This window comes from Gilliamella sp. Gris1-4 (assembly GCF_001690335.1).
Lineage (GTDB): Bacteria > Pseudomonadota > Gammaproteobacteria > Enterobacterales > Orbaceae > Gilliamella > Gilliamella apicola_P.
On the sequence record NZ_LZHA01000004.1, the window covers coordinates 1 to 57,671 of the forward strand.

The following is a 57,671-nucleotide window of genomic DNA, read 5'->3' on the forward strand; positions in this document are numbered from 1 at the left end:
TTGCCAGAAGAGTTTGGTGAATGGAGCACTGTCTATAGGCGATTTAATTTGTGGTCTAAAAAAGGAATATTAGTTGATATTTTCAAACATTTATCACAACTAGCGGATTTTGAATGGGTGTTCCTAGATGGCTCGATTATCAGGGCTCATCAACATAGTACAGGCGCTGCAACGGAGTATTCCGAGCAAATAGGTCAGAGCTGTGGTGGTAATTCAACTAAAATTCATCTTGCGGTTGATAGTGGTGGTTTGCCTATTTGTTTTGAGCTTTCTGAAGGACAACGACATGATATCACTTATGCAGAAAACCTAGTTGAAAAGCTCGATGAAGTCAATACAGTGATAGCCGATAAAGGTTATGACAGCGAGCCTTTTCGGTGCTTTGTTCGTCAAAAAGGCGGACGAACGGTGATTGCTAAACGTAATTATGGTAAGGATATAGATAAAAGCAGTATGGATAGGTGCCTTTATCGCTATCGTCATTTAGTCGAGAATGCCTTTGCTAGAATCAAGCAATATCGTTCAATATCAACTAGATACGATAAGTTAGAAAGGAATTATGCCAGTATGGTATCACTGGCATTTATGTTAATGTGGCTGCCAATGTATTGTTGAGTAATTTATGTACAGCAAAGATCAACAGCCCCTAATAACTAACATCAACACAGCAATAATACCCACAGTCAAATAACTACTTGCCCACGATAGCGCATGAGTTAAAGAATATGTAGTAATAAGCGGAAAGATAACACCAGCAATGTTGAACGTTGCATCTTGTACTACTAACATAGTGCTTTGGACTTTATCTTGCCAAATAGAAACAACAATTGTTCCTGCGATACATAGCCCAACACCACCACACAAACCAATTAATGACATACATATATTTAATATAATCAATGAATTGGTTAAGTATAAGAGCAATGTACTCACAACAATAAGGATATAGCTCAATAAAGTAATACGTTTGATACCAATAATATCAATTAAGAAAAAAGCTAAAATTGTACCGACTAACGCACCACCATTAAGTAAAGAATAGATAAATGCAACTGAATTGACATCAGCATTAAAATATTGAGCAATCGGCTCTATTAACATACCAAATTGGCTGGCAAAACCGGCCATAATAAAATTAGCTAAAAAACTAATTAATGTAAGTGATATCTTATTTTTCATAATATTATCCTGAAAAATGATTTAGCATGATAATTTAAGGCTTAATAGCAACTTGCAAAGCAAGTTTAATCATATTATTGAATGTCAGTTGCCTTTCTTCTGCTGTGGTTTCCTCACCGGTTAGACAATGGTCTGAAACAGTTAAAATTGCTAAAGACTCAATATTGAATTGTTGAGCAATACCATATAAACCAGCAACTTCCATATCGATACCTAAAACGCCCGATTTTTCTAAAGTACTAATTAACGATTCATCAGGATCATAATAAAGATCACCACTAAAAACATTGCCAACTTTAACGGGAATATCCAATGTTTTAGCTGACTCATAAGCACTGTACAATAAAGAAAAAGTAGCAGAAGTAGCAATATTATAACCATTTGCTCTTTTTTGATTGGTCATTGAATCGGTACCAGCAGCAACCGCTAAAATAACATCACGCATTTTTACACTGTGTTGTGTTGCACCTAAACTACCGATACGGATAATGCGCTTTACATTAAAGTCATTGATTAATTCATGAGCATAAAGTGTAATTGACGGAATCCCCATTCCATGTCCCATTACTGAAACTGGAATACCGTTATATGTTCCGGTATACCCTAACATGTTACGTACATTACAAATTTGTCTGGCATCAATTAAATAAGTTTCAGCAATAAATTTCGCTCGTAAAGGGTCACCTGGCATAATAACAGTTTGAGCAAAATCATTTGTCTTTGCATTAATATGTGCTGTCATAATTTTTCCTAAACAGTTGAAGAATTAACCATAATTATAGTAATGTTTTTTTCCTTTTAACTAGGACATAAGTCCGAAGCCCATGTTCTATGCCACATTTTTATAAATTTATTTGTCCTTAAGTAACTAAAGTTAAATAAAAATGAAGAATATGAAAAATTTAAATAGTTTATGCAATTATTAGTAAATTAATTAATAAGTTGCCGTGTAATTGGATAGATTTAAATGGGTATGCATTTGGAATATTTTTTCTTGCAGTATTGTGGGTTTATTTGATATAAAATTGCTCCGATAGACCATTGATTTTATTGAATTTTTTATTTTTAACTAAATCAATTGATTATAGCGGACTGAGATTTTGTTTGGTGTTGTGATTTCGGCCGTTTTGACGGCATAAAAAAACCGACCATTTAGGTCGGTTGATCATTAATGTTATTGCTATTGTTTAGCTACAATTTCATCACTTTCTAAATCTAGATGAATAGTTTTACCCGGGACTAATTTACCTGACAGTATTTGTTGTGCCAATGGGTTTTCGATCTCTTGTTGGATCGCTCGTTTTAACGGTCTTGCGCCATAAATTGGGTCAAAGCCAACTTTAGCTAACTGTTCAAGTGCCGCATCCGAAATATCCAATTGGTAACCACGTTCTTCTAAACGTTTTTCAACGTGTGCTAACTGAATTTTTGCAATCGCTTTAATGTTTTCTTGACCTAATGGGTGGAATACCACTGTTTCGTCAATACGATTGATAAATTCTGGTCTAAAGTGTTTGGTTACAACCGTCATCACTAGAGATTTCATTTCGTCATAACTTAGTTCAACTTGACCTTGAATTAGGTCAGAACCTAAGTTTGATGTCATAATTATGACAGTGTTACGAAAATCAACTGTGCGACCTTGACCATCTGTTAAGCGCCCATCATCCAAGACTTGCAGTAAGATATTAAAGACATCTGGGTGTGCTTTTTCGACTTCATCAAGTAAAATTACTGAGTATGGTCGTCGTCTAACTGCTTCGGTTAAATACCCCCCTTCTTCATATCCAACATAACCTGGAGGCGCACCAATTAAGCGAGCAACGGAGTGTTTTTCCATAAACTCTGACATATCTATACGCACCATAGCATCTTCGCTATCAAACATAAAGTTAGCCAATGATTTGCAAAGCTCGGTTTTACCGACACCAGTTGGTCCTAAGAATAGGAATGATCCAATCGGTTTATTTGGATCTGAAAGCCCTGCTCGGCTACGTCGAATCGCATTTGCAACCGCTAATACTGCTTCATTTTGACCTATTACACGTTTATGTAAGGCATCTTCCATGTGCAATAGTTTATCTTTTTCGCTCTCAAGCATTCTAGAAACTGGAATACCTGTCGCTTTAGATAATACTTCTGCAATTTCGTTATCGGTCACTTTGTTACGCAATAACTTCATGGTTTTGCCTTCTAACTGCGTTGCTGAAGCAAGTTTCTTTTCGAGCTCTGGAATTTTGCCATATTGTAATTCTGACATTTTGTTCAAGTCGCCAGCTCGACGAGCTTGCTCTATTTCAGTACGTGCCTTTTCTAGTTCTGCTTTGATGTTTTGAGTCCCCGAAACAGCTGCCTTTTCTGACTTCCACTCTTCTTCAAGTGAAGCATATTCCTTTTCTTTTTCAGAAAGTTCATCATTTAACATTTGTAGTCGCTTTTTACTCGCATCATCAGATTCTTTTTTAAGCGCTTGTTGTTCAAGTTTAAGTTGAATTATGCGCCTTTCAAGTCGATCTAAAGATTCTGGTTTTGAATCCATTTGCATACGAATACTTGATGCGGCTTCGTCAATTAAATCAATCGCTTTGTCGGGCAACATGCGATCAGAAATATAACGATGCGATAATGTAGCCGCAGCTACGATTGCAGGATCGGTTATCTGCACATGGTGATGCAGTTCATAACGTTCTTTTAAACCACGCAAAATAGCGATAGTATCTTCAACTGTTGGTTCGGCAACATAGACTTTTTGGAAACGACGCTCTAACGCCGGATCTTTTTCAATATATTGACGGTATTCATCAAGCGTTGTTGCTCCCACGCAGTGTAATTCACCACGAGCTAATGCGGGTTTTAACATATTACCAGCATCCATTGCTCCATCGCTTTTTCCTGCGCCAACCATGGTATGGATTTCGTCAATAAATAATATAATGCGACCTTCTTCTTTTGCTAAGTCTTTAAGCACGGCTTTTAGGCGTTCTTCAAATTCCCCTCGATATTTGGCACCAGCAATTAATGCCCCCATGTCTAATGATAAAACGCGTTTATTTCGTAATCCTTCAGGGACTTCACGGTTAACAATGCGTTGTGCTAATCCTTCTACAATAGCAGTTTTCCCTACACCTGGTTCCCCAATTAATACTGGATTATTTTTAGTACGACGTTGTAATACCTGAATAGTTCGACGAATTTCTTCATCACGACCAATAACAGGATCAAGTTTACCTTGTTCTGCTCGTTGAGTTAAATCAATGGTGTATTTTTTAAGTGCACCGCGTTGATCTTCTGCATTAGGATCGTTCACGTTATCGCTACCTCTTACTTGATTAACTGCTTGGCTAAATTTATCTTTATTAACACCTGATCTTTTAAGAAGATCACCTAAACTGCCCTTATCTTCTAAAGCGGCTAATATAAAGAGTTCTGATGAAATATAGCTATCACCGTTCTTTTGGGATAATTTATCGCAAAGATTTAATACTCGAACAAAATCTTGCGATGGAATAACATCTCCACCCACACCTTGAACTTGGGGTAATCGGTCAATAGCTTGAGCTAATTCTTGTTGTAAATTAACAATATTTGCACCTGCTGCAATCAATAAAGGCATTACACTACTCCCTTCTTGATTAAGCATGGCTGATAGGACATGCACAGGCTCTATATATTGATTGTCTTTACCTAATGCCATTGACTGCGCATCAGCTAAAGCTTGTTGAAACTTATTTGTTAGTTTATCTAACCTCATAGTGTTTATCTCCTGAGCAATAAATTTGGATTAAACGCTTAACACATTTAATCCATTTGCATGTGATCTAAATGAGTGTTGCAACCTAAATTTCAAGAGCAAAGTTAAAATATTTTTTACAAAATTTATACAACAAAATTATCAAGTATGTAAGAATTAATTGACATAAAAATAAAGCTGTTTGCAATTCAAGCAATTACATCTAAATTTCGTTTTAAGATATGCTGGTAAGATGACAAATTCACTTTTATCCCTTATATTGTTACCTTTATTTTGTTAGGTTCGCTAACCGTGGTTCGTAACCCATCCCACGAAAAAAAACTAGGAATATAAAATGTTCAAAATAGCCAAAGAGTTTCAATTTGATGCTTGTCACATGCTAGATGGGCACAATAAAAAGTGTCATAATCTGCACGGCCACACTTATCGCCTATTAGTTGAAATTAGCGGAGAGCTTATTGATAACGGCTCAAGCCAAGATATGGTGATGGATTATGCCGATTTAAAGCTAATAGTTAAACAACATATTGTCGATCCGTTAGATCACGCCTATCTTTACAATCAACATAACCCTAATGAGTGCCGTATCGCGTCGTTACTACAAGAAATAGATCGTAAAATTTTTGCCTTTCCATGTAGAACCACCGCAGAAGGAATGAGTAAATTTATTTTTGATTGCTTATCGCAATATTTGCCTGTTTCGATGATCAAACTATGGGAAACGCCAACTTCATATTGTGAATATCATCGGAGTTAATGATGATTGAATTTCGTATTGTTGAAATCTTCGAATCCTTACAAGGCGAAGGTTATAATACTGGCATGCCTGCCGTTTTTATTCGTTTTGCAGGATGCAATTTAAATTGCGCCTGGTGTGACACTAATTTTCGCAAATTTACTCGATTCACGTTAGATGCTTTAATGACTAAAGTGAGCAAATATAAAAGCAAAAATATTATTATTACAGGTGGCGAACCTACAATGGTTAAAGCGTTACCTGAATTGCTTTTGCTACTTAAAAAAGCGGGTTATTTTATCGCCATTGAAAGCAACGGTCTTGGTAAAGTCGACCCGCTTATTGATTATATTGCGCTAAGCCCTAAATTTTGTTATCAGTCACGCTATCAAAAAATAGTACAACCAATAGCAAATGAAGTACGCATAGTAGCCGAAAATCACTGCGATTTTATTCCTTTTTGCCAATATATCGAAACTCATATTCAAGCCAAACGCTATTATCTATCTCCTTGTGAAAAAGATGGTGCATTTAATATGTTTGAAACGATAGAGTTGTTAGGAAAAATCAACCAAAATCGACTGAATAATAAATGGCTTTTGAGTGTGCAAAGCCATAAATTTGCAGATATTGAATAATATACAGTTATTGGCTAATTTAATATTTTTTGTAATTTATTCAAACCAGATCATTGATGCCATTCTGCCTGTTTTATTTTCACGTCGATAAGAGAAGAATTCATCTTGTTCAGTACAAGTACAATAATCACCACCAAAAATTTGCGTTACTCCTACTGCTTGTAAGCGTTGTTTAGCAATTAGATATAAGTCAGCTAGGTATTTTTGTTCAGTGGGGTTGATCAATTTAAATGCTTCTTGTGCTTTTGGATCGACTTTTTCAAATTGTTGTTTGACTTCAATACCTACCTCAAATTTTTTGACACTAATGGCTGGTCCCATCCAAGCAATGATGTTTGATGGCGAGCTTGAGAATTTTTTGATTGTTTTTTCTAATATACCATTACATAATCCTCTCCAACCGGCATGGGCAGCTGCAACTTCGTCGCCCTTTGTTGTACAAAAAAGTACAGGCATACAATCTGCGGTTAACACCACGCTAACTTGCTTAGGTCGATTGGTATATGATGCATCAGCTTCAAAAGTTTGATAAGAATCGACGTTACCTGTTGGAGGTTGTAAAGCAATTTGCGATATATCAAGCACTGTTGTGCTGTGAGTTTGTGTCAACCAATACGGTTCGCTTGGTATTTGTTCGGCTTGAATAATTCTTCGGCGGTTTTCAGCAATATGTTCTGAATTATCACCAGTTCGATTTCCCATATTTAAACTTGCAAATGGCGCTAAACTAACGCCACCAGTCCTTGTTGTAGTAAAAGCATGAATATTTTTAGGAGCTGCCCAATATGGGTAAATCGATTTAATCATATTCATCACCAATCTAGTTCATCTTTATGCTGTTCGGTATCTTCTTGTAAAGCTTGTATTAACTTTTGCATATCTTCAGGAATAGGAGCATGCCATTCCATTTGTTCACCTGTTATAGGATGATATAATCGCAACATGGTAGCGTGTAATGCTTGGCGATTAAAATCACGTAAGGTTTGAATAAAGGATTCACTAGCCCCTTTAGGCGGTCTTGGTCTTCCACCGTAAAGAGGGTCACCAATTAGTGGGTGAGCAATATGTGCCATGTGCACGCGGATTTGGTGAGTTCGCCCTGTTTCTAAGCGCAATCGTAAACGTGTATGTAGGCGATACTTTTCCATCACTCTATAATGCGTAACCGATGGTTTACCCGTTGGGAATACAGCCATATGAGTGCGTTTGGTTGGGTGACGCGTGATAGGCTGATCAACGGTTCCTCCTGCGGTAATAATCCCCATGACTACAGCTTCATATTCGCGTGTAATTTCGCGTAGTTGAAGTGATTCGACCAAATGTGTTTGCGCCATAATAGTTTTAGCTACAACCATTAGCCCTGTTGTATCTTTATCTAGACGATGCACAATACCTGCGCGTGGCACACGTGCTATCTCAGGGAAATAATGCAATAAGGCATTTAATACCGTGCCATCAGGATTACCAGCACCAGGATGCACAACTAAATCACGAGGTTTGTTAATCACTAAAATGTCATCATCCTCGTAAACAATATCAAGCTTTATATCTTCTGGTTGGTGATAAGTTTCTTGTTCAATTTCGGCATTGATAGTTATGATCTCACCACCGAGCACTTTTTCTTTCGGTTTATTAACGATAACATTGTTGACGGTAACTTTATTATTAATAATCCAATCTTTTATCCTTGAGCGTGAATAATCAGGAAAAAGCTCGGATAATGCTTGATCTAAACGCATTCCTAGTTGACTTTGTTTAATTTCGGTTGATAATTTTAACTCGTGCATGTGTAATTTATCTATTTTAAGCTGTTATGTTTTAGAGTATTATATACTAATCATTGCCTTTAATGTTTAATTATATTTGGATCAAAAACTGAATGAAATTGCGTTTACACTCTTTGTTAGCTATCGCTTTAAGTGGCATACTAATTGGCTGTACTTCTTCCAAGCCCGATGTTGAAAATGTACCCGAGATTGAGCTACATAATAAAGCGAAATCTGAGCTTGAAAATGGTAATATTAAATCCAGTATTACTGTATTAGAGTCCTTGGACAAAAATTATCCTTTTGGTCCTTATTCTCAACAAGTTCAACTTGATTTGATTTACGCTTACTATAAATCAGCTGACTTACCGTTAGCAATTGCGTCAATTGACCGTTTTCTGAAATTGAATCCAACGCATCCAAATATTGATTGGGTTATTTATATGCGTGGCATTTCAAATATGGCACAAGATGACAATATGATCCAAGGTTGGTTTAATGTTGATCGTTCAGATCGCGACCCCGATTATGCTTCAGCTGCATTTAAGGATTTTTCTTATTTATTGTCTAGTTTTCCAAACAGTCAATATGCAGCCGATGCGCAAAAACGCCTTGTATTTTTGAAAAATAGATTGGCTCGCTATCAGTTAAAAGTCGCACAATTCTATACAAAACGCGGTGCCTATGTAGCTGTGATTAATCGCGTAACAGAAATGTTAATTATGTTCCCAGATACCGATTCAACGAAAGAAGCATTGCTTTTAATGCGTAATGCTTATAATGAATTAGGCTTAGTTGATGAAACCCAAAAAGTTGATCAACTAATTCAAGCAAATCTTGAAAACATGCCTAAAGAAGAACAACGCTCGTTCTTATCGCGCATTACCAGCGTCTTTAATGGTGGTTAGGCTGTTTTATAATTAAGATACCTACCTTTCTTTAATTGCTATTTAATCACACTTAAATAGCAATTAATTTAACTTGTTGTTTACCTTTCACCTTAACCTATTAAAGTTTTGTCATTTATTAAATATCAGCAATAAAATATGCTTAATAACTTAGAATTTATCATAACAAGAAATCAATATCTTACTTCATATATCGTTTGTAAAACGAATCAATAACCAATACAATTAGCAACATATTTTTATTAGCAATAATAGATAGGACATTAACTCGTCATGCAAGAACAATATCGCCCAGATGAAATAGAAGCCATAGTACAAAAACATTGGCAAGAAAATAAAACCTTTCACGTTACTGAAGATTCATCAAAAGAAAAATATTACTGCTTATCGATGCTACCTTACCCTTCTGGGCGTTTGCATCTTGGTCATGTTCGTAACTACACCATTGGTGATACCATTTCACGTTACCAACGTTTAAATGGTAAAAATGTACTACAGCCAATCGGTTGGGATGCGTTTGGTTTGCCTGCTGAAGGTGCTGCAGTTAAAAACAATACTGCACCTGCAAAATGGACCTATGAAAATATTGCTTATATGAAAAAGCAATTACAACTTTTAGGATTTGGTTATGATTGGGATCGTGAAGTTACTACTTGTCGTCCTGAATATTATAAATGGGAACAATGGTTTTTTACTAAGTTATATGAAAAAGGCTTAGTTTATAAAAAAACATCGGCAGTTAACTGGTGCCCTAATGATCAGACCGTACTTGCTAATGAGCAAGTGGTTGAAGGTTGTTGTTGGCGTTGTAGTACCCCTGTTGAGCGCAAAGAAATCCCACAATGGTTTATTAAAATCACCGAATATGCCGAAGAACTACTTAATGATTTGGATACGCTTGAAAGTTGGCCAGAACAAGTTAAAACCATGCAACGTAACTGGATTGGTCGTTCTGAAGGTGTTGAGTTTGATTTTGCTGTTGAAAATTATGCAGATAAGTTACGCGTCTATACAACTCGTCCTGATACATTAATGGGCGTTAGTTTTGTCTCTGTTGCCGCAGAGCACCCTCTTGCACAATTAGCAGCCCAAAACGATCCTAAAATTGCTGAATTTGTTGCTGAATGTAAAAATACCAAAACAGCCGAAGCCGATATGGCAACCATGGAAAAGAAAGGCATTGCAACTGGCTTTTATGCTATCCATCCTTTAACAGGAAAAAAAGTCCCTGTTTGGATTGCTAATTTTGTGTTAATTGAATATGGTACAGGTGCAGTGATGGCTGTGCCTGGGCACGATGAACGTGATTATGAATTTGCTTCAAAATATAACTTACCAATTAATCCTGTTATTTTAACTCAAGACGGTAACGCACCAGATCTTTCTGAAAAAGCATATACTGAGCATGGCAAGTTATTTAATTCAGGCGAATTTGATGGTCTTGATTTTGATCAAGCATTTAATGCTGTTGCTGATAAGTTGATTGCATTAGGTATTGGTAAACGTAAAGTTAATTACCGTTTGCGTGATTGGGGTGTTTCGCGTCAACGTTATTGGGGTGCACCAATCCCAATGGTGACGCTGGAAGATGGTACAACCATACCAACACCAGAAGACCAATTACCAGTTATTTTACCTGAAAATGTTGAAATGAATGGTATTACCAGTCCAATTAAGGCAGATCCTAACTGGGCTAAGACAACCGTTAACGGTCAACCTGCACTACGTGAAACCGATACGTTTGATACCTTTATGGAATCTTCTTGGTATTATGCTCGTTACACTTGTCCAAACTACGACAAAGGTATGTTAGACGAAAAGGCGGCAAACTATTGGTTGCCTGTTGACCAGTATGTTGGTGGTATTGAACATGCCATTATGCATTTACTTTATTTTAGATTTTTCCATAAATTAATGCGTGATTTTGGTTTAGTATCGTCAGATGAACCAGCAAAACGTCTACTTTGCCAAGGTATGGTATTAGCTGATGCATTTTATTATACCAGCCCAACAAATGAACGTATTTGGGTTTCGCCAACTGAAGTCACTATTGAACGTGATGATAAGGGTCGCATTGCTAAAGCTGTCGATAGTCATGGCAATGAGCTAGTTCATGCCGGTATGACCAAAATGTCAAAATCAAAAAATAATGGTATCGATCCGCAAGAAATGGTTGAAAAATATGGTGCTGATACCGTTCGATTGTTTATGATGTTTGCATCACCTGCTGATATGACACTAGAATGGCAAGAATCTGGCGTTGAAGGTGCAAACCGATTTATTAAACGTGTATGGCGTTTAGTTTATGAACATACCCAAAAAGGTGTAGCAGCAAAACTAGACGTTACAGCTCTAGATAGTGAACAAAAATCATTACGTCGTGAATTACATAAAACCATAGCGAAAGTGAGTGATGATATTGGCCGCCGCCAAACATTTAATACTGCTATTGCTGCTGTGATGGAATTTATGAATCGCTTACAAAAAGCACCGCAAGAAACAGAGCAAGATCGCGCTCTAATGAGTGAAGCTTTAAATGCTATTGTTCGATTACTTTACCCAATGATGCCTCATGCTTGTTTTGTTATGTGGCAAGCTTTAGGTCACAACGAATTGATTGATAATACAACTTGGCCCGTTGCTGATCAATCGGCAATGGTTGAGGACGAGAAACTCATTGTTGTACAAATCAATGGCAAAGTCCGCGGTAAATTTATTGTACCTGCCGATGCCGATCAAGATTTTGTTGTATCACAAGCAAAACAAGAGCCTAACATCCAAAAATATTTGAGTGATGTTGCTATCCGTAAAGTGATTTATGTACCGGGTAAATTATTAAATCTTGTTGTTGGTTAATATTGTTTGATAACTAAATTTAGGCGGTTATTGATATGAAAAAATATTTAGCATTAATTATGTTATTAACAATATCCTTAACAGGATGTGGATTTCACTTACAACATGAGACAGAAGTGCCAGAAAGTTTTAAAACGATGTCTTACATAAGTTATGACCCTTATGGAAGATTGTCTCGCAATATTAAAGAATTATTACACGATAATGATGTGACAATAACGAATAATAATGCTTCAGGTCAGGTACCATTGTTAAAAATGGTAAGTGAAAATCTAAGTCGCAATACCATCTCGATTTATCAAGATGGTAAAGCTGCCGAATATCAATTAGTGTTAACGGTTGAAGCACAAGTTATTGTTTCTGGTCAACAGACTTATCCAATAAGCGTACGCGTGTTTAGAACGTTTTTTGATAATCCAGCTGAAGCTTTGGCTAAGACGGTTGAACAAGACTTAATTGAAAACGAAATGTTTAAACAAGCGGCTAAACAAGTCATCCGTAAATTAAAATCGATCCATGCAGTAAATTAACGTTGACATGATTAAAATTAGTGCCGATCAAATTAACAATAAAGTGGGGGCACCCTATTATTTAATTTTAGGTAGTGATCCCTATTTACAGCATTATGTGCAAACTGAGTTACGCAAATCCTTTTTACAAAAAGGATTTGATGAGCAACTTACTTTTGTAATTGATAATCAAACCGATTGGACAGCGATTTATGATAGCTGTCAGGCTATGAATCTATTTTCTGCAAATACTCTGATTTTTCTTGATTTTGGTGAGGGTTCATTAAACGCAGCTATCACTACCAAACTCAATACACTAAGTGAGGTTTTAACCCCTGGTATTGCGCTGGTTATTACACTTAACAAAATTACGAAATCGCAAGAAAACGCTACTTGGTATAAAGCTTTATCGGATAAATTGGTGGTTGTCAATTGCACTACACCCGATACTTTACAGTTGCCACAATGGATCAAAAATCATTTGCAACAACAACAAATCACCATTGAACCAAAAGCAATTGAACTGCTTTGCTATTATTATGAAGGCAATTTACTAGCATTAACACAAATTATTGCACAACTTAAGTTGTTGTATCCTAATCAGAGCATTTCTTATGATGAAGTCGAAAATAATATAAATGATTCGGCAATATTTACACCATATCATTGGACTGATGCGATGATTGCCAATAAAACAAAACGAGCCATTCATATTTTACAACAGTTAAAAATAAATGAATTTGAGCCGTTAATTTTATTGCGGATTGTTCAACGTGAATTGATATTGATGATCAATTTAAAAAAAGGATTGCAACAAAAATCATTAAAACAAGTTTTCGATGAATATAAGGTTTGGCAAAATAAAAGAACGATATATACCAGTTATCTAAACCGTTGCGATATTAATGACCTATTTAATTTATTAGCCAAATTGACAGAGATCGAAATCAGTTTAAAGCATGATAACCAAGCACGAATATGGGACGCAATGTTTAATTTATCGATGCAATTTATGGGATTAGATAAATGTTAACTGCATTATTAGGAGGAACTTTTGATCCGATCCATTATGGACACCTTCGCCCTGCTATTTCGTTAGCAAATGAAGTCGGATTAAAGCAAATTAGTTTATTGCCTAATCATATCCCTCCTCATAAACCACAACCCGAAGCGAGTACTGAACAACGCTTGGCAATGTTAAAATTGGCTATCGAAAGTTTACCATTATTTGCGTTGAATGTAAGAGAGATCTTACCTGAAACTTCAACACGTCCTTCTTATACTATCGAAACGCTTCAAGCCTGGCGACAAGAAAATGGGAATAGTGAAGGATTGGCATTTATTATGGGACAAGATTCATTATTGAGTTTACCGACTTGGAATAAATGGAAAACGCTGCTTGATTATTGCCATTTACTAATTTGCCGTAGACCAGGTTATGCCCAAAAAACTGATAACATTGAGTTACAACAATGGATTGATGTGCATAATACCACAAACGTTAAAGATCTACACAATTCACCACATGGTTATATCTTTTTTGCACATACGCCACTTGAAGATATTTCAGCTACTGAGATCAGGCAAAATATTAACAACCAAGCCAGTTGTGAAAATTTGTTACCACCCAAAGTGTGGCATTATATTCATCAGCAAGGCCTTTATACTGCAAAGAAATAGTAGAAAGGGCTTTACATCTGTCAGTTTTTTCGGCATTATTTCGCCGCTGTGTTTATTTATTTTAAACTCAGCTTTTTGTGTTTATACTTAACTTTACTTTGTCATCGAATAAAATACTTTATAGGTGACATAAAAGCGCAATGCGATACCTTTGCACTATGTGCTTAGACGAGGAAAGTTAGTTGAGTATATTTAATTTGTACTTATTATTAAGAGGCCCCAATGGCAAAAGAAGATAACATTGAAATGCAAGGAACCATACTTGATACTCTTCCAAATACGATGTTTCGTGTGGAACTTGAAAATGGTCATGTCGTTACTGCACATATTTCTGGTAAGATGCGTAAGAACTATATTCGTATTTTAACTGGTGATAAAGTTACTGTTGAAATGACACCTTACGATCTATCTAAAGCACGCATCATCTTCCGAAGTCGCTAATATCGTTATCAGAATAAACTTTTATCGCTATATAACTGTTTATTTCTCTCTTTTTTAATAAAAAAACCGTCGACAAAAGTCGACGGAGAAGTGAGATATTTAAACTAAACTAGTGAGTTAATCATCTTTAGAAAAGTTCATTTGATCGTATTGAACCCATTTTGTTTTTTTAACTATTTTATAGCCAAAGTAAATTATTAAAAATAATGGTAAACCGATATAGGTTGCAATTACACTATTCCAATCAATAGTATCTTGTAGGAAGGCTTCGTAATTTTGGCCAAGTGTTATAATTAAACATAATACGAAAGCAAAAACAGGACCAAATGGGAAGTAGCTTGATTTATATGGTAATTGATTAACATCATGACCTTGTATAAGGTAACCCTTTCTAAAACGGTAATGGCTAATTGCAATTCCTAACCAAGCAATAAAACCGGTCATACCAGACATATTGAGCAACCACAAATAAACAACCTGATCTTTATACATCGACGTTAAGAAGCAAAGCATGGCTACAAACGTCGTTGCTAATAATGCTGCACGGGGTACACCTGATGATGATAATTTTGCAAAGATTTTAGGTGCTTTACCTTCTTTAGCAAGAGCATAAAGCATACGAGTTGAAGCATAAAGTCCTGAGTTACCCGCAGATAATACTGAAGTCAGTATAACTGCATTCATTAATGCCGCAGCTGATAATAATCCTGCATGTTCAAATACTAAGGTAAATGGACTAACACTTATATCGGTTTCATCGTTACGTAGTAAATTAGGATCAGTATAAGGAATAATTAAACTGATGACTAAAATCGCAAAGATATAAAATAACAGTATTCGCCAAAAGACTTGTCGCATAGCTTTAGGAATATTTTTTTCTGGATCTTTTGATTCACCAGCTGCAATACCAATTAATTCGGTACCTTGAAATGAAAATCCAACTACCATTGCTACACCAATCATTGCTGAAAAACCACCGGCAAAAGGCGCTTCTTTGATGGTCCAATTTTGCCAACCTGCACCTTCGGCACCATGGAAAATACCAATAATCATTAATAAACCAACAATAATAAAAACAATAACGGTGACGACTTTAATTAATGAAAACCAAAATTCAGCTTCACCAAAGCCTTTAACTGAAATATAGTTTAAGCAAAAGATGATACTTAAAAACAATAAACTCCATAACCAGCTATAAGGACCGGCATCAAACCAATAAGAAATAACTAGCTGAGCGGCAACTAGGTCAACCGCAACCGTAATTGCCCAGTTATACCAATAGTTCCAACCAATGGCAAAACCAAACGCTTCATCTACATAACGTGAACCATAAGTTGCAAAGGTGCCTGAAACAGGTAAATATGCAGCAAGTTCCCCTAAGCTAGTCATTAAAAAGTACACCATTACACCTATAATGGCATACGAAAGCAAAGCACCACCGGGACCTGCCTGAGCAACAGTTGCTCCTGAGGCAACAAATAGCCCTGTGCCAATTGAACCACCAATGGCGATCATGGCTAAGTGACGCGCCTTCAAATCTCGTTTTAATTTGTTTTTCATATCAATATTCTTCTTTGTTAAGGAGAGTAAATCTTATGGAGCATAAATTTTTATACTTCACATTATTTAACAGCCAAATAGGCAGCTAAAAATTTATATTAATCATTACAGATAAATAAAATGAGTGGAAGTGTATCAAAAAAAGATGATGGCGAGATAAATAATTCTAATAATAGAACCGTTTTGTTAAATATATACAATACTTAACCTTTAGTTAGCTGTTCTAATTGAGTTAAATAATTCAATGCTTGCGAACGGCTATTACCACACATTTCGATACAAGGTTTTAATCGACCACAGACTATTGGTCTTGATGGGTGCAAAAACAATTTACATTGATAATTGTTATCTAAATGAATACAAGCAATACCAGCTGGCTTACCTTTAGGCATACCGGGGATGGCTGATGAAATTGAAGGAGCAATACAACAGGCACCGCAGTTTTTTCGACATTGGAGTGAATCTATCATAGTATTTCCTTTATTTTAAGATTATTCAATAAATTTTGATGGTGACAATAGCAAGTTAGCGGTAAAATAGCGAGCTAATTTTTTAACCTTTTTATTAATCGTGAAGAATAAATATTATGGCTAAAGCAAATGAAATAAAACGTGGTGATGCAGTCACCTATAATGGTAAATTATTACTTGTTAAAGATATTGATGTTCAAAGTCCAACTGCACGGGGTGCCAGTACACTTTATAAAATGCGTTTTACCGATGTAAAAAATGGTGGAAAAGTTGAAGAACGCTTTAAAGGTGATGATATCCTCGAAACAATTGAACTATCCCGTCGACCTGTTAGTTTTTCGTATATTGATGGTGATGAATATGTGTTTATGGATAATGAAGATTATACTCCTTATATCTTCAAAAAAGAGCAAATTGAAGATGAATTATTGTTTATCCCTGAAGGCGGTATGAATGGTATTCAAGTGCTAATGGCTGATGGTGAAGTTCTTGCCTTGGAATTGCCACAGACTGTTGAACTTGATATTGTTGAAACCTCGCCAAGTATTAAAGGTGCTTCAGCTAGTGCGCGAACTAAACCAGCTACTTTATCAACTGGGCTTGTAATTCAGGTTCCAGAATATATTGATAACCATGAAAGAGTTAAAATTCATATTGCTGAACGCCGTTACATGAGCCGTGCCGAATAACCAATAAAATCGTAATGAATATATATAATCAAAATAAACTACATAAACGATTGCGTCGCTTAACTGGCGAAGCAATCGCTGACTTTAATATGATCGAAGAAGGCGATCGTATTATGGTTTGCTTATCAGGCGGTAAAGATAGTTATACTTTGCTTGATATTCTTATCAACTTAAAAATCAGTGCACCAGTACATTTTGATCTAATAGCGGTTAACTTAGATCAAAAACAACCAGGATTTCCTGAACATGTATTGCCTGAATATTTAAATTCGTTAGGCATTGAATATAAAATCGTGCAAGAAAACACCTACGGTATTGTCAAGGATAAAATCCCTGAAGGTAAAACAACTTGCTCGCTTTGTTCACGGCTACGTCGTGGCATTTTATATCGCACAGCGACCGAACTTGGTGCAACAAAAATTGCCCTTGGCCATCATCGTGATGATATTTTAGAAACACTATTTTTAAATATGTTCTATGGTGGCAAACTCAAAGCAATGCCGCCAAAGCTAATGAATGATTCAGGTGAACATATCATTATCCGACCACTGGCTTATTGCAAAGAAAAGGATATCGCCAAATACGCTGAAATTAAACAATTTCCGATTATTCCTTGTAATCTTTGTGGCTCACAACCCAACTTACAAAGGAAAGTAATTAAAGAAATGCTCAATGAATGGGATAAAAAGTTCCCCGGACGCATTGAAACCATGTTCCGAGCAACACAAAACATCACCCTATCCCATCTGTGTGATACCAATTTGTTTGATTTCAAAAGAATTAAAAAAGGTGATCTTGCCGTTAATGGTGGCGATATTGCTTTTGACCGCGAAGATATGGAATCAGCCATCGGCTTTGATGCTTCAGAACTTGAAAAACAAGATATGATTTTATGGAAGGAAGCAAAATAGCGAATCCCATCAATAAAGCAATTATTTTGTTAAATGGTAGCCAAAACTTAAACAGCTCAAAAGTTATCGGTGAAATTTTTTGATTCACCGATAATATTCTCCTCTAAAATTTATGATCTTGCTCACGCATTAGTAAAAAATTACGTTTTTTTTATTGTAGAATTATTTATCGTAAAATAAAATTGAAACGTTCCAATTTTGATAAACTGGCAAAAAACTCAATAGTGGCAAGCTAAACTTATAGGAGAACAATGTGAAATTACAATTCTTGGGAACAGCTGCATCTGAAGGTATTCCCAATCCATTTTGTAAATGCAAAATATGCGAAAAATCGCGCATTATAAAAGGAAAAAATATACGCACGCGTAGTTCTGTTATCATTGATGACATAATGCAAATTGATTTTGCTCCAGAATTTAGCTATCAAGTAATGCGTGAAAATATCGATGTCACTAAAATAAAAGATCTACTGTTTACTCATACTCATCCAGATCACTTCAATGTAGGGGATTTGTTTAGCCGTATGGTGGACTATGGATTTAATATCACTCATCCACTTTATGTATACGGTAACGATATTGCTATCAATGGCTGCTTGGATGTGTTACCGGGATATAGCAATGAGCGTTTTGTATTCAATTTATTAGTGCCATTTCAATCTGTTATAACATCAGCCGAGTATACAGTTACACCATTACTTGCTAATCATGCTAAATGGGAATTTTGCTATATCTATTTGATTGAAAAAGAAGGTAAAATCATTCTTCACGGTCATGATTCTGGATATTTCCCTGAACTAACTTGGCAATGGCTAAAAAATAGTGGTAAAAAAATCGATTTGGCGATTTTTGAGTGTACCTATGGATATAAACAAAATGATCGTACTAATAATCATATGAGTATTGAATCAGTAATATCGGCACAAAAACGGATGCTTGATGAAGGCATTTTTCATAGTAATACGCAACTCATCACTTCTCATCACTCTCATAGCAGTGGCTTTATGCACGATGAATTAGTTGATATTTTTAAACCTTACAATATTGAAGTTGCTTATGACGGCTTAATAAAAATAATTGAATAAGGAGCTTACTATGTTCAAAATACCTCGTTTACTGGTAATGATGTTTTTACAATATTTTGTGCAAGGCGCATGGAATATGGTTATTGGCGCTGTGCTAGCCGCTTATGGGCTAAAAGAAATCGTTGGTACAACTTATTCTGTATTAGGAATTGCAACCATCATTTCACCACTATTTATTGGTATGATTGCAGATCGACTTATTGCTTCACAAAAGGTAATGGGGATACTTCACATTATTAATGCAGGTGTACTGTTTTTAATTCCTAATTTTATTGAAGGTAACAATATTATTGGCTTTTTAATTATGATCTTTATTGTTGGATTACTTTTTTACCCAACTACTGCGTTAGCCAATAGTGTCAGTTTTAGGCATATTGATGGTGTACGTTGGTTCCCAATCATTCGTGTGTTTGGCACCATTGGTTTTATGATTGCCGGTTTTATTCTTGGCTATACTGGTTTTTCAAGCTCAATTAACTCATTTTTACTTGCAGCAGGCGCTTCGGCCGTATATGGTCTTTATTGCTTTACTCTACCAAACACGCCACCAACAAGCAAAAATAAGAAATTTTCAATCCACGACGCACTATGTTTAGATGCATTATCATTATTTAAAGATAAATATTTCAGCATCTTCATGTTATCAACTTTTATATTGATGATAACAAAAACTGCTTATAGTGCTTATTTGCCAGTGTATTTACCAGTACTTGGTCTTGAACCTGCATCAATGATGCAAATTGCTATCGCTACCGAAGTTTTATTTATGTTCCTTTTATCATTTTTATTGGGACACTTTGGCTTTAAAAAGATTATTTTGTTCGGTGCCATTTGCTGGATCATCCGTAGTTTAATGTTATCTTTCGCTGCGACAGCTGAAGGTAGTACAATCTTTTATGTTATTGGAGCTTTACTGTTACAAGGAGTTTGCTGGGACTTCTTTTTTACCGCTGGAGATATTTATGTCGATAAAAAAGCAGGTCCTGAAATTAAAGCTCAAGCTCAAGGATTACGTTTTATTGTTTCCAATGGATTTGGTGTATTTATGGCGGCATCAGTGTGTGGATTTATTAATAACCGAGTAGTTACTGAACAAAAACTACCAAATGCGGGTCCACAATGGCAAGAATTTTGGATCTACCCAGCTGTTGTAGCTGCTATCGTTGCTATTGGATTTTGGTTCTTCTTTAGAGATAAAGATATTATTATGACCTCTAAAAAGAATCCATAATTAAAACGCAATAAATAAACTAAATACTGATATAACGCACACTATACTGCTAATAATATTAACGTCATTAGCAGTATTCTTTTTTTATATGAGAGTTAATTTTAAAAATAACCTGCTCTGAACTATATTTTCCTATAATCCACTTCGATAAATAATGACCAATAATATGTTCAATATGCCTTAAATTAATAGCTTGATTACCTATATAATTTTCTCGATTTCCATTTACATACTGTAATTGTGCTAATTTCAACCAAGGATAACTCTTTATAATTCGTTGGTTTTGAAGAGTACTATTTTGTGCAGTTGTACCCCCTAATAATGCAATTTGTTCACTAATTTCTTTAGAATAAATCCAATCAAAAAATAATGTTGTCGAAACTATTTTTTTACTATATTTTGAAATACCTAATGAGCCCCCACCAAATAATGGTCTATTGCCAGGTACTTGAGCATACCCAACCAAAGGCAAAATATTTCGATTATTGATATAACTAAATAAATTCATGTAGACCATTATCATTGCCAACCGTCCTTGCTCAAATTGATTAACTGACTCTTGCCACCATGCGGTATCTACTTTGTTTGCAATCTGCATAAAAGAGTGTAATTGCGTCAATGTATCAATAGCTATTGAAAAATCTAAACCTAATTGTTGGTTGCTAAATAGCTTACCTCCCTGAGCGTAATAACGTACTAGAAATTCAGATGCAATAATTTCGTCATTACCTAGGGTTATGCAACTACCAAACTCTATTGGTGATTCAGGATTTTGTGTTTGATTAAAAAAGCTAGCAATTTTATTAAATTGTTTAAAATCAACTGGAACTTCTAAATGTTGACGATATTTTTCAAAATAGGATCGTTTAATTAAGGGATCTTCAAACAAATCTTTACGATAAAAAAGCATCTGTACACTGGGATCAAAAGGAAGTGCATAAGCCGTATTGTTAACATAACTATATCGTTTAACAATTTCAGGTAAATAGCGATTAAATAAATTATTCAAGTTAAAATTTAAATCAGATAATGGTCTAAAAACCTTTGGAGCAAACCAAGGTAATCCAGCCATATCAATACGAATAATGTCAATTTGTTTATGTTGTTCAAGATTATTAAGGATATGATAAATTTTATCAAACGGTTCAATTATTAAATTAACTTTTATTCCGCTCGTTTTTTTTAAATGTGGAAGTAACTTTTTTAGAGCCTCCGTTGATGGACTAGGTATAATTAAAACATTAATTTCCTCATTGTTATAAAATTGGGTATTGGCAATCTGATCAGGCAGTAAGAAAAATCCTTTATTATCTAATTTAACAACTTGTTCCCCTTTGATTAAGTTAATAATTTGCTGGCTTAACATACCATAATTCATATGATATTGATAAAAATTATTTTCATAAAAAAAACTATCATCAGTAAGCGTATAAATAGGAGGACAAGGTTGCAAGCTTCCAAAATAACTAGCATTGCGCAAATAACGAGCACGCTCAATCTCCATGGTAATAAGCGCATCAAAAGTTTCAGATTCTTTTGTAAAAAAACTGAAAGACAAATTATAAGTACTATTTGACGGAATTGATTCAATACTTTTTAATTCAATAAAATAATTTTGTGCATTAAAGGCCTTTTGCAAACCTTTTTTAAAAGATTGTGCATGAGTATGATGTTCAGAATTACTCAATAAACCAATACGCTTATAATCATGTTTCATTATCTGACTAGCAATATCAGCACCAGCCTTCTCATAATCCAACGTAATAAATTGCAAAGCCGATTTAGGTTTGCGATAAACAAAAATAATTTTATCTTTAGCTATTTTGATTCTTTGGTAATAACTGTTGGCATTATCTAAAGTACTAACGACTATCACTGCATAATCTCGCTTAACAGCTATCTGTGCAATAAATTTTTGTTCTAGTTCCTTGGAATCATAAGTTAGATATAACGTTAGTTCATAACCAAGCTGATTTAAATCATGAAATAATCCATCATAAAGGTTAGCATATTGCTGAGATGTGACATTAGGCAAAACAACTGAAATTGTTTTTGCCGCACCTTCTTTTAGTATTTTTGCTTGCAAATTAAGCTGATACCCTAGCTTTTTAGCAGCATCTTCCACTAATTTAATTTTTTTAACACTAACGTTTCCACGACCATTAAGTACATTTGAAACCGTACCGTGTGATACTCCTGCTTGTTTAGCTATATCTTTGATCGTTGTCATTTAGTTATAAACTCCGAAAATTAAAACAACACCTTTTACCAAATTAAGTTACTAACACAAAAATCAAGTTAACCATTTTAGCCAGCATTGGTTGACTATTTGTTTTTCTTGCACAAATTGCGAACTATTAACCGTGCTAGATTTTAATTGCAATGCTAATCTATGAATTTTGTTGCGCATATCGATATAGGCTTGTGTTAGCTGCTCTGCTTCTTGACCATCCATTATTTGATAATTTGTCGCAAGTTCTAAAATCCGAACATTATCGCTCCACTTTGTCATTTTAGGATATTTATTAGCATAATTAAGCACAAGATATTGCGATAAAAACTCAATATCACCAATACCACCCTCATCAATTTTTAAGTTAAATAAATTGTTTTGAGTGCTACCTAAATGTACTCTCATTTTTTCACGCATTTCACGCACTTCTTTTTTTAATACAACTTCATCACGCTTTTTACAAAGTACATTATGCCGAATTTGGTTAAAGCGTTTGATTAATTCACCTTCACCATATACAGCTCGAGCACGCACTAAGGCTTGATGCTCCCAAGTCCAAGCTTCATTCATTTGGTAATCTTCGAACGAATCTAAACTACAAGCAAGCAATCCTGCATCACCCTGAGGGCGAAGCCTTACATCGACTTCATATAAAATCCCAAAACTAGTACGAACATTAAATAGATGAATAATTCGTTGAACTAAACGCAAATAGAATTGACGACTATCTATCTGCTTATTGCCGTTAGTTATACTATTAACTGGACAATCATGTAAAAAAACCAAATCTAAATCTGAACCATAACCTAACTCCCAACCACCTAATTTACCATAGGCAACCACAACTAATCCTTTATCATTATCAGCCAAATATTCTGGTCTCCCATAGCGAGTAACCATTTGATTCCAAGCCATTTGTACTACAAAATCTAATAATGATTCAGCCACATAAGTTAGGTGATCACTGACCTTCATGGTAGTTAATACATGCTCAACATCGCAAGCAGCTATATGCAACAATTGCATCTGTTTAAATTGTCGTAAAGCTTCAAGTTGTTGCTCTTCATCATCAACTTCAATACGCAATAAATATTGATAAAGCTGGCTTTTATACTCATCAGGCGCAACAGTTTGATAAAGTGAATTAATATCAATAAGTTCATCTAACAATATAGGATAATGAGCTAGTTGATCGCTAATCATTGGCGATGCGCTACATAAACGAATTAATTGTTTTAAAGCTGTTGGATATTCTAGTAATAATTCTAGATAAGTAGTGCGACTTACAATATTAACTAGTAAAGGCAAAATTCTTGATAAAACCAATATTGCTGTTTTTTCGCTACAAATTGACTCTAATAAACGTGGCATCAATTGATCGAGTATTTCACGCCCTCGTACACCAATGGTGCGTTTACCAATATCATTACGAAACTGTATTAACAATTGATGAAGTTGCTTAACTTCTGTATCTGAATAAGCCGGTAATATTTGCTTGACATCACTTATTTGAAGATCAGGTCCCCAAAGATCATCAAATTGATCATTATAAGGTTTGGTCGTTGAGGTAGATTCTGATTCGTTTTCGCCAATAAGTTCATTAAAAATTTGGCGATTAACTTGCATCCGTTTGGATAAACTTTGCTCAAATTCTTCCCAATTAGCAAATCCCATACTTGTCGCTAAACGTAATTGATCGAGCTCATCATCAGGTAGTGTTTGGGTTTGCTCATCGCAAATAGCTTGTAGTATATTCTCACAACGGCGTAAAAAGAAATAATTTTCTCGAAGTGTAATTACTTCATCAGTGTTAAGTAATGACTCTTGTTCAATAACAGATAAAGCCGTAAGTAGTGAACGTGTTTGTAATCCCACTACTCTCCCACCACGAATAAGTTGAAAAACCTGAACGATAAACTCAATTTCACGAATTCCGCCAGCTCCAAGTTTGATATTATTTTTCAATCCTCGCCGACGCACTTCACGTTCAATCATGCTTTTCATATTACGCAATGATTGTAAAACACTAAAATCAATATAGCGACGATAGACAAATGGTTTTAACATTTGATAAAGCTCACTGACATAAGGAGATTGTTGATCACCAAGCACTTTAGCTTTAACCATTGCATAACGTTCCCAATCGCGTCCTTGTTCTTGGTAGTAATCTTCCATAGCAGAAAAACTCAGCACCAAAGGTCCGCCATCACCAAGTGGCCGCAAGCGCATATCCACACGATACACAAAACCATCTTCGGTAATTTGATCGAGCGCTTTAATTAAGCGTTGACCTAATCGAGTAAAAAAGACAGCATTATCCAATTCTCGCCGACCACCTTTTGTTTGCCCATGCTCTGGATAAGTAAAAATCAAATCAATATCGGAAGAAAAGTTCAGCTCCCCACCTCCCAATTTACCCATACCTAAAATCAGCAGTGGCTGCGCCTGACCTTGAGCATTGTAAGGTGTTCCCCACTCTTTGCAACTAAGTTCATAAAGCCAATCACGGGCTGTAACAATAATCACCTCGGCCAATTCGGTCAGTTGCAATAATATCTGCTCATCATGACTTATTTTTGCCAATTGTGACCACTCGAGGCGCACTAGCATAAAATGCCTAAACAGCCTAAGCGTTTTCATAAAAATAGCTTCATCGGCCACACCTGACAATTGCGCATCTAGCCAAGATTGATAAAATTGCCTTTCGTCGGCTTGCGGTGGGTTTTGTATTATGTCTGCAAACCAATTAGGAAATCGACAAAACGCATCGACCAAAAAGTCACTCTGCACCAAAATATCAAGGTGAGCTTGCACTTGAGCCAGATTGCATTGGTCAAGTTGAAGGGCGACTTTTTGCTTTTGTTGTTCAAGCAAAGAAGAAAACGACGAGTTAAATTCAGACATAGGCAAGCTCTCTTAGAATTCATTCACAATAATAAAAATCAGTGCTAGTTAATAAATAATTACATTTAGACTTAAATATTTTGATAATTTTTATTCATTTTACCAAATAGCTGTTTAACCGCTATTCTCACTAATACACAGCTTGAAATAAATAAAATTACTACCATCATAAAACAAATCATTATTATTTCTAAGTCACTTATTTTTCTCCAATATTCAAAATGATTTATTAATGAAATACTAAAAATGACTAATACGCTCAATAATAAACAATTTAATAGAAGATTTAATAGAAAAATGCCTATTGAACTAAAAACAAGCTTTTTAAAAGCGATAGTTTCCGTTACGCCAGTAAAACATCGTCTTAACAAAAAATAACCAAGTAAATTCACAATTGATAAAAATACAGTTAAACCAACTATATCAATAATGATTTTTTTAAAACTGTAATACATATCTTCATCTAAAAAAATTAGCGCAAATAATGTAGTAAGAAAATAGCAGTTATAAAGTGCTATAAATAAACCTAAATGTAGTTGTTGGCTCTCTTTTTGAGTTAATGCATTGTCGTTATGCATATAACTTTTATTAAACAATTTGATGCTAAAGCAAGTTAACAATACTATAAAAAAATAACCTATTGTTATCTTTAAAAGATTAGTTATATAGTTAGGAAAAAAGAAATATATATTGGGATTTAAATATTGTCGTCCAGACTGCACCCACTCATAAATATAGGGGTAACAATACAATCGGCCAACAATATCGCCTAATGTAATTAATGCAGAAAAATATAAACTATTGACAATATTTTTTTGATTGATTTGGTTAATATTATATTTGTTCAATAACAATACGGAAGTCGTAAATAGCAAAAATGAACTAGGCAACTGTAAAAAGAAATTGAGTAATATTTGCTTAATAAATTTTATAATAATCTGATAGGTTGTCATATCTGACGATATAAAAAAATAATCATCAAATCCAACACGATAAGTAATAACAAAAGCAATATTAAATATCCAATAAAATAAAACGAGTAATAAAGGTAATTTAAAAAATGACTTTTTCATCTCTATATCCTTATATTTATACGTTCGTTTTATTTATTGCAATAATTAGCATTAGTTTTAGCTTCGTATTTATCTCACTAAAAGCAAATTCTTTTACAGAATTAATAACCAACAATGCTGCTTGCCATTGAGCAAACTCTATCTCGTTAGAAAGCGGTTTGTTGATTAACTGATCATTTACTTGATTTAAAGTTTGCTTGTAGTATTCCAAATCATCCACTTCTAGCGCATATTCTTCGTTTTGTTGCCAAAACTCAAGCAATTTAGGCAAATCACATTGGTTTGAAAGCGCATAATCGCACTTTTTAGATGGCAGATTGTTCAGTAATCGATAACCTCTAGAAGCTTTGCTTTGTGAAAATAGATGCAGATTAAATCGACTTAGCTCAATAGCAAAATTAAGTAAATCATGTTTATTGCCTTGCTTGATTTCAAGTTCAACTTCTTTAATGGGGATAGATTGATTATGTGAACTAATTTGCCCTTGATCTAACGCAACTTCAATTTCACTACTTGCAAACGAAATTAACCACGCTTGCCGCTCAAAATTGGTGGTAAACAAAGGCCGTAAATTCTGTTGTAGCTCTGCAATATCACAGTCATTTGGCAGAGCATGGAAAGGTAATACGGTTAAATCGGGGACTGAATTAGGTAAATCGACATTAAATTCTGCACGCTCATGCAACCCTGCTATCGATTTTTTGTCACGCTTTAATGTGATTTCAAAACGTTTTGTGAAATTATCATCACACCCTCTTACACGCAGCCCACAACCATGATTACGCAGATAGTAATCACTAGTATCGTAATAAGTATTGGTCAAGTTTTGTTTAGTAACACTGCGTTTTGTTGATGATAATGCTAATGATGCCGAAAATTCGGCCTCGTCACAATCCGCCCATTGATCTAAATAATTTTTTAAACTGGCAATATCGTTGGTATTGATTTCAAATTTTAATTCGATTTCGTTACTCATTGTTTTGTTTTATATTGGTAATTTTGCTATATCATATATTGAATAATTTTAGAAATATACTCAAAGATGCATTGAGTAGGCATTTTTGTCGATCAGTGTTTGTAATTCAAAATGGTTATAATGATAATGCCCGAATTAGGAAATTAAACAAATTTTCTTAGATAACCTACGCTTGACATGACAGAAGTTAGTCTTTTCTCATAAAAATCGCTCCGATAAACTATTGATTTTATTGAATTTTTTAATTAAATCAAATTGTTATGGTTAAATAGGATGTTTGTTGGTGTGGTGGTTTCTGACGTTTTAAGCAAAATGCCAAAAAATCTATATTTTAGCTACAGAATGTTGCCTACTTAAGCATTCGTATCATCCATAATATTTACCTTTTGGGTCTTTTTTTGATTTGCTCAAATATTCAAATTTGTTGTATACAAAATTGTATTTCCGACACAACGCAAACTGCTTAGTTGCCGGTATATTCAACACCATAGAAAAGCAGACAAATAACCTTAACTATCTTAATAAAAATATTTTTTGTTAAAGACCATGGAATAAAAAATCAATATTTTTAGCTTATTTCAAGTTAACCTTTAAAAATAACAAAACCCATTAATCTTGATCAATGGGTTTTATGGTTATTTTATGTGAATTTTATTTTGTTATACAAAATAAAATAATGCTCATTTATTTAAAAGCTATAACGGTAACCAACATTTGCTTGTTTTTGATCAAACTTGTTACCAAGTGAATAAACTATATCGCCATAAATTTGGTGATTTTTGTTAAATTGCATATTGATACCAATACCGTTATCCCACCAGTTACCGCCAAAATCATATTTTTCTTTAGCAATATGATTAAAGGTATAAGCAGTTTCGCCATCAAATTCTTTTATATAACCTGTTTTAAAATAGATATTTGTCGGATTATCATTGTCTTGTATTTCATAACCAAAAATAACACTAGCTCGACCAATTAATGAGTTATAGCTACTTAGTTTGGTTTTTAATCCATTAGTTGCTTTAATTGTTGCACTATTTTGATGAGAATATGTTAGCTGAGCTTGTGGTTCTATATACCACTGCGCTGAATAAAAACGTTGGCCAATTTCGGATCCAATTGAAAATCCGTCTGTATCGCCATCACCTTTAACGTTATAACCACCGCCAGTGCGGCTATTAAATTTATTCGCCATTCGCATATATTTCACTAAACTATCAATGTATAAACCATCGTGTGTTTGTAACGTAGAATATAATGCAGCAGAGTAACTTTTTGTATTGCCATCGCCCACATTGTGATCAATATTGCCTCGGCTAAAGCCTCCCATAATACCGTAATAGATATCGTAGTTATCATTATCCAGTTTTCGATCAACACCTAGTTGTAAACCATAATAATTCATATCAAAATTAGATAGGCGGCTATCATTAAAAGAACTTAGTTTACCTGTATAAATTCGCCCCCATGCATCACCGTTATCGCCATCCTTCCTATTAAGTTGCCCCATTCGTTGCAATAATGTTTGGGTTTCAACATAATTCATTAAATAGCTTGAATTTAGGATATTGGCGGCATTTTGCGCGGTATGCGTTAATAATGGTTTTTGTGCTATAGGTTTGTTTTGGCTATTATCATTACCTATTCCATTTCCATCGGAACCATTGTTATTATTGTTCCCATTTTGAGACGGTAGCGAGCCAGATAAAACCCAATCTTCAGTTCCTGCACCACGAGCACCATTAACTTTAGTTAAGGTATTAAACTGATAAGGACCGACATCAAAAGACTGTGATGACAGGTCAAAAACAGCATTACCTCCTTCTGTTTCAACAAGTGTTATTCTTTCATTTCCAGTTACTGAGCTTGCACCGGTTTTATCATCAATAAGCGTTATTTTATGATTGCCTGCGGCTAATCCAGAACCGATTACTTTAAGTAAATCATTAGCAATACCTTGTCCAATGCCTGTTCGCATTTCAAATATACCATTACCAGATAATGAATTTGTCGCTAATATCATTGCATTAGTGCTATTAAGAGCATCAACTAAACTTGGCGCTGCATAGCTATAACCAAAGCTAATTTTAGCATCATTGCTTAATGTTAATGAATCAAGGAATGAATTGTCAGTCATCTTCCATTGGCTTTGACTACCTAGAAGAGATAAATTAATATCACCTTTACTTGACGGCGTTAATACATTATTTTCCATCGATGTCAATAGTGTTGAGCCATCAGTGAGGTTAAGATTAATAATCCCCCTACCAACTGAATTGGCCATTGCATAAATATCACCTTCAATATTTGTTTTACCATCGATATTTATTTCACCAACTACAGATTGTACTGCATTGTATTGCTGATTAGCACGTGAAATAATATTGTTTATATTTGAACCACTTCTAATATTCACTTTACCGTTTAATTGATTAGCATAAATGGTAGTACCTTGAACAGTGATCACGTCTAATCCATTATTAAAATTAACAGTTGAGCTTACATTAGCATTAAAAATTCTCGATTCTACTCCCATGTTAATGCCAATGCCATTCTGCCCCGTCATATGAATGGTAACATTATCATTAAAAGTTAAATGAGAAGCTAATGCATTAGGATTACTAGACTTAACAGAAATAATACCAGAACTATTTTGACCTGAAGATGTAATATACACTTTATCATTAAACTCACCTTTAGTTTCAGTTATTAATGATGTATTGTGAGATCGTATACCGAAAAAACCACCTGTCCCTGTACCTACAATACTAACTTTATTTCTGAATAATCCTTCCGAGCCACTAGTAATATAAATACCTGTGCCATCAACTATATTGAATTCGAGTTCACTATTAGAAACTATTCGCCCCAATTGTCTTACAGCAATACCATAAAAAGAATTCGGGTTACCAACAACATTTCCTTTAATAATAAATTTATCAGTGCTACCTGGTGCTCCAACAGTTATGCTTTTTCTATTCGATTCAAGTCCTGTTCCTCCATTAGTACTTATGTTAATATGTGGTCCAGTGGCAGAAGAGGTCTCTATCAAAATATCGTCATTACTACGGAGAGTGCTAATTCCTGTAGTACGGTAACTACTAATATTAGTATCATTAATATTCACTGTGGCATTGCTCAACATAGGGAGCATAGGTAGTATGCCTAATGATGCCCTAAGTAATAAGGTAATTTTATTTAGATTTATCATAAGTGGTCCTTTAGTTGTAACTAATATAATTAGTCAATATATATTTACTATAAAAATACTAAGGCAAAAAATGCAATCATTCTGTATTTATTTGCAACACAGACGAATAACTTAAAAAACGATTAACTATATCAATAAAACTAAAATAAAACATCAATTTAAATTTGTATTAATCTAGGTTTCAAGACATACATTACCGTATAATTTTTGCCAAACAAAAATTATACGGGCGCTATTGTTTCACTAATATTTAAAAACAACAATATTTATTTTTGTTAAAAACTTTAAATAACAAAAGCAACTATTTTACGATACGAAATGGATTCGGTTTTGATTTAGATTGTTCAGGTTGTGAGGGCAAAGATTCGCTCTGTGTACGATATTGTGGCTCATCTTCAAATCCCATACCAACACCGTTTTCACGAGCATAAATCGCCTCAATCGCTGCCATTGGTACAACAATATGTTGTGGCACACCAGAAAAGCGAGCATTAAATTCAATTTGTTCGTTAGTAGCCAAATATTGGCCAACGGATTGTGGGGCTATATTGAGTATAATTTGATTGTTTTGGATAAATTCTTGTGGCACTAACACACCATATACTGATGTATTAACCACAATATAAGGCGTCAATTCATTATCCAAAATCCAGTCATAAAAAGCCCTAAATAGATAAGGGCGACGTGGCGTCATTTGTTCAAGTTCCATCAAGGCTACCTTGGCTAAAATTATCGTAAATAAAGATAAATTTAATTGTTTATGATCTTATCTTTTTTTCTGCTTCAGTTAATGAATTAATAAAAGCAGGGCGTTCAAAAATTCTCGCCATATAGGCTAAATAATTCTTTTCGGCTACTTTTGGTAATTCAATACCAAGCAATGGCAAACGCCAAAGTAACGGCGCAAAGTAACAATCACATAATGTAAAATCATCACTCATAAAATAATCTTTTTCTTTAAACATAACCGAAACTGAAACAAGATCATCAAGAAGGTTTTTTCGTGCTGTTTTAGCCGCATCACTATTAGGATCAGCAATAATTGTTTCGTATGCACTATACCACTCTTTTTTAATACGGTACATTGTTAATCGTGAATTAGCGCGAACGATAGGATAAACAGGCATTAATGGTGGGTGCGGAAAGCGTTCATCCAAATATTCTAACGCAATATGTGGTTCATATAACGTAAGGTCACGATCAATTAAAGTTGGAATTGAACTATATGGATTAAGATCCAATAATTCCTGTGGTAAATTATCTGCCGTTACAAACTCTATTTCCGCAGTTACCCCTTTTTCTGCCAAAACAAAACGAATCTGATGCCCGTAAATATCTGTTGTATCACAAAATAATGTCATTACAGAACGTTTATTAACAGCAACAACCATATCCACTCCAAATTTATAAAATTAAAATAAGTCTAGTTGCCGTCTATTCTAACAAATTGGATAACAAAATTGTTAAAAAAAAATAAATTTTCTTTAATTCTTTTCCTCAAGCCCTAATTTTGACAAGCAGTTTCATAAAACATGTGCTTAAGTATAGGATTTATTAAATTAGTTAACCTAATAATATTAAATAATATTTATTTCCTAAATAATCTTAATTCTTAAAAATATTTAACCTACGTAGTTTAACTTTTTAATTAACCAAATCAGCATAAAAAAACCCAGCATTTGCTGGGTTTTGAAACAAAATTGTAACGTTTTTGTAATATTGCTGCTAACGTTTGCTGAATTGAGGACGACGACGAGCTTTGCGTAGACCCACTTTTTTACGTTCAACTTGACGTGCATCACGAGTAACAAAACCTGCTTGACGTAACGCAGAACGTAAAGTTTCATCATATTCCATTAACGCACGAGTAATACCGTGACGAATCGCACCAGCCTGACCTGAAATACCACCACCTTTAACAGTGATATAAAGATCAAGTTTGTCAGTCATTTCAACTAACTCTAACGGTTGCATAACAACCATACGAGCTGTATCACGACCAAAGTATTGCTCTAAAGAACGCTTGTTAATAACGATGTTACCACTACCTGGTTTGATAAATACACGAGCAGCAGAACTTTTGCGGCGACCTGTACCGTAATATTGATTATCAGCCATCTTTTATCCCCTTAAATATCTAATACTTGCGGTTGTTGTGCCGCATGATTGTGCTCACTACCAGCATAAACTTTTAGTTTACGGTACATTGCACGACCAAGAGGACCTTTCGGTAACATGCCTTTTACAGCAATTTCGATGACTTGTTCAGGATGACGCTCAATCATCTCTTTAAAAGTCGCTTCTTTAAGTCCACCGATGTAACCAGTATGACGATAATAGATCTTATCAGTGCGTTTTTTGCCTGTTACAGCAACTTTTTCTGCATTGATAACGATAATATAATCACCTGTATCAACATGTGGTGTGTATTCTGCTTTGTGTTTACCACGCAAACGGCTTGCGATTTCAGTAGCTAAACGACCTAACGTTTTACCTGCTGCATCAACAACATACCAGTCGCGTTTAACTGTTTCTGGTTTAGCTGAAAAAGTACTCATTCGTAATTATCCAATTTTTAATTAATCTCACGTTAATAAATCATTTGATTTATTTACACTTTTTGATTGTTACCATTAATTAACTCACCCCTTCGAGTGGTTATACTAATATTGACAACCGAAAACAACGTTGGGAAGAACGTTGTCGTAACGTGGGTGGCAATATTATACAGAAATTTTATAAAAGCGCTAGAGTAAAAATAAAAAATCATAGCGAGAAGGAACGCTTACTGATAAACTAAAATCAACATTAAATAACAAAATATTTAAATAAATGAGCAATACAATTCAACTTTCAATAGAAGATTATATTAGCAGAGGATTGCACCGAAAATGTTATCGTCATCCAAATGATCCCAATAAGTGTATCAAAGTGAATTATAATGTTGGTGCTGAAGAAGAAACTGATCGAGAAATTTCTTATTATAAACATCTAATTAGACGTAATGTTTCATTCGATGCAATACCAAAATATTACGGTCCAGTTTCAACCAATTATGGCAAAGGCCATGTTTTCCAACTCATCCGAGATTATACCGGTGAAGTAGCTATACCACTTGAAAAATACCTCGCTGATAAAAAATTAACTAAGCAATATTATGATGATTTAGTTACTTCATTAAGAAACTTGAAATCAGCCTTATTAAAAGATCGTATTATTACAATGACAATAAAAAGCAAAAATATTTTGTTTCAACACTTAAGTGCAGATAAAAGTCGCTTAATTATTATCGATAATATCGGTAATTCAACTCTTATTCCTATTGCCAATTACATTCCTTTTTTTGCTAAAGCCAAAATTGAACGAACTTGGCAACGTTTTTTAACATCCATTATTAAAGAAAATAGCAACAATAAATTAATCACTCGTTTAGTTGACGAAGTGAATCAGTAATCCTCAATTGTGCAATAGCACCTTTTACATTATTAGGTCTATTTTTTAAGGTAAATAGACCTTGATGTAATTTAGCAATACGGTTGACTATACTTAAACCAAGCCCAATACCATTATGCTTGCGATCCATACGAAAAAAGGCTTGGGTCAGTTTTTCGCTTTTAGACTCATCAATGCCATTACCTTCATCTTCTACAGTAATAATGATATCTTTTTTAATTTTGTAACAACTTACCACAATTTTAGTGTTCTCAGGACTGTAGCGATAACTATTTTCAACTAAATTACGTACTAATAGTCTTATTAAGGTTGCATCACCATTAAAAATAAGGTCTTTATCAGTCAAATACCATTCAAGCTGTTGCTGTTTTTGTGAAGTCAATTCTGTTAGTTCATCAGACAGCGGAATCATAATATCATTATAAAAATTAATATGTTGATACTGTCCTACAGTAAACTTTTGACTAGCTCGAGCAAGCATTAATAGCTGTTCTACAGTACTGACTAATCGATCTATACGATCAATTAACTCTGTGCAATCAATGTTATTGTTATTTTCTAACAATTCTAGATGTAAACGAATGCCTGCTAAAGGTGTCCTCATTTCATGCGCTACGTCGGCGGTAAAAAGACGTTCTTGAGATAATGTTGTACTCAGCCTAATAAAAAGATTATTCAATACAGATGTAATCGATTTAATTTCACGCATATTGCTAATTGGCGCAATGGGTTTTAGGTTCTCTTCAGTACGTTGATTAAGATCTTTCTCTAAAATTTCCAACGGTTTTGTGATCCACTTGATCGCTTTGTACGCTAAAAATAGTGTTACTGCCATCATAGAAAAGGCTGAACAAAACAAAACAAAAATCGCTTCTAATTCTTCTTCTTCAACAACTTCATCAATTTTATTTTGACTTAGAGTCAAATTAACCAATACATCTATTTGTTCTTTACTTTCGTGCCATAACCAAAGGACAGTAATAATCTGACAAACCAACATGATAGAACCCAAAGTAAAAAATAGGTTCCAACGAATACTGTGGCGTATATTACTAAGTGATTCTGAAATCATAATTTAATTATCTAATTTAAATTAATCGAGTTATCAACATCCATCATTAAGTTGATAACCATAACCTCGTACTGTACGAATAAAATTTTTACCCAATTTATTACGTAATCCGTGAATATACACTTCCAAAACATTTGAGCTAGGGTCACTCTGCCAATCATAAAGATCATTTTGCAATAAGTCACGGTGGACCTTTTCGCCAGCTTTTAGTATTAATCGAGATAATACAATAAACTCTTTTGGTGTTAACACTACTTCTTGGTTATTAACAGTCGCTTTTTGTTGTTTTATATCAATAGTAATAGGACCATAACTGATAAGATTATCTGCGGTACCTTGATCTCGACGAATTAACGCTCTTACTCTAGCTAATAATTCAGTTAAAGCAAAAGGTTTAATCAAATAATCGTCGGCACCATTATCTAAACCTTCTACTCTATCTTCTATGGTATCGCGTGCAGTTAAAATCAAAACTGGCGTTGAAATATGATTTTTTCGCCAGCGAATCAGTAAGTCCAGTCCATCACAATCAGGTAATCCTAAATCGAGTATAATTAAACTAAACTGCCCAAATTGAATATAATCTTCAGCTTGTTTACCATTTGTAGCAACTTCACAAACATAACCATTTGACGTTATACCATCGTATAAACCTTTCTGTAGCAAGCTATCATCTTCAACAATTAATATTTTCATTGATGATTTACCTTATATAAATGTTGGAATCACTAAGAATTCTCAATCGTATAATTATCAGTAATTATATACTTCACGTTACATATCTAAAGCTATTAATTGCGCTCAATAAGAACATACTTATTAAGAAACTTGTTAATACTTATCCAATTTTTTTTAATTAAATACGCCGATAATATACTTAAAATAAATCCGACAATAATATCTAATGGCCAATGAATCCCTAGATATATACGACTCCAACATACAAGTACAGCAATTAAAGACAATAAATATAGATCTGTTCTAAAGCGATATGCATTATCAAAAAAAACAGCAAAAAACATCGTCCACACAAATACCGCATGTTGGCTCGGTAAAGAACTTGTTTTGTCATGAAAAAGATAATTAGTACCAACTTCAACCTCAAAAGGGCGTGGAGAATAAAAACAATAACGAATAACAAAAGTAACTAATAATGCTAACCCTAAACTAAATACTATTTTTAAAATTAATTGCCTATAAATAGGCCGAATACACCAACCGATTACCATAATAATAACAGATAGGTAAACCAAATATTTAGCACAAAAAATAGCAAAAAAGACAAATGATTTAGATGCATGATCTGAAGCGTTTATTAATAAAAAAATTTGCGTATTAAAATCATGCCACATAAGCTATCTCTCTAGATTCACCCAAATTATTAATAATTTAACGTATAAACCTTAAGAGAACCTTAATATAAACCTAGCCAATAATCGGGTAAATGAGCAAACAAATACAATTAAATGTTATTTAAAACAAAATAATTGGTATTTTGAGAAAAACGTAACTGCAAAATCAAGCGAGGCGCAGATGATAAAATAAACGACTATAACAAATAAAAAGATTTCTGTTGGATAAATCATACTACGATTATTAATTTGGGTTGCAATAAAAGTAAATTCCGCCACTCCAACAATATAGGCTAACGAAGTATCTTTAATCAGTGATACCCATTGATTTACAAAAGACGGCAACATCATTTTAAGGGCTTGTGGTAATATGATAAATATAATAACTTGCTTTTTAGTTAAGCCTAATGAAAACGCCGCTTGCCATTGTTCTTTAGCCACAGCAATCATACCTGCATGAACTGAATGTCCAATGTATGCAGCTCCTATCAAGGATAAAGCAAATATTACCGTTGCAATTGCTGGCACATCTACACTAAGTAACACAGGTAGAAGAAAGTAAGTCCAGAAAATGAGCATAATGACAGGAATAGCTCTTAAAAAACCAAGTATACCAACTAAAAAATAACGCATAACTCCTTTTAAGATAGTCAACCCGACTCCAGCAAGAATACCCAAAAAAGTTGAAAATATAATTGCGGCAAAACTCATTAACAGCGTTAAAAAAATTCCTCCGGGAAAATTTCCCCACATCATATAACTGAAATTGTGGTAAATAACCTCTAAACCTTTAAGCTCCATAAATGATTACACCTTACCTATTTGCAATCGTTTTGCTTGATAAATATTACCCAAAGTTCCAACAATCACTATCGCCAAAATATATAATAAAGTTGCAATAGCAAAATCTTGAAAGGTTTTTAATGATTCTGTTTCAACTTGGCGCGATACATAAGAAAGTTCTAACACACCAATAGCCATTGTTAACGACGAATTTTTTATAATATTCATGTACTGACCAATTAAAGGTGGAAATGCAATACGAAAACTTTGTGGCAAAATAATAAATCGCATACTTTGCCACCAAGTTAAACCTAATGCCAATGAAGCCTGTTCTTGCCCCCGACTTACACCAGCTATACCCGCTCTAAATTCTTCTGCAATAAAAGCACTGGAATAACAAGTTAAACCAACTAAACCGATTATAAATTCAAATGATGGCATTTTCAGTGAAAAAAACAGCAACTGGATTTGCGATTCTTCAAATAACCATAATTTAAATTCTATTGGTAATAAATTACCCACACCAAAATACCAAAAAAAGAGTTGAGGCAATAACGGAGAATAACGAAAAATTGCGTTATACCCCATTACTATAACTTGAATGAATTTAATTCGACTTTGTTGAGCAATAACCAGCAAAAAACCTAGTGATGTTGAAAATATAATGGTTAGCAATGAGATAGCTAACGTAACTAAAAAACCATCCCATAACCACCACAAATAACGAGGCTCAAGTAATTGCTCATACATAACTACTGACCTTTACCAATTTTAAAATCACCACGAGGAATCGCTGATGCAGTTTCAGGTCCAAACCAACGATTATAAATCGTTAATGCTTCACCATCTTTTTCTAGTGTTAACAAAATTTGATTCACTTTTTCTTTCAAACGATCTTCCCCTTTTGGTATACCAACAGCTTGATATTCTTGAGTAATACTAAATGGTGAAATTTCAAATACAGCTCGTTGTTCTTCTGGTAAATTCGCTAATAGGCCGATTAATTTTGCATCATCTTGAGTAATTGCCTGCACAACACCATTACGTAATGCTGCAAACGCAAATGGTGTATCATCATAAGAAATTACTTTAGCTGTTGGGTATTTTTCTCGCAATGTAATTTCCATAACTGTACCTTTATCGGCACCAATACGAAGATTTTTCAAATCATCTGCTGATTTCAATACTCCTTTTTTTGCTACAAATTTCTGACCAGTCGCAAAATAAGGAAGGCTAAAATCAACGGTTTTTGCTCTTTCATCAGTAACGGTAAAATTAGCTACAATTAAATCGGCTTTTTGGGATGTTAATAATGGAATTCGATTAGCTGGATTAGTCGGAACTAGCTCAACATTGACCTTTAATGCTTTTGCTATCTCGTTGGCATAATCAACGTCAAGACCAACAATTTTATTTGTCTTTTCGTCAATATAACCAAATGGCGGATTACTATCAAATACCGCTATTTTTATTTCTCCTCGTTTCTCAATATCATCAAGGCGATCTGCATAAGCAGAATTTGCACCTAAAAAACTACTTACTAATGCAATAACAGTTAGTGATTTAGTCAACAATTTCATTCCGATTCTCCCCCAGTCAAGGTTATGTTATATACCGTTAAAGTCTAGCAACAAAGAATCGAATAAATAAATAACAAATACTCACATGGTTATAACTTAAAGTTATATGTAGTAGTTTTCGATTAATGACATTAAAAAAACTAATACAAGCTAAAACAGCTTATATCACTATTTTGATTTATTTAATAATATTGATTTACCCTACTATCTCGCTATCAACAAAAAAATAAGCAATTTCTTTTTCAGCCGAGGTTAGAGAATCTGAGCCATGTACGGCATTTTCAGTCATACTGTCAGCAAAATCAGCTCGTAAAGTGCCTGCGGCTGCTTTAGATAAATCAGTTGGTCCCATCAATTCTCGATAACGTTTAATGGCATTATCGCCTTCGAGAATCTGAACAACTATCGGCCCAGATATCATAAATTTAACCAACTTATCAAAAAATGATTTACCTTGGTGCTCAGCATAAAATCCTTCTGCCTGTTCTTTGTTTAATCTAAGCATTTTTAAGGCAATAATGTTAAGTTTTGCTTGGCTAATACGGGTTTCAATTTCACCAATCAATTGTTTTTTAACGGCATTAGGTTTGATGATAGATAAAGTTCTTTCAATAGCCATAGGTTTGCTCCTTGTTGGTTTAATCAAGGGTAAATGTAATTCGTGAAATTTGTCCACTTTGATCTAATAAAAATAGATGATGTAAACCTTTATGAGTAACTGTCAAAGCTACCTTTTGATCGCCATACGTTTTCTCAATAAGTTCACCATCTAAAAACCACCATTTGTCACCAACACCACCTTGTGGAGTTAGATCGATAGTGATATCTTGTTGCCCTGGTAATCGTTTTACCAATTGCTTATCTTGCAGTCCAATAATATTGAGTGGCAAAAAGATATCTTTACCAAACACTGGGCAATGATTATCAACTTCAGGAATTAGCGATTGCCGACGTTCTTTGGGTTGTAGCCAATTTTCTAAAGCTATTGGCCAAAGTGCAACCTGTCTTTTATGTGCATTGCTACAGTCTGCTGACACACGTTTACCGGCATCATTTACCCAAATAGTCACCCACCCTGAACGATAAATATTATTATTAAGTGCTGTTATCGTATCAAATGTTGGAGGTATCATATTATTTAATACCCATGCATTTTTTTGACGGTGGCAGTTTTCATCAGTTGCAGGTAACTTTTGTCCTGATGGCCAACAAATTTTTTCTAAGGTTACTGTTGTCGGTTTAGTTACTAAGGGAAGTGGGCGATTTATTCGTCGCTCTTTATTTAATAATAACGTGTTAACTTGTTGTAGTATCGGCACCGCTGTAATACTGCCATATTGACCTACAACGGGCGTTCCATCAGGACGACCGACCCAAATGCCAATCAAATAGCGAGGATTGACTCCAATCGCCCATGCATCACGATATCCATAGCTAGTGCCTGTTTTATAGGCAAGCTGATAATTATTAGCTAGCATCTGTCTTGTGATCCATGCACTACCATCACTAATAAATGGCTTGCTTAGTAAGGGATCTGCTTGCGTAAATCGTAAAGGACTTACTTGCCCATGACGAGCAAAGGCACTATATGCGCTAACTAAATTATCCATTCTTAACGACGCACCACCCAATATATACGATATATTAGGATCATTACCTTTAGATTGAAGTGGTAAGCCAATACTAAACAGCTTGCCAGCAAATCGTTTTGGCCCATAAAGCTCAATTAACTCAACAGCAGGTAAGTTTAATGAATTCTTTAATGCATCTGAGGCGCTTATTGGTCCATAAAAATCTTCATCAAAATTCGTAGGTCGATAATCAGAACTGATTCTAGGTGTATCTTGCAATAACGATTCAGAATGAATCATGCCGTCATCAATCGCTAAAGCGTACATAAAAGGCTTTAATGTCGATCCAGGAGATCGAAGTGAATTTATCATATCGACCTGACCAAATCGCTCTTTGTCGTTAAAATCAACCGACCCAACATAGCCTTTTACGGACATATCCGTATGATCGACAACTAAAATAGCTAGTGAGTTTTTGGGAGGTAACTGATTTTTACGATTAGCAGCAATATCTTCAAGGCTGTATTGAAGAGAGAGATCGATATTTGATCGAATAATATCAACATCAGGATATTGTTGACTTAACCTGCGAGCTAATAAAGGAGCTAATTGTGGCTTTTTACGTGGGTAAACCCATACTTCTTCTTTTCTAACTTGCTCTATAATATCAGGTGACCATACCTGATATTGGGCCAATCTTGCTAGAACTTTGTCTCGTGCTTGTTTGGCTCGTTCGGGATACCTATCAGGACGCAAACGACTAGGGGCTTGTGGTAATACGGCCAATAAAACCGCCTCACTACGTGTTAACGCTTTGGGCTCTTTACCAAAATATGACCAACTAGCAGCCCCTAAGCCTTCGATTGTCCCGCCAAATGGGGCGCGATTAATATATAAAGTTAAAATTTCATCTTTTGTAAAATGTAATTCAAGTTGTAGTGTTCGAAATATTTGTTGTAACTTTCCTGCCATGGAGCGATCGTGTGGATAAAGTAACCTTGCAACCTGCATCGAAATAGTACTACCACCAGAAATAATTCTTTTATTGGTGATATTTTGCCAAGCTGCTCTCAATAAAGAGGCAGGATTAATACCAAAATGATCATAAAAATGGCGGTCTTCATAATTTAATAACACATCAAGGTAATCATTGGGGACTTCATCTAATTTGATAGGATACCGCCAAATACCATTTTCATCAGCAAATCGCCACAGAGGCGAACCATCTTGCGCAAGAATTGTTTGTGTCGTTTTATTTTGTGTTATTGATAAAGGATAAAAGTAATCGGCAATAAAAAAGCCACATAATAACAAAAGGATAGAAAAAAATAAGAAAGCCAGAATTTTAAGTAGGCACTTTTTCATTTTGTCAAAAAACTTCCGGTAACACTATGTTTGAGTATAAATAGATACCGCTAACAAGTGTTAGCGGTTAATCAATTTGTTTACATTTTAAAAATCAAATTTAATTAATACATACTAGCTATTATTGTTGTTTAGGTTCATTGGGATCTACATTGCGCTCAACAATAGACATTAAGTCAAATGATTGACCAATTGCAAACCGATCCGGACGATACATAGATTCAACATAAGGGTATGGAATCATATAATTGCCTGCCGTCACTGCTCTAGCCAAATAAGCAACCTGCGATCGATAAGTACCATCGCTCACATAGTGATTAATATCAACAGCCGCAACATATCTATCATCACGGAATTCTTGATATTTAATATCATTGCTATCTTCATCTTTCAACAAATTGGCAAGTTCCGGTATTGCCTGTAAACTTACACTACTATTTGTGAGATTTTGATTTTCTAACTCAAGTCCAGCAGGTAAAAAATCAACAATTAACGCATCGTGAACTTCTTCTTTATGTGCTCTAACATCCAATAATACCACCACTAAATCACCCACTTTCAAGTGATCAGGTTGAATTTTGTTACCTTTCAAATCGTAATAAGAACGATTGATAGTTAAAATATTTTCATCACTCGTTGGTGCAGGCGCTTTCTTTCCATAACCTGAAACGGTGAATTTAATATAAAGTGGTTGTGCATTTTCTGGATTAGAAATCGTTAATCTATTTGCTAAATTAGCAAAACCAAAAGAGCGTGATAAAGTCGAATCAACCTCATTTGACTGCTCGTTGATCACAACATTAAATTTATGTGAAGATTTATGTTGTTCTAATGACCAGCCAGCCACAAATAATGCGTTAAGTTCCTGAGTTGAAAAATAACGAGTATCATTAAGCAAATCAGATAACTGAATTAAATAATCAGCTTGCTTATCAACACTTAAATTATTTTCTACCAATAAAGATAAAACTAATGCATTATCACGAATAGCACTACCATATTCGCCTAACCAAGAATAGCGATTATCATAACTTGTAGTAAATACTCGATGCATCAAATTATTATAAATATTGTCAAAACCAGTCAGCTTAGCAGAAAGCGCTAACTGAGCAACAGGTAATGGTGAGAATACCTTAAAATCACTCTCAGTGATCTGTTGATACATTCGATTAATTTCATTACGCATAGGCACAGTTATTTTATTTTGCCTTGCCAACACAGCTAAAGCATAAGCTTTAGTTGCAAATTGCGTATAATAGCTTACTTGTGAATTTTCATAGTAGCTTTGTAAACTATTAAATGCATTGGCATCATAAGTATATTGGCTGATACGGGTAATTGCTGCATCAAGCGCTTTATTATTGACATTATAACCACGCTCACTTGCTTGGATTAAAAAATCAGTCGCATACACAGTTAACCAATATTCCTCGGCACCGTCTTTGCTCCATAAACCAAAACTACCATTATTACGTTGCATTGATAAAATTCGCGAAATACCTAATTGCACTTTTTCGCGTCGCTCTTTATCCGATTCGGTTTTAATTCCCAAAGCTGCAAGTTGGTCTTGGTTTGCATATAATGATGGCATTAAACCACTAATAGTCTGTTCTAAACAACCATATGGATAAGCAAATAGCGATTTAATATATTGAGCAATATTTAACGGCGGTTGATTAGATACAATTAGTTTACCATCAACCGTGTTTTCAATCATCTCAGCTATACTAGCTTCAGGTAAAACCCAACTTTCACCACCATTAATTGCCGCAGCATAATATTTATTGGTAGCGGCATAAGCCGGTCTAACACCGACTGCCCACGATCGTTTGATCTGATAATTTGAGCCATCATCCAATAAAATGCCTGTAACATTAATTGTCACTGTACCTTGTCCATAGCCATAATCAGCAACAACGGGCACTTGAATTATCTGTCTTTGCTTACTATCAAGTGTTATTTTTGTAGACTCAACAACATTTTGATAAATCAAACCATCCGTCGAAACATCAACCTGCATTGTTTGCGTTTTTTCGGTTAGATTATTTAGATCCAGTGCCAAGGTAGCCTGATCACCACCCGATAAAAATCGCGGTGTAGATAATTCAGCAACGACTGGCGCGGCAACGAGCATAGTTTGTTCAGCCTTACCAAAACGGCTATCATCCCACGCTTGAGCCATTATGCGTAATTCGCCATTAAAATTAGGCAAAGTAAGATCAATAACGCCTTCACCGTCATCATTAAGGTTAATAGTTTGCAATTGTTGAGCCACAATTTTAACTTCGTTTAATGGTTTTTTACCGCCTGTGCCAGATTCACCAAGCATAGCATCACCACCAAAGCTTACATTCAAATTGCGACCTTTACCTTCAATTAATTTTCCATACACATCGTAAAGATCAACTTCATAACGTTTACGACCCAAAAATGCGCTATAAGGATCAGGTGTTGCAAAATTAGTAATATTTAAAACACCGGAATCAACAGCCGAAACCAATACTGATACTTTATTATCCTTTTGGATTGCACTTTTATCTACTTTGACCTTTATTGGAATAGTTTTTTCAGGCTCTGTCTTCTTAGGAGCTTCAATGCTCAAGTTTAATTGACGATTTGAAGTGTCAATCGGTAAATAAAGTAACCCTATTGCTCTTTTAATTGTTTGCACTGCCGCATCAGTTGATGGGCGAATAATCATCGCACTAATATAAATATCATGACGTTTCCAATCTTGGATTGGAATTTCAACATCAATGCCGTTTTCATCAACAGTAATATCTTTTTCCCATAACAGACCATCATTGGTCTCAAGTGAAATATAACCTGAGCCTGCCACTGGTGCTTGTACATGTATTTTAGCAGTATCACCGACCGAATAGGCAGTTTTATCTAGGCTCAATTTGACCTGATCTGGGCGAACAGCATTGGTACCATTGGTATTATCTTCCCAATTGTAACCACTTCTAAAACGTAAACTACTAGTAATATTATTTTTAGTATCAACAATTTCAATACGATATGAGCCATAATCATCAGTTTGGTAACTCACCTTAGCTGTACCATTGGCTTCTATAGAAAGTGGTTGTTCTTGTGCAACAAACTCACTTGAATTGTATTCTTGATGCCATCCAGCATATTCAGACCAACTCCAATAATAATTACGACGTTCACGAATAATTCTTGCCTTTAAATGGCTAGCAGCTAGCTTTTGTCCATCGCTATTGACATAAGCCACTTCAAATTCAGCATTAGCACCTTTATCAACTGTCGGACTAGTTTCATATTTATCTGATGACCAATCATAATAAGGTGCTTGAGAAAACAGTGCACGCACAGCAGGCATTTGCTGATTTGGCCAAATAGCCTGGCTGGCATAACGAGTAACAGGACGTCCCCCTGAATCAAGTAAACTGGCCTGCAAAATAAATTTAATAGGAGAACTCAACTTGCCCCAATCGCTAGTATCAATTCCAACTTGTGCATTACCATTTTTATCTAATGTCGTCTCAATATTATCAAGTTGTCTAGCTATATTATTGTCGGTCACATCACCAATTTTATAATCAGCAAGTTCTGGTATTGAATCAATTTTTTTAAGATAAATATTACCTTCTAAATTATTTCCTGCTGCTGGAGCACCATAAAGATACCAACCTTTAACATCAAAATTGACACGTTTATCAAGCATAATAGGCTTATTGGATGCAGCCCTAATTTCCATTGCCATGCGCTCTGGTAAAAATTCTTCCACACGAAACCACGCATAACGGTAATTATCGTCGCCTAAATTAAAGCGAAATGCCCATTTACCCGTTGCTGCATTAGCTGGAATAACATATTGCCATTGATATAAACCGTTAGATTTAGCTTTAGCATCGACAGTAAAATTCTCAACAACTTGATTATCTGGTGACATAACATCAACAACAACAGGTTGCAACGGCAATGGATAACCATCAGCATTACGCAAAAGTGCATTAAAATAGACCGTTTCTTGAGGACGATATAAATCACGAGGTCCAAAAGCGAAAAATTGTTTTTGATTAAAAGTAGAACCCGTTAAATTATATTCGCTTAAATTTAATGCACTACGATCCAAATTCAACAAAGAAATTTGATTGCCATCACTTGCAGTAAGTAATGCATAATCCATGCCTTTTGGCAAAGTGACTTCAGCATAACCTGTAGCATCAGTCTTAGCTGTAATGGTGGTACAATTTTTATTACTATCTCGAATACTTTTGTTACATAAAATCGATATATTTACATCAGCAAATGGTTTTCCATTATCAAGGCCATGAGTAATAACGGATAATTTACTATTGTTATAAGCATGAACCGCAACACCAATATTACTGATCGAAAATAGTGATGCAGGATTTGCATAATCATAACTTCCGGCTTGATTCATAACAGCTAAATAAATCCCTTCTTGTTGAAGTTGCGGAATGGATGATAAGTTAAGTAATACGGTTTCTTGCGAATTACGCTTAGGATTAAGATCAAACCGAGACGTATAAACTAAATCAGCAAATTTATTAATATTCTTTGAATTCCAAGTTGACACTTGGTTAATAAAACCATAATCAGCGATAAAATCAGATAACTGTTCTGGTTTAATTTTAAAGAAATTAACATCAATTTTATTAACATTAAGCGTAGTAACAGGTAAACCAGTCATTGATTTGCTTGGCAACAAAAAACCATTACTAGCAAATCCCACCATCGGCAGGAGATCTTGAGTTTTAATTTCTGCTTGGTAGACTTCTTTTAAACTGTTGCCATTAATTGCAGATAACATCTTATCAATGGTGAGATCTAATTGACGATTCGGTTCAAGATAGCGATGTCTTAATTCTAATCCGTTATCCGACAACTCCCAAGCCCCGTCAACATTGCCGGTTTGGCGATCAACTAAACGAAGTAAATTAGAAAAATTGAGTTTAGGATTTAAAGGAACCGAAAAGGTAATAACTAAAGTACTTGAACCATCAAGAATGACTTCTGAACTATCAATAACAGTTAATTGTTTACCGCGATACTTTTCAACTAATTCTGGTGTGGGGTTAAAGGCTGGTTTTGACGATTCATTTTGTACGATATTACCTTCGTCACTAGGATTGCTAATATCAGCTGTTGTATTATTATCAATAACTTTTGTTACTAATTGTGTTGTTGCCTGCTCATCGCTTGCGTTTTGCTTAGTGTCTTTATTATCACAACCTGCTAATGCCAACAGCAAGCTAAATACAGCTAAATGCCTTACTAATCCCATTTCCTTACCCCATAAATAATAATTATTTTCGGTTATTATTAGCTCTTATATTAACCGCATATTATGCACTGGAGCTTACTTTTTGGCAAAGAATGTTTAATGTTTTTTTTGTTATTTTCAGAAAAATAACGACACAAAAAATACAATAAAATCAATATAATTAATAAAAAGTTTAGGTGATTTTTATTTTTAGGTGTGAGTAATTTTATCTATTAAGGTTACACTTGTGGCAGCTCCACCTAAGGAAAACGCCCCAACTTACGCGGGGGCTTTATTCTTTGTTAGATTGTCCTCTCAGGCACCATAACTACCCCTGAGGCCTAAGGATTAAGAAATAAACGCTAAGAACTAAGGTGTGGTGCAAACAGCATAAAAGCTAGTGCTAGCGAGGCTGCTGTCGATGGTGCCGGAGACCCCGCCGACAGCGAACCGGTAGCTATTCATATAGTCACTCGCCCAGTAGACGCCGTAGGCGAAGCCCGCATCAGCGTAGCCGTACATGGCGCCCCACTCCGTGAAAAACCCAGCCCCAATGTGACGCTTGTAAACATTATTACTAGACGACGGCGTGGCGCTTGCTACACCTTGACAAGAACTGTTTGCCTCCCAACCAGAACAAACCGCATTGGTTAAATCACTTACTTTAGGCATCCGATAACCCAAACTATTACACCATGCTGTTTGATTAGAATGGTTAGTTTTTTGATTACGATGGACGAACCACTGCTTCAACACAAATCCATACCTCACCTCATTACCATTACTATCCCTACCGACCAACTCAAATGTCTGTGGCAAAGATGGACGTGTTAGTGGACTAGGATTTCTTGAGCTTATTTGACTACTATCAGCCCTAGGACCATGCAACGTTACCCGTGTGTTTGAACCAACCCTACTCACCGTTGCTCCTAGACTACCACTTGTCTTAACTGTCCAACTCAACTGACTTGCATCAAGCCCATCTATGCCCAAATTAAAATACAAACCATCTGCTCCTGTTGTTGGAAAATTTTGGTCGTAAGATGATGGACTCGTTGATTGAACTAAAAAGCCCTTAGTAGGACTCCATATGTTAGATGGACCGGCAAAACGTGGGTCGTCGCTAGAATTATTTGTGCCACCATACAACAAATTCGGCATGACCGATGGCAAAAAGTAACAACTACCAGAAGAATCCGGCTTGATGTAATACTCTACAACACCTCCATTAAATGTACTTTTCTTTGGCAAACCATAATGTGTAGTTAAACTCCCCCCTGAACTACTTAAGGTTACCTTATAAGGAGCTTTACATACACTTAATGCATCACCACGATTAACGGCACTGCCATCTTTATCCTGTATTGTTAACGATATATTCCCTAGTCCTATTACTCCATTAACTCCCTGTCCATCTCCATCATCATCTCCCCACTTCCCTTGAATTATTAGAGTATCTAAACTTGTCGTTGTTGTACCCGACGGTATTGCCATATGAATATCATTAAAGGTAAAATTACCACTAGGTAACCTTATCGGATTTGTAGCACTCGATGAGTTAGTTGACCGAGTGATACGGCTTCCATCTGGCAATTCTATATACAATAAATTATCTATATCAGTTACCTTAGTTCTACCCCCATCAAACGTTAAATATGGTCCACTACCGTGAATAGTATTGGTTGTATTTACCGTTAACGCCTCTGTTCCCTGCGTATATGACAACAACAATGGCGCAAAGAACAATGCCGATTTAGATAACAATGAAGGCCTAAACAATAATGGCGGTTTGGATTGTAATAGCGGTTTTAATAACCACTTGGATATCGGCGATAATTTTGCCGAAGATTTTGCCGATGACGGCGTCGATTTCGCTACGCGAAATGACTTCGATGATGAAAATAACTGTGGCGCCCTATTTTGACCACCGTGCGAATCAATAAGATTTAGGGCATAGGTTTGGCAGGCCAGATGCCAGATGCCAGATGCCAGATGCCAGATGCCAGATGCCAGATGCCAGATGCCAACCATGGTAATGCATTTTTATCTCCTTGTTAAGTAATTTCTTGTTTTTTCTAAATTTTTATGTCCGCTCACTTAATTAATGAGCGATTCCTTGCCTGAATAAGCTTAAAAATTATAACTTGATGATAAATAATGCGCCACTTTTTTTGTTGATTTATTGTAAAGAATTGTTAGCGGGTAAGTTTGGAGTTTGTTTTGTTTGGGTACGGTGGTTTCGGACGTTTGGGTGATAAAAATAGCTGTTGTGATCACGTCCGAGTCAGGGAATTAATGAACTGCCCCCCAAAAGTTGGATTGTTTAAATCTACTTTTGGGAATAAAACTATGGCAAAAAAATATACATTCGATTTTAAAAAACAAGTTATTGAACATTATTTCAATAGTAATGATGGTTATGGTTTAACCGCCCGACGCTTCCAAATGCCTGCTAATACAGTTGAATGTTGGGTAAATTTATATAGAAGAAAAGGAATTGAAGGACTAAAACCCGTCACAAAACCAAGGTGTTTTTCTCCAGAGTTTAAATACAAAGTGGTCAGGTATTTTATAGGCAATCATCTTTCACAAAATAAAACTGCTTTGGCGTTTGATATCCACTTTGGACATGTAGGTCGCTGGTTTAAAATATACCAAAAATAGGGCAAAACAGTTTTTTCAATGACACCGAATCCACCACAGGGAAAAGCGGATAAAAAAATGGCTCAAAAAGTTAAAAAAAATAGTGAAAAAACAAAAGAAGAATTGCTCGAAATGGTCAGTGACCTTGAAGTGGAGGTGGCTTATCTAAAAAAGTTGGATGCCTTACTTCGACAAAAGAGATTGGAAAAAAGAAAAGTATCAAATAGTTGATTAATTAAGGAAAAAATACCCCTTAAATAAATTGCTTAGCGCATCAGGTTTGTCGCGAAGTACTTTTTACTATCACGATTCGGCTTAAAATAGTGAATTAAAAGCACTTATTATCAAGATTTATGAAGATAACTTTAGTCGCTATGGTTATCGACGAATTACGGCTGAATTACATAATCAGAATGTCATTGTGAATCATAAAAAGGTGCTACGTTTAATGAAAGAAATGGGATTAAAATCCTTGATAAGAGGAAAGAAATATCGTTCTTATAAAGGTCGTCTTGGTGCTGTACCCAATCTATTAAACCGTGATTTTAAGGCGACTAAACCTGGTCAGAAATGGGTAACAGATGCAACTGAGTTTAAAGGGGAAGTAAAAAACTGTATTTATCACCTATATTAATGTAAATACCCCAAACTTAGCACACAACTCACGTAGAAAATTAAGCTGCTTGTTTTAGTGTTTTATACTCAATCGGTGTCATGTTATTTAACGCCTCATGCGGTCTTTCGGTGTTATAAACGTTAACCATTCTTCAGTTATTCTCCTTGCTTGCGCTAAGTTGTTAAAAAGATATAAATCGAGTACTCCAGTACGATAGGTACGATTAAATCGATTATTTTTAAATAAAATCAATAGTTCTAAGTATCTTAATGCTTTTTATAACTACTTTATTTGTATTAAAAATATTCATCAAAGTCTATAAATGAACAAAAAACAAAGTAACAACAATGCTCTTGGAGCTTTTTTGTTCAAAATTTATCCGCTGAACTTGATTTTTCTGAGTCTTCTTTTAAAGACATTTGGCGCAATTATTAGCAAGAGGATGAGCAACATACCCAATCATAAGGGAAGTTATTGTGCATCTTAGAAAAATAGTTTCACTGATTTACATTTTTGATAGTACTAAAGTGGAATAGAATTATTCAATAATTGACTTAATTGATATAGCATCATAATATGGTATCTATCAAGATAGATACCATGTAGAGGTAAGTATGACACAAACAGCTAAAATTTTTATGTCAGGTCGCAGTCAAGCCGTTCGTTTACCTGCTGAGTTTAGATTCGATGCAAAAGAAGTTTTCGTAAAAAAAGACCCAATAACAGGGGACGTTATTTTATCAAAAAAATCTGATGATTGGTCTGATCTCTTAAAATTAATTGCAGCCACTGATGTTCCAGATGACTTTCTAAGTCCTGAAGAGCGGGCACAAGGAGAGCATGATAGAGATCCGTTAGAGGGAATTAATTTATGAGATATATGCTTGATACTAATGCAGTCACTTGTTTTATTAAGAATAATCAAATTTTTATTCAAAATTTAACTAGTGTGCGAATGTCTCAGGTATGCATATCTTCAGTTACCTTAGGTGAGTTAAATTTTGGATTATCTAAGAGATCTAATTTAAGGCTTGAAGCAATTATTAAAGGTTTTATCAATAATATTGATGTATTACCTTGGGATGTAAATGTAGCTAATGATTATGGCAAATTAAGAGCAAACATGATGAGTCAAGGTAAAGTACTTGCACCTTTAGATATGATGATCGCAGCTCATGCCTTTGCTATAAATGCCACTTTAATAACTAATGACAAGGCTTTTAGTCAAGTACCAAATCTTCGTTTGGATGATTGGTCTAAATAGCAATCTCAAAATTATTTGATATGATAAATAAGAATGAAAGCACCTATTTTTGATGGGTGCTTTCAGCTTAAAAAGATGAGTATTTTGAGTTTGCACTAACTCCGAAGAAAATTGAATGCGATTGTGATGTGTACGGCTCATTCTGGCCAAATCAAGACATGAGTTCTTGGGGAGAAAATCTTAACAATGTTTGTCCTGACTGCATTAATATTGACGCTAAGATAAGAATTAGAATAAGCTAAGATTTTATTGTCGAAATATTCATTAAATAAAATATCATTTACCACAATTAATAAATATTTTTTATTGGGCAGAAATGAATTGCATCCCTCTAAATTATTAAATAAACATACCTCATTTTCTATTTATCCTCGTTTATAAGGGTTAATTACGTTTAAATCTCAGATATTGCAATTTTAACAAAGGCAATTTATGAGAATCAAACAATCATTATTTATGGTCTGCTTACTACTGTATAGCTTGAGTATGCAGACATCAGTTATTATCGTGACAGTACTTCTGTACTACCTCGGCCGTTATTCTTTTTTCCCTAGATGGTCTTGCATTCAATTTTTTTAATTTAAATGTAAGCCAAAGCTCAGCAAATGAGATTTTATTTGTTGGGTCTGAAACTATTGATTTAACATCAGTCCCGTTTTTCGCCAATCTAGGATCCGTACCATTGGATAATTTATTTCGAGCCTCGGTGTATAAATGCCTAGCTTTTTTTATGTCAGCGCTGGGATACACACCAAAAGACATACGAGTTTGTTTGCCATTCCAAGAAAAACGAAATAGCCAATATTTTGAACCATTTGGATGAATATTAAGAAATAACCTATCACCATCTTTTAAGGTATATTCCTTTTCTTTTATTTTTGCTTCTTCAATTTTGAAATCAGATAGTAAAGCCATATATAAACTCCTTATGTTATTAATAAATGAACCTAAGGATAGCTAGTCAAAATTTAGACAAATATTTTGAAAAAATATCTTTATAACAATAACATACTTTTTGGACTAGTCCCCAAAAAGCGCATATAGGACTGATTTTTGGACTAAATATTCACGGAAGATACTGGATTAATGAGCTCTATATTGGAAAAAAAACATTTTATATATGGAAATTACTATATTTTCACACTGTGGTGTGACTTTTATGGAAGTTATATTGGAGCGGGAAACGAGGTTCGAACTCGCGACCCCGACCTTGGCAAGGTCGTGCTCTACCAACTGAGCTATTCCCGCATGAAAGTTGTTTTTAGTGGTGCCCGGGGCGAGACTTGAACTCGCACGGCCAAAAAGGCCGAGGGATTTTAAATCCCTTGTGTCTACCGATTTCACCACCCGGGCTCAAAACTTATTACCAAAAGGTAACTGCGTTTCGAATGCAGTGCATTTTACCCATCTTAATTTTGCCGTCAACTAAAAATTAAAAATTATTGTTTAACTGCTCAATGTTTGTCACTTTTTATGGCTTTTATTAATCTTTCTATAAAAGTTAAAGTTATGGTTTATTATCTTACCATAACGTTATTGGTATTTTTAAAACTTAAATATGGCTTAAACACTGAAAGATGAACCGCAACCACATGTTGTTGTTGCATTGGGATTATCAACCACAAACCGAGAGCCTTGTAAACCTTCTACATAATCGATGGTACCACCAACTAGATATTGTAAGCTCATGGGATCGATAACTAAAGATACACCATTTTTTTCAATAGCTAAGTCATCTTCGTTTACTTTTTCATCGAAAGTAAAACCATACTGAAATCCACTACAACCACCGCCTGTTATATACACCCTTAATTTTAGGTTTGGGTTCTCTTCTTCAGTAACTAATGATTTAACTTTGTTGGCTGCAGCATCAGTAAAGTTAATCGGTAAAGCATCGCTCATATTCTTCTCCTAATATATTGATCTTTGTATTATATACCTTTGCCAAATGAAAATACAAAATAGAAAACTTCTATTGAATAAATTTCTCATAGCTAGCTTGAATTTATTTTGATTTTATGAATAAATACAACAAAATTTTCTAGAGAGATTATCTCGATTATGCTAAACAATTTCAAATCAGAAAAACTTTATCATCAGGCTCAATCAGTTATGCCTGGTGGCGTTAATTCGCCTGTTCGCGCCTTTAATGGCGTTGGTGGCTCACCTTTATTTATCGAGCGTGCAAACGGTGCGTATATTTATGATGTGGACGAAAGAGCCTACATCGATTATGTCGGTTCTTGGGGGCCGATGATCCTTGGACACAATGATCCCGATGTAGCCAATGCGGTAATTAACGCTGTTCATAACGGTTTGAGTTATGGTGCACCAACCGAAATTGAAACCAAAGTTGCTAATTTAGTCACGCAATTAATGCCTTCAATTGAAATGGTGCGAATGGTAAATTCGGGAACTGAAGCGACCATGAGTGCCATCCGTGTTGCACGTGGTTTTACTGGACGTGATAAGATTATTAAGTTTGAAGGTTGTTATCACGGTCATGCAGATTATTTGTTAGTTAAAGCGGGGTCTGGTGCCCTTACTTTTGGTCACCCGACTTCACCAGGTGTACCTGATGATTTTGTTAAACATACCTTAGTTTGTGATTATAACAATTTAGAATCGGTCAAAAAACAATTTGAGCAATATCCCGACCAAATTGCCGCCATCATTATTGAGCCAGTTGCTGGCAATATGAATTGCGTGCCAGCAAAAAAAGAGTTTTTACACGGTTTACGAACACTTTGCGATAAGTATGGTGCATTATTGATCATTGACGAAGTGATGACGGGCTTTAGAGTCGCTCTTGGCGGTGCTCAAGATTATTATGATGTTGTGCCCGATTTAACTTGTTTAGGCAAAATTATTGGTGGAGGTATGCCTGTTGGAGCGTTTGGTGGTCGTGCGGATATTATGATGCAATTAGCACCAACTGGTCCAATATACCAAGCTGGAACGCTTTCAGGTAATCCCGTTGCAATGGCTGCGGGTTACACAACGTTAACCAAGTTAATGGAAGTTGGGATCTATCAAGAGTTAGAAGATAAAACTGCATCACTTGCCGATGGTTTATTGTCGGTAGCTAAAAAACATAATGTACCATTAGTGGTGAATTATGCAGGTGGGATGTTTGGATTGTTTTTTACAACTGCTTCTGAAGTAACCAGTTATCAAGATGTGATGCAATGTGATATTGAATTATTCAAAAAATTCTATCATCATATGCTAAATGAAGGTGTTTATTTTGCACCGTCGGCTTTCGAAGCTGGTTTCATGTCACTTAAGCACACAGAAAAAGAGATCAATCACACCATTGATGCAGCAAGTCGTTTTTTTAATAACTTAGTTTAAATGTATGACACTTTTTATATTTCTAATGAAAAAATTAAAATAGGTAATAATTATATGGTTAACCCACTTAAAGAAGGTGAAAAAGCACCACAATTTTCGTTGCCAGACCAAGATGGCGAGCTTGTAGGCTTGAATGACTTTAAAGGCAAACGTGTTTTAATTTATTTTTACCCAAAAGCGATGACACCTGGTTGCACTGTGCAAGCATGTAATTTGCGAGATTGTTCTGATGAGTTCAAAAAATATAATGTGGTGATCCTTGGTATAAGTACCGATAAACCTGAGAAATTATCTCGATTTATCGAAAAAGAGCTGTTAAATTTCACGCTGCTTTCTGACGAAAATCATGAAGTTGCTCAAGCATTTGGTACTTGGGGCGAAAAAGAGTTTATGGGAAAAACCTACGATGGGATTCACCGTATAAGCTTTTTAATTGGCAAAGACGGTAAAATCGAAAAAGTGTTTGATGATTTCAAAACCGCTAATCATCACGAAGTAGTTTTAGACTATCTTAAAAAACACAGCAAATAGTTCTGATTAAAAGCAGATTAACCATTAATCTGCTTTTACTTCGCTATTGATAGTATTTAATTCGTCTGATTTTGGCCATGCATTTATAATTGCTTTAACCAATGTAGCCAAAGGTATTGCAAAAAATATTCCCCAAAATCCCCATAAACCACCAAACACAATTACCGCTAAAATAATAACTAATGGATGTAAATTAAGTTTTTCAGAAAATAAGCAAGGTACCAATAAATTACCATCTAATGCTTGTATTAATACATAGAAAAACAATAAATAACCAAATTGTGCGCTTAATCCCCATTGAAATAAGGCAATTAATACCACCGGAATACTTGAAATGATAATGCCAACGTAAGGCACTAATACCGACACACCAACAAGAACAGCTAATAAAAGACCATAATCTAGACCAAAATACCAAAAAGGAATATAGACACAAATGGATAAAATAATTATATGCAATACATTGCCTACTATATAATTAGATATTTGCGTATCCATTTCTGCAGCAACTTTGTCTAAAATTGTTCGATTTTTGGGTAAAATTTTTGAGCAATATCCCCATATTTTTGCTTTGTCTTTTAATAAAAAGAACATCATTATTGGTATTAATACCGCATTAATTGCAATAGAAACAAGCCCTAATAAAGACACAATGGAAAATTGCAATAACGAATTACCCGTTTGTACAACTTTATTGGTAATACCTTGGATGATCGAGTCGAATAAGCCAACATCAATTAGTTCAGGGTAGTGTTCGGGCAAAGTGGTTAAGAAGTTGTTAGCAAAATTTAGCATGTTTGGAATATTAGTGATTAAGCTAACGCTCTGTTGCCAAATTAATGGTAATAAAATCATAAATCCGACTAATACAATCATTAAGAAAAGCAGTAACACTATTACAACAGCCAGTGTTCTTGGTATGTTTTTTTTATGCAGGAAATTAACAGGCCTATCAAGTAAATAAGATAGCACAATTGCAATTAAAACTGGCAGAAGAATTTTATTGAAAAAATAGATAATAATAAACAAGCCAACAATAACAGCAATTAGCGAGACGACATGCGGATCGCTAAAGCGTTTTTTATACCATTCTATGAACATTTTTAACATTAAAATACTCCTATTTTGCTGACTTTTTAAGTAATAACTTCGTTTTGATTATTTTTTTAAACCACCCAATATACCACGGGTAATCTGTTTGCCGATTTGATTAACAACTTGCCTTGTTGCGCTTTTGGCTATTTTTTGGGTGATACCATCGTGTTGTCCACCTCTTGGCCCCTTAGTACCAAAAAGGAGAGTACTTAAAAAATTTAGCAATCCACCATTATTTTGTTTATTGTATGTATCATCGTCTATTTTTGTATCGCTACCATTGCTGTTTTGATCGGATTGGTTATTTAACGAAAATCCATTTTTCAGTATTTCATAAGCGGATTGTCGATCTATGGTTTGTGCGTATTTGTTGTAAAAAAGAGATTGGCGAATAAGAGTTGATTGATCTTCTGGCAACATTGGCCCCATTTTTGAACTCGGTGCAATAACATAACCACGTTCAACCATGTTTGGGCGGCCTTTTTCATCTAAAAACGAGATAAGGGCTTCACCAACGCCTAATTCCATTATTGCTTTTTCAGTATCAAAACTTGGATTGGCACGCATAGTTTGGGCGGCTGTTTTTACAGCTTTTTGATCTTTTGGGGTAAATGCGCGTAAGGCATGTTGCACGCGATTACCTAATTGCCCTAAAACTGTATCAGGAATATCACTCGGATTCTGAGAAGAAAAATAAACTCCTACTCCTTTAGAACGAATTAAACGCACCACTTGTTCTATTTTTGCTAATAATGCAGGCGAAATGTCATTGAAAAGTAAGTGAGCTTCATCAAAAAAGAAGACAAGTTTCGGCTTATCAAGATCACCTACTTCTGGCAAGTGCTCAAAAAGTTCTGACAATAACCATAATAAAAAGACTGAATATAATTTTGGCGAGTTATATAACTTTTCGGCCGATAAGATGTTAA

Annotated in this window: 48 protein-coding genes, 2 tRNA genes, 4 pseudogenes and 1 riboswitch (1 of these 55 running past the window's edge); of the genes and pseudogenes, 21 read left to right on the forward strand and 33 right to left on the reverse strand. The window is 34.9% G+C overall.

Features of this window, described 5'->3' with window-relative positions:
• On the forward strand, positions 1-615 hold a 615-nt coding region (locus tag A9G31_RS00195; protein ID WP_065559901.1), incomplete at its 5' end, for an IS5 family transposase.
• 33 nt (positions 616-648) lie between these two features.
• Here the strand turns inward: A9G31_RS00195 and A9G31_RS00200 are convergent.
• From A9G31_RS00200 to clpB, 3 genes and pseudogenes are all read right to left on the reverse strand, one after another.
• A pseudogene (locus A9G31_RS00200) lies at positions 649-1,179 on the reverse strand (MFS transporter); the annotation flags it as partial.
• Between the two features lie 34 nt (positions 1,180-1,213).
• A complete protein-coding gene (gene deoD / locus A9G31_RS00205) occupies positions 1,214-1,921 on the reverse strand; it encodes a purine-nucleoside phosphorylase (protein ID WP_065559902.1) in 708 nt (235 codons plus the stop codon).
• Between the two features lie 438 nt (positions 1,922-2,359).
• Positions 2,360-4,930: an ATP-dependent chaperone ClpB gene (gene clpB / locus A9G31_RS00210; RefSeq protein ID WP_065559903.1), complete on the reverse strand. Its 2,571-nt coding sequence runs from the start codon at positions 4,928-4,930 to the stop codon at positions 2,360-2,362.
• A 285-nt stretch (positions 4,931-5,215) separates the two neighbouring features.
• Positions 5,216-5,261: riboswitch (PreQ1 riboswitch) on the forward strand.
• 3 nt (positions 5,262-5,264) lie between these two features.
• Here clpB and queD point away from each other — a divergent pair.
• Both queD and A9G31_RS00220 read left to right on the forward strand, forming a co-directional pair.
• A complete protein-coding gene (queD, locus tag A9G31_RS00215) occupies positions 5,265-5,687 on the forward strand; it encodes a 6-carboxytetrahydropterin synthase QueD (RefSeq protein ID WP_065559904.1) in 423 nt (140 codons plus the stop codon).
• A gap of 2 nt (positions 5,688-5,689) precedes the next feature.
• Positions 5,690-6,304: a 7-carboxy-7-deazaguanine synthase QueE gene (locus tag A9G31_RS00220; RefSeq protein ID WP_141671308.1), complete on the forward strand. Its 615-nt coding sequence runs from the start codon at positions 5,690-5,692 to the stop codon at positions 6,302-6,304.
• Positions 6,305-6,340: 36 nt separating this feature from the next.
• On the opposite strand, the gene pgeF is transcribed toward A9G31_RS00220, so the two are convergent.
• Both pgeF and rluD read right to left on the reverse strand, forming a co-directional pair.
• A complete protein-coding gene (gene pgeF, locus A9G31_RS00225) occupies positions 6,341-7,111 on the reverse strand; it encodes a peptidoglycan editing factor PgeF (protein ID WP_065559906.1) in 771 nt (256 codons plus the stop codon).
• Between the two features lie 5 nt (positions 7,112-7,116).
• Positions 7,117-8,091: a 23S rRNA pseudouridine(1911/1915/1917) synthase RluD gene (gene rluD, locus A9G31_RS00230; RefSeq protein WP_065559907.1), complete on the reverse strand. Its 975-nt coding sequence runs from the start codon at positions 8,089-8,091 to the stop codon at positions 7,117-7,119.
• A 92-nt stretch (positions 8,092-8,183) separates the two neighbouring features.
• On the opposite strand from rluD, the pseudogene bamD reads away from it, so the two are divergent.
• From bamD to infA, 6 genes and pseudogenes are all read left to right on the forward strand, one after another.
• A pseudogene (gene bamD / locus A9G31_RS00235) lies at positions 8,184-8,906 on the forward strand (outer membrane protein assembly factor BamD); the annotation flags it as partial.
• A gap of 345 nt (positions 8,907-9,251) precedes the next feature.
• Positions 9,252-11,834 (forward strand): leucine--tRNA ligase, encoded by a 2,583-nt coding sequence (gene leuS, locus A9G31_RS00240; RefSeq protein WP_065559909.1) that lies wholly within the window; start codon positions 9,252-9,254, stop codon positions 11,832-11,834.
• Positions 11,835-11,869: 35 nt separating this feature from the next.
• Positions 11,870-12,364, forward strand: a complete 495-nt coding sequence (gene lptE / locus A9G31_RS00245; RefSeq protein WP_065559910.1) for an LPS assembly lipoprotein LptE — start codon at positions 11,870-11,872, stop codon at positions 12,362-12,364.
• Positions 12,365-12,371: 7 nt separating this feature from the next.
• Positions 12,372-13,376, forward strand: a complete 1,005-nt coding sequence (gene holA / locus A9G31_RS00250) for a DNA polymerase III subunit delta (protein ID WP_065559911.1) — start codon at positions 12,372-12,374, stop codon at positions 13,374-13,376.
• Positions 13,370-14,023, forward strand: coding sequence for a nicotinate-nucleotide adenylyltransferase (gene nadD / locus A9G31_RS00255; protein WP_065559912.1), 654 nt, complete (start codon positions 13,370-13,372; stop codon positions 14,021-14,023). The genes holA and nadD overlap by 7 nt, the downstream gene beginning before the upstream one ends.
• 222 nt (positions 14,024-14,245) lie before the next feature.
• Complete coding sequence (gene infA, locus A9G31_RS00260) at positions 14,246-14,464, forward strand: translation initiation factor IF-1 (protein ID WP_025315083.1); 219 nt, start codon at positions 14,246-14,248, stop codon at positions 14,462-14,464.
• 117 nt (positions 14,465-14,581) lie between these two features.
• Here the strand turns inward: infA and A9G31_RS00265 are convergent, their stop codons facing one another.
• Together A9G31_RS00265 and A9G31_RS00270 are read right to left on the reverse strand one after the other, a co-directional pair.
• Positions 14,582-16,024: an amino acid permease gene (locus A9G31_RS00265; RefSeq protein ID WP_065559913.1), complete on the reverse strand. Its 1,443-nt coding sequence runs from the start codon at positions 16,022-16,024 to the stop codon at positions 14,582-14,584.
• A gap of 203 nt (positions 16,025-16,227) precedes the next feature.
• Positions 16,228-16,494: a YkgJ family cysteine cluster protein gene (locus tag A9G31_RS00270; RefSeq protein WP_065559914.1), complete on the reverse strand. Its 267-nt coding sequence runs from the start codon at positions 16,492-16,494 to the stop codon at positions 16,228-16,230.
• A 116-nt stretch (positions 16,495-16,610) separates the two neighbouring features.
• Here A9G31_RS00270 and yeiP point away from each other — a divergent pair, with 116 nt between their 5' ends.
• From yeiP to A9G31_RS00290, 4 genes are all read left to right on the forward strand, one after another.
• Entirely contained in the window at positions 16,611-17,183 is a 573-nt protein-coding gene (yeiP, locus tag A9G31_RS00275; RefSeq protein WP_065559915.1) for an elongation factor P-like protein YeiP, read from the forward strand.
• Between the two features lie 14 nt (positions 17,184-17,197).
• Positions 17,198-18,094: a tRNA 2-thiocytidine(32) synthetase TtcA gene (gene ttcA, locus A9G31_RS00280; protein ID WP_065559916.1), complete on the forward strand. Its 897-nt coding sequence runs from the start codon at positions 17,198-17,200 to the stop codon at positions 18,092-18,094.
• A 253-nt stretch (positions 18,095-18,347) separates the two neighbouring features.
• The gene (locus A9G31_RS00285; protein WP_065559917.1) at positions 18,348-19,178 is read left to right on the forward strand and encodes an MBL fold metallo-hydrolase; all 831 of its coding nucleotides are present in this window, start codon (positions 18,348-18,350) and stop codon (positions 19,176-19,178) included.
• A gap of 10 nt (positions 19,179-19,188) precedes the next feature.
• On the forward strand, positions 19,189-20,409 hold the full coding sequence (locus A9G31_RS00290) for an MFS transporter (protein WP_065559918.1): 1,221 nt from the start codon (positions 19,189-19,191) through the stop codon (positions 20,407-20,409).
• 67 nt (positions 20,410-20,476) lie between these two features.
• Here the strand turns inward: A9G31_RS00290 and A9G31_RS00295 are convergent, their stop codons facing one another.
• The 9 genes from A9G31_RS00295 to rplM form a co-directional block, all read right to left on the reverse strand.
• Positions 20,477-22,639, reverse strand: a complete 2,163-nt coding sequence (locus A9G31_RS00295) for an extracellular solute-binding protein (protein WP_065559919.1) — start codon at positions 22,637-22,639, stop codon at positions 20,477-20,479.
• A 63-nt stretch (positions 22,640-22,702) separates the two neighbouring features.
• Entirely contained in the window at positions 22,703-25,546 is a 2,844-nt protein-coding gene (gene glnE / locus A9G31_RS00300; RefSeq protein ID WP_065559920.1) for a bifunctional [glutamate--ammonia ligase]-adenylyl-L-tyrosine phosphorylase/[glutamate--ammonia-ligase] adenylyltransferase, read from the reverse strand.
• 71 nt (positions 25,547-25,617) lie between these two features.
• A complete protein-coding gene (locus A9G31_RS00305; protein ID WP_065559921.1) occupies positions 25,618-26,619 on the reverse strand; it encodes a hypothetical protein in 1,002 nt (333 codons plus the stop codon).
• A 16-nt stretch (positions 26,620-26,635) separates the two neighbouring features.
• On the reverse strand, positions 26,636-27,595 hold the full coding sequence (locus A9G31_RS00310; RefSeq protein ID WP_065559922.1) for a CYTH domain-containing protein: 960 nt from the start codon (positions 27,593-27,595) through the stop codon (positions 26,636-26,638).
• 688 nt (positions 27,596-28,283) lie between these two features.
• Positions 28,284-30,806, reverse strand: a complete 2,523-nt coding sequence (locus A9G31_RS00315; protein WP_065559923.1) for an autotransporter outer membrane beta-barrel domain-containing protein — start codon at positions 30,804-30,806, stop codon at positions 28,284-28,286.
• A gap of 301 nt (positions 30,807-31,107) precedes the next feature.
• Positions 31,108-31,515, reverse strand: coding sequence for a ClpXP protease specificity-enhancing factor (locus A9G31_RS00320; protein ID WP_065559924.1), 408 nt, complete (start codon positions 31,513-31,515; stop codon positions 31,108-31,110).
• Between the two features lie 49 nt (positions 31,516-31,564).
• Positions 31,565-32,197: a glutathione S-transferase N-terminal domain-containing protein gene (locus A9G31_RS00325; protein ID WP_065559925.1), complete on the reverse strand. Its 633-nt coding sequence runs from the start codon at positions 32,195-32,197 to the stop codon at positions 31,565-31,567.
• A gap of 334 nt (positions 32,198-32,531) precedes the next feature.
• Positions 32,532-32,924, reverse strand: a complete 393-nt coding sequence (gene rpsI / locus A9G31_RS00330; protein ID WP_034915459.1) for a 30S ribosomal protein S9 — start codon at positions 32,922-32,924, stop codon at positions 32,532-32,534.
• Positions 32,925-32,935: 11 nt separating this feature from the next.
• Entirely contained in the window at positions 32,936-33,364 is a 429-nt protein-coding gene (gene rplM, locus A9G31_RS00335) for a 50S ribosomal protein L13 (RefSeq protein ID WP_034901369.1), read from the reverse strand.
• Between the two features lie 274 nt (positions 33,365-33,638).
• Between rplM and A9G31_RS00340 the strand changes: the two genes are divergently transcribed.
• Entirely contained in the window at positions 33,639-34,259 is a 621-nt protein-coding gene (locus A9G31_RS00340) for a YrbL family protein (RefSeq protein WP_065559926.1), read from the forward strand.
• Here the strand turns inward: A9G31_RS00340 and pmrB are convergent.
• The 10 genes from pmrB to A9G31_RS00390 form a co-directional block, all read right to left on the reverse strand.
• Complete coding sequence (pmrB, locus tag A9G31_RS00345; protein ID WP_034915454.1) at positions 34,228-35,331, reverse strand: two-component system sensor histidine kinase PmrB; 1,104 nt, start codon at positions 35,329-35,331, stop codon at positions 34,228-34,230. The genes A9G31_RS00340 and pmrB overlap by 32 nt on opposite strands.
• 33 nt (positions 35,332-35,364) lie before the next feature.
• A complete protein-coding gene (gene pmrA, locus A9G31_RS00350; RefSeq protein ID WP_065559927.1) occupies positions 35,365-36,027 on the reverse strand; it encodes a two-component system response regulator PmrA in 663 nt (220 codons plus the stop codon).
• 95 nt (positions 36,028-36,122) lie between these two features.
• Entirely contained in the window at positions 36,123-36,683 is a 561-nt protein-coding gene (locus A9G31_RS00355; RefSeq protein ID WP_065559928.1) for a phosphatase PAP2 family protein, read from the reverse strand.
• A gap of 117 nt (positions 36,684-36,800) precedes the next feature.
• Entirely contained in the window at positions 36,801-37,484 is a 684-nt protein-coding gene (locus A9G31_RS00360) for an amino acid ABC transporter permease (protein WP_065559929.1), read from the reverse strand.
• 6 nt (positions 37,485-37,490) lie between these two features.
• Entirely contained in the window at positions 37,491-38,216 is a 726-nt protein-coding gene (locus A9G31_RS00365; protein ID WP_065559930.1) for an amino acid ABC transporter permease, read from the reverse strand.
• 2 nt (positions 38,217-38,218) lie between these two features.
• A complete protein-coding gene (locus A9G31_RS00370; RefSeq protein ID WP_411589138.1) occupies positions 38,219-39,052 on the reverse strand; it encodes an ABC transporter substrate-binding protein in 834 nt (277 codons plus the stop codon).
• A gap of 190 nt (positions 39,053-39,242) precedes the next feature.
• Positions 39,243-39,665 carry a nucleoside-diphosphate kinase gene (gene ndk / locus A9G31_RS00375; RefSeq protein WP_065559932.1) on the reverse strand — a complete coding sequence of 141 codons (423 nt, stop codon included), beginning with the start codon at positions 39,663-39,665 and terminating at the stop codon, positions 39,243-39,245.
• Positions 39,666-39,684: 19 nt separating this feature from the next.
• Positions 39,685-41,982 (reverse strand): penicillin-binding protein 1C, encoded by a 2,298-nt coding sequence (gene pbpC / locus A9G31_RS00380; RefSeq protein ID WP_065559933.1) that lies wholly within the window; start codon positions 41,980-41,982, stop codon positions 39,685-39,687.
• A 121-nt stretch (positions 41,983-42,103) separates the two neighbouring features.
• Positions 42,104-47,260 (reverse strand): alpha-2-macroglobulin family protein, encoded by a 5,157-nt coding sequence (locus A9G31_RS00385; protein ID WP_065559934.1) that lies wholly within the window; start codon positions 47,258-47,260, stop codon positions 42,104-42,106.
• A gap of 348 nt (positions 47,261-47,608) precedes the next feature.
• Positions 47,609-49,270: a hypothetical protein gene (locus tag A9G31_RS00390; protein ID WP_065559935.1), complete on the reverse strand. Its 1,662-nt coding sequence runs from the start codon at positions 49,268-49,270 to the stop codon at positions 47,609-47,611.
• Between the two features lie 177 nt (positions 49,271-49,447).
• Here A9G31_RS00390 and A9G31_RS00395 point away from each other — a divergent pair, with 177 nt between their 5' ends.
• The 3 genes and pseudogenes from A9G31_RS00395 to A9G31_RS11305 all read left to right on the forward strand — a co-directional run.
• Complete coding sequence (locus A9G31_RS00395; protein WP_141671310.1) at positions 49,448-49,903, forward strand: helix-turn-helix domain-containing protein; 456 nt, start codon at positions 49,448-49,450, stop codon at positions 49,901-49,903.
• 18 nt (positions 49,904-49,921) lie between these two features.
• Complete coding sequence (locus A9G31_RS00400; protein ID WP_065559937.1) at positions 49,922-50,113, forward strand: hypothetical protein; 192 nt, start codon at positions 49,922-49,924, stop codon at positions 50,111-50,113.
• A 136-nt stretch (positions 50,114-50,249) separates the two neighbouring features.
• A pseudogene (locus tag A9G31_RS11305) lies at positions 50,250-50,515 on the forward strand (IS3 family transposase); the annotation flags it as partial.
• A 41-nt stretch (positions 50,516-50,556) separates the two neighbouring features.
• Here A9G31_RS11305 and A9G31_RS12060 read toward each other — a convergent pair.
• Positions 50,557-50,729: pseudogene (locus A9G31_RS12060) on the reverse strand (integrase core domain-containing protein); the annotation flags it as partial.
• 383 nt (positions 50,730-51,112) lie between these two features.
• On the opposite strand from A9G31_RS12060, the gene A9G31_RS00410 reads away from it, so the two are divergent.
• On the forward strand, positions 51,113-51,373 hold the full coding sequence (locus A9G31_RS00410; protein ID WP_065559939.1) for an antitoxin: 261 nt from the start codon (positions 51,113-51,115) through the stop codon (positions 51,371-51,373).
• Positions 51,370-51,762, forward strand: a complete 393-nt coding sequence (locus tag A9G31_RS00415) for a type II toxin-antitoxin system VapC family toxin (RefSeq protein ID WP_065559940.1) — start codon at positions 51,370-51,372, stop codon at positions 51,760-51,762. The genes A9G31_RS00410 and A9G31_RS00415 overlap by 4 nt, the downstream gene beginning before the upstream one ends.
• A gap of 495 nt (positions 51,763-52,257) precedes the next feature.
• Here the strand turns inward: A9G31_RS00415 and A9G31_RS00420 are convergent, their stop codons facing one another.
• The 4 genes from A9G31_RS00420 to erpA form a co-directional block, all read right to left on the reverse strand.
• Positions 52,258-52,677, reverse strand: coding sequence for an Arm DNA-binding domain-containing protein (locus A9G31_RS00420; RefSeq protein WP_065559941.1), 420 nt, complete (start codon positions 52,675-52,677; stop codon positions 52,258-52,260).
• 257 nt (positions 52,678-52,934) lie between these two features.
• Positions 52,935-53,010: transfer RNA gene (locus A9G31_RS00425), tRNA-Gly, on the reverse strand.
• A gap of 17 nt (positions 53,011-53,027) precedes the next feature.
• Positions 53,028-53,115, reverse strand: a tRNA-Leu gene (locus A9G31_RS00430).
• 210 nt (positions 53,116-53,325) lie between these two features.
• Entirely contained in the window at positions 53,326-53,664 is a 339-nt protein-coding gene (erpA, locus tag A9G31_RS00435; protein WP_034914816.1) for an iron-sulfur cluster insertion protein ErpA, read from the reverse strand.
• A 159-nt stretch (positions 53,665-53,823) separates the two neighbouring features.
• Between erpA and hemL the strand changes: the two genes are divergently transcribed.
• Positions 53,824-55,116, forward strand: a complete 1,293-nt coding sequence (gene hemL, locus A9G31_RS00440) for a glutamate-1-semialdehyde 2,1-aminomutase (protein ID WP_065559942.1) — start codon at positions 53,824-53,826, stop codon at positions 55,114-55,116.
• Positions 55,117-55,170: 54 nt separating this feature from the next.
• Entirely contained in the window at positions 55,171-55,647 is a 477-nt protein-coding gene (gene bcp, locus A9G31_RS00445) for a thioredoxin-dependent thiol peroxidase (RefSeq protein ID WP_065559949.1), read from the forward strand.
• Positions 55,648-55,671: 24 nt separating this feature from the next.
• Here the strand turns inward: bcp and A9G31_RS00450 are convergent, their stop codons facing one another.
• Together A9G31_RS00450 and A9G31_RS00455 are read right to left on the reverse strand one after the other, a co-directional pair.
• The gene (locus tag A9G31_RS00450) at positions 55,672-56,757 is read right to left on the reverse strand and encodes an AI-2E family transporter (RefSeq protein WP_065559943.1); all 1,086 of its coding nucleotides are present in this window, start codon (positions 56,755-56,757) and stop codon (positions 55,672-55,674) included.
• 48 nt (positions 56,758-56,805) lie between these two features.
• Positions 56,806-57,671, reverse strand: the 3' portion of a protein-coding gene (locus tag A9G31_RS00455) for a helicase HerA-like C-terminal domain-containing protein (RefSeq protein ID WP_065559944.1). It continues 658 nt past the right edge of the window; only the last 866 of its 1,524 coding nucleotides appear in the window; its start codon lies off the right edge, out of view; it ends in the stop codon at positions 56,806-56,808.

Bases quoted from the DNA above. Each gene is read 5' to 3' on its own strand.
- deoD (WP_065559902.1), bottom strand. From the start codon at position 1,921: ATGACAGCACATATTAATGCAAAGACAAATGATTTTGCTCAAACTGTT.
- clpB (WP_065559903.1), bottom strand. From the start codon at position 4,930: ATGAGGTTAGATAAACTAACAAATAAGTTTCAACAAGCTTTAGCTGAT.
- queD (WP_065559904.1), top strand. From the start codon at position 5,265: ATGTTCAAAATAGCCAAAGAGTTTCAATTTGATGCTTGTCACATGCTA.
- A9G31_RS00220 (WP_141671308.1), top strand. From the start codon at position 5,690: ATGATTGAATTTCGTATTGTTGAAATCTTCGAATCCTTACAAGGCGAA.
- pgeF (WP_065559906.1), bottom strand. From the start codon at position 7,111: ATGATTAAATCGATTTACCCATATTGGGCAGCTCCTAAAAATATTCAT.
- rluD (WP_065559907.1), bottom strand. From the start codon at position 8,091: ATGCACGAGTTAAAATTATCAACCGAAATTAAACAAAGTCAACTAGGA.
- leuS (WP_065559909.1), top strand. From the start codon at position 9,252: ATGCAAGAACAATATCGCCCAGATGAAATAGAAGCCATAGTACAAAAA.
- lptE (WP_065559910.1), top strand. From the start codon at position 11,870: ATGAAAAAATATTTAGCATTAATTATGTTATTAACAATATCCTTAACA.
- holA (WP_065559911.1), top strand. From the start codon at position 12,372: ATGATTAAAATTAGTGCCGATCAAATTAACAATAAAGTGGGGGCACCC.
- nadD (WP_065559912.1), top strand. From the start codon at position 13,370: ATGTTAACTGCATTATTAGGAGGAACTTTTGATCCGATCCATTATGGA.
- infA (WP_025315083.1), top strand. From the start codon at position 14,246: ATGGCAAAAGAAGATAACATTGAAATGCAAGGAACCATACTTGATACT.
- A9G31_RS00265 (WP_065559913.1), bottom strand. From the start codon at position 16,024: ATGAAAAACAAATTAAAACGAGATTTGAAGGCGCGTCACTTAGCCATG.
- A9G31_RS00270 (WP_065559914.1), bottom strand. From the start codon at position 16,494: ATGATAGATTCACTCCAATGTCGAAAAAACTGCGGTGCCTGTTGTATT.
- yeiP (WP_065559915.1), top strand. From the start codon at position 16,611: ATGGCTAAAGCAAATGAAATAAAACGTGGTGATGCAGTCACCTATAAT.
- ttcA (WP_065559916.1), top strand. From the start codon at position 17,198: ATGAATATATATAATCAAAATAAACTACATAAACGATTGCGTCGCTTA.
- A9G31_RS00290 (WP_065559918.1), top strand. From the start codon at position 19,189: ATGTTCAAAATACCTCGTTTACTGGTAATGATGTTTTTACAATATTTT.
- A9G31_RS00295 (WP_065559919.1), bottom strand. From the start codon at position 22,639: ATGACAACGATCAAAGATATAGCTAAACAAGCAGGAGTATCACACGGT.
- glnE (WP_065559920.1), bottom strand. From the start codon at position 25,546: ATGTCTGAATTTAACTCGTCGTTTTCTTCTTTGCTTGAACAACAAAAG.
- A9G31_RS00305 (WP_065559921.1), bottom strand. From the start codon at position 26,619: ATGAAAAAGTCATTTTTTAAATTACCTTTATTACTCGTTTTATTTTAT.
- A9G31_RS00310 (WP_065559922.1), bottom strand. From the start codon at position 27,595: ATGAGTAACGAAATCGAATTAAAATTTGAAATCAATACCAACGATATT.
- A9G31_RS00315 (WP_065559923.1), bottom strand. From the start codon at position 30,806: ATGATAAATCTAAATAAAATTACCTTATTACTTAGGGCATCATTAGGC.
- A9G31_RS00320 (WP_065559924.1), bottom strand. From the start codon at position 31,515: ATGGAACTTGAACAAATGACGCCACGTCGCCCTTATCTATTTAGGGCT.
- A9G31_RS00325 (WP_065559925.1), bottom strand. From the start codon at position 32,197: ATGGTTGTTGCTGTTAATAAACGTTCTGTAATGACATTATTTTGTGAT.
- rpsI (WP_034915459.1), bottom strand. From the start codon at position 32,924: ATGGCTGATAATCAATATTACGGTACAGGTCGCCGCAAAAGTTCTGCT.
- rplM (WP_034901369.1), bottom strand. From the start codon at position 33,364: ATGAGTACTTTTTCAGCTAAACCAGAAACAGTTAAACGCGACTGGTAT.
- A9G31_RS00340 (WP_065559926.1), top strand. From the start codon at position 33,639: ATGAGCAATACAATTCAACTTTCAATAGAAGATTATATTAGCAGAGGA.
- pmrB (WP_034915454.1), bottom strand. From the start codon at position 35,331: ATGATTTCAGAATCACTTAGTAATATACGCCACAGTATTCGTTGGAAC.
- pmrA (WP_065559927.1), bottom strand. From the start codon at position 36,027: ATGAAAATATTAATTGTTGAAGATGATAGCTTGCTACAGAAAGGTTTA.
- A9G31_RS00355 (WP_065559928.1), bottom strand. From the start codon at position 36,683: ATGTGGCATGATTTTAATACGCAAATTTTTTTATTAATAAACGCTTCA.
- A9G31_RS00360 (WP_065559929.1), bottom strand. From the start codon at position 37,484: ATGGAGCTTAAAGGTTTAGAGGTTATTTACCACAATTTCAGTTATATG.
- A9G31_RS00365 (WP_065559930.1), bottom strand. From the start codon at position 38,216: ATGTATGAGCAATTACTTGAGCCTCGTTATTTGTGGTGGTTATGGGAT.
- ndk (WP_065559932.1), bottom strand. From the start codon at position 39,665: ATGGCTATTGAAAGAACTTTATCTATCATCAAACCTAATGCCGTTAAA.
- pbpC (WP_065559933.1), bottom strand. From the start codon at position 41,982: ATGAAAAAGTGCCTACTTAAAATTCTGGCTTTCTTATTTTTTTCTATC.
- A9G31_RS00385 (WP_065559934.1), bottom strand. From the start codon at position 47,260: ATGGGATTAGTAAGGCATTTAGCTGTATTTAGCTTGCTGTTGGCATTA.
- A9G31_RS00390 (WP_065559935.1), bottom strand. From the start codon at position 49,270: ATGGTTGGCATCTGGCATCTGGCATCTGGCATCTGGCATCTGGCATCT.
- A9G31_RS00400 (WP_065559937.1), top strand. From the start codon at position 49,922: ATGACACCGAATCCACCACAGGGAAAAGCGGATAAAAAAATGGCTCAA.
- A9G31_RS00410 (WP_065559939.1), top strand. From the start codon at position 51,113: ATGACACAAACAGCTAAAATTTTTATGTCAGGTCGCAGTCAAGCCGTT.
- A9G31_RS00415 (WP_065559940.1), top strand. From the start codon at position 51,370: ATGAGATATATGCTTGATACTAATGCAGTCACTTGTTTTATTAAGAAT.
- A9G31_RS00420 (WP_065559941.1), bottom strand. From the start codon at position 52,677: ATGGCTTTACTATCTGATTTCAAAATTGAAGAAGCAAAAATAAAAGAA.
- erpA (WP_034914816.1), bottom strand. From the start codon at position 53,664: ATGAGCGATGCTTTACCGATTAACTTTACTGATGCTGCAGCCAACAAA.
- hemL (WP_065559942.1), top strand. From the start codon at position 53,824: ATGCTAAACAATTTCAAATCAGAAAAACTTTATCATCAGGCTCAATCA.
- bcp (WP_065559949.1), top strand. From the start codon at position 55,171: ATGGTTAACCCACTTAAAGAAGGTGAAAAAGCACCACAATTTTCGTTG.
- A9G31_RS00450 (WP_065559943.1), bottom strand. From the start codon at position 56,757: ATGTTAAAAATGTTCATAGAATGGTATAAAAAACGCTTTAGCGATCCG.